Source organism: Flavobacterium sp. HJSW_4, assembly GCF_042436695.1.
GTDB lineage: Bacteria > Bacteroidota > Bacteroidia > Flavobacteriales > Flavobacteriaceae > Flavobacterium.
Map to the genome: position 1 here is coordinate 1 of NZ_JBHNPP010000023.1, position 57,671 is coordinate 57,671.

At 33.3% G+C, this 57,671-nt stretch carries 55 protein-coding genes and 1 pseudogene (1 of these 56 running past the window's edge); 15 read left to right on the top strand and 41 right to left on the bottom strand.

The genetic code is table 11. The annotated features are described in order from the left end of the window. The 9 genes and pseudogenes from ACE01P_RS18460 to ACE01P_RS18500 all read left to right on the top strand — a co-directional run. Positions 1 to 383: pseudogene (locus ACE01P_RS18460) on the top strand (F0F1 ATP synthase subunit alpha); the annotation flags it as partial. A 90-nt stretch (positions 384 to 473) separates the two neighbouring features. After that, positions 474 to 1,334 (top strand): ATP synthase F1 subunit gamma, encoded by an 861-nt coding sequence (gene atpG / locus ACE01P_RS18465; RefSeq protein ID WP_379700427.1) that lies wholly within the window; start codon positions 474 to 476, stop codon positions 1,332 to 1,334. Between the two features lie 667 nt (positions 1,335 to 2,001). Continuing rightward, a complete protein-coding gene (locus tag ACE01P_RS18470) occupies positions 2,002 to 2,448 on the top strand; it encodes a GNAT family N-acetyltransferase (protein WP_379700428.1) in 447 nt (148 codons plus the stop codon). 95 nt (positions 2,449 to 2,543) lie between these two features. Beyond that, positions 2,544 to 4,004, top strand: coding sequence for a lipopolysaccharide biosynthesis protein (locus ACE01P_RS18475; protein WP_379700429.1), 1,461 nt, complete (start codon positions 2,544 to 2,546; stop codon positions 4,002 to 4,004). Positions 4,005 to 4,031: 27 nt separating this feature from the next. Next, positions 4,032 to 4,466 carry a dUTP diphosphatase gene (dut, locus tag ACE01P_RS18480; protein WP_274254888.1) on the top strand — a complete coding sequence of 145 codons (435 nt, stop codon included), beginning with the start codon at positions 4,032 to 4,034 and terminating at the stop codon, positions 4,464 to 4,466. A 62-nt stretch (positions 4,467 to 4,528) separates the two neighbouring features. Beyond that, the gene (locus ACE01P_RS18485) at positions 4,529 to 5,545 is read left to right on the top strand and encodes a sugar phosphate nucleotidyltransferase (protein WP_379700430.1); all 1,017 of its coding nucleotides are present in this window, start codon (positions 4,529 to 4,531) and stop codon (positions 5,543 to 5,545) included. 51 nt (positions 5,546 to 5,596) lie between these two features. Beyond that, a complete protein-coding gene (locus ACE01P_RS18490; protein ID WP_379700534.1) occupies positions 5,597 to 6,946 on the top strand; it encodes a tetratricopeptide repeat protein in 1,350 nt (449 codons plus the stop codon). A gap of 12 nt (positions 6,947 to 6,958) precedes the next feature. After that, positions 6,959 to 7,738, top strand: a complete 780-nt coding sequence (locus tag ACE01P_RS18495) for a DUF4292 domain-containing protein (RefSeq protein WP_379700432.1) — start codon at positions 6,959 to 6,961, stop codon at positions 7,736 to 7,738. Between the two features lie 23 nt (positions 7,739 to 7,761). Next, on the top strand, positions 7,762 to 9,018 hold the full coding sequence (locus tag ACE01P_RS18500; RefSeq protein ID WP_379700433.1) for a murein hydrolase activator EnvC family protein: 1,257 nt from the start codon (positions 7,762 to 7,764) through the stop codon (positions 9,016 to 9,018). Between the two features lie 35 nt (positions 9,019 to 9,053). On the opposite strand, the gene ACE01P_RS18505 is transcribed toward ACE01P_RS18500, so the two are convergent. Next, positions 9,054 to 9,473 (bottom strand): CBS domain-containing protein, encoded by a 420-nt coding sequence (locus ACE01P_RS18505; protein WP_379700435.1) that lies wholly within the window; start codon positions 9,471 to 9,473, stop codon positions 9,054 to 9,056. A 123-nt stretch (positions 9,474 to 9,596) separates the two neighbouring features. Here ACE01P_RS18505 and rbfA point away from each other — a divergent pair, with 123 nt between their 5' ends. From rbfA to ACE01P_RS18525, 4 genes are all read left to right on the top strand, one after another. Then, entirely contained in the window at positions 9,597 to 9,989 is a 393-nt protein-coding gene (gene rbfA, locus ACE01P_RS18510) for a 30S ribosome-binding factor RbfA (protein WP_144216310.1), read from the top strand. A gap of 1 nt (position 9,990) precedes the next feature. Next, complete coding sequence (locus ACE01P_RS18515) at positions 9,991 to 11,190, top strand: ABC transporter permease (RefSeq protein WP_379700438.1); 1,200 nt, start codon at positions 9,991 to 9,993, stop codon at positions 11,188 to 11,190. Between the two features lie 172 nt (positions 11,191 to 11,362). Next, positions 11,363 to 12,790 carry an MATE family efflux transporter gene (locus ACE01P_RS18520; RefSeq protein WP_379700440.1) on the top strand — a complete coding sequence of 476 codons (1,428 nt, stop codon included), beginning with the start codon at positions 11,363 to 11,365 and terminating at the stop codon, positions 12,788 to 12,790. 97 nt (positions 12,791 to 12,887) lie between these two features. Beyond that, positions 12,888 to 13,430, top strand: coding sequence for a DUF6934 family protein (locus tag ACE01P_RS18525; RefSeq protein ID WP_379700441.1), 543 nt, complete (start codon positions 12,888 to 12,890; stop codon positions 13,428 to 13,430). 302 nt (positions 13,431 to 13,732) lie between these two features. On the opposite strand, the gene dusB is transcribed toward ACE01P_RS18525, so the two are convergent. The 32 genes from dusB to hutH all read right to left on the bottom strand — a co-directional run bounded on the left by dusB (position 13,733) and on the right by hutH (position 46,027). Further along, on the bottom strand, positions 13,733 to 14,725 hold the full coding sequence (gene dusB / locus ACE01P_RS18530; protein ID WP_379700443.1) for a tRNA dihydrouridine synthase DusB: 993 nt from the start codon (positions 14,723 to 14,725) through the stop codon (positions 13,733 to 13,735). 148 nt (positions 14,726 to 14,873) lie between these two features. Beyond that, positions 14,874 to 16,160, bottom strand: coding sequence for a phenylacetate--CoA ligase family protein (locus ACE01P_RS18535; RefSeq protein WP_379700444.1), 1,287 nt, complete (start codon positions 16,158 to 16,160; stop codon positions 14,874 to 14,876). Further along, on the bottom strand, positions 16,157 to 17,821 hold the full coding sequence (locus ACE01P_RS18540) for a C45 family autoproteolytic acyltransferase/hydolase (RefSeq protein WP_379700445.1): 1,665 nt from the start codon (positions 17,819 to 17,821) through the stop codon (positions 16,157 to 16,159). The genes ACE01P_RS18535 and ACE01P_RS18540 overlap by 4 nt, the downstream gene beginning before the upstream one ends. 6 nt (positions 17,822 to 17,827) lie before the next feature. After that, on the bottom strand, positions 17,828 to 19,345 hold the full coding sequence (locus ACE01P_RS18545) for a phytoene desaturase family protein (protein ID WP_379700446.1): 1,518 nt from the start codon (positions 19,343 to 19,345) through the stop codon (positions 17,828 to 17,830). Beyond that, positions 19,346 to 23,020: a 1-acyl-sn-glycerol-3-phosphate acyltransferase gene (locus ACE01P_RS18550; protein ID WP_379700448.1), complete on the bottom strand. Its 3,675-nt coding sequence runs from the start codon at positions 23,018 to 23,020 to the stop codon at positions 19,346 to 19,348. 88 nt (positions 23,021 to 23,108) lie between these two features. Then, entirely contained in the window at positions 23,109 to 24,284 is a 1,176-nt protein-coding gene (locus tag ACE01P_RS18555) for a DUF2062 domain-containing protein (protein WP_379700449.1), read from the bottom strand. 16 nt (positions 24,285 to 24,300) lie between these two features. Continuing rightward, on the bottom strand, positions 24,301 to 24,786 hold the full coding sequence (locus tag ACE01P_RS18560; RefSeq protein WP_379700451.1) for a hypothetical protein: 486 nt from the start codon (positions 24,784 to 24,786) through the stop codon (positions 24,301 to 24,303). 2 nt (positions 24,787 to 24,788) lie between these two features. After that, positions 24,789 to 25,160, bottom strand: coding sequence for a 3-hydroxyacyl-ACP dehydratase (locus ACE01P_RS18565; protein ID WP_379700452.1), 372 nt, complete (start codon positions 25,158 to 25,160; stop codon positions 24,789 to 24,791). Positions 25,161 to 25,165: 5 nt separating this feature from the next. Continuing rightward, positions 25,166 to 25,759, bottom strand: coding sequence for a porin family protein (locus ACE01P_RS18570; protein ID WP_379700454.1), 594 nt, complete (start codon positions 25,757 to 25,759; stop codon positions 25,166 to 25,168). A 37-nt stretch (positions 25,760 to 25,796) separates the two neighbouring features. After that, positions 25,797 to 26,432 (bottom strand): hypothetical protein, encoded by a 636-nt coding sequence (locus ACE01P_RS18575; protein ID WP_379700456.1) that lies wholly within the window; start codon positions 26,430 to 26,432, stop codon positions 25,797 to 25,799. Next, positions 26,398 to 27,033: an outer membrane lipoprotein carrier protein LolA gene (locus ACE01P_RS18580; protein ID WP_379700458.1), complete on the bottom strand. Its 636-nt coding sequence runs from the start codon at positions 27,031 to 27,033 to the stop codon at positions 26,398 to 26,400. Before ACE01P_RS18580 ends, ACE01P_RS18575 begins: the two co-directional genes overlap by 35 nt. Further along, a complete protein-coding gene (locus ACE01P_RS18585; RefSeq protein WP_379700460.1) occupies positions 27,023 to 27,799 on the bottom strand; it encodes a polysaccharide deacetylase family protein in 777 nt (258 codons plus the stop codon). Before ACE01P_RS18585 ends, ACE01P_RS18580 begins: the two co-directional genes overlap by 11 nt. After that, positions 27,796 to 28,857, bottom strand: coding sequence for a beta-ketoacyl synthase N-terminal-like domain-containing protein (locus ACE01P_RS18590; RefSeq protein ID WP_379700461.1), 1,062 nt, complete (start codon positions 28,855 to 28,857; stop codon positions 27,796 to 27,798). The genes ACE01P_RS18585 and ACE01P_RS18590 overlap by 4 nt, the downstream gene beginning before the upstream one ends. Further along, positions 28,857 to 30,053 carry a beta-ketoacyl-[acyl-carrier-protein] synthase family protein gene (locus ACE01P_RS18595; protein WP_379700463.1) on the bottom strand — a complete coding sequence of 399 codons (1,197 nt, stop codon included), beginning with the start codon at positions 30,051 to 30,053 and terminating at the stop codon, positions 28,857 to 28,859. Before ACE01P_RS18595 ends, ACE01P_RS18590 begins: the two co-directional genes overlap by 1 nt. 172 nt (positions 30,054 to 30,225) lie before the next feature. Continuing rightward, entirely contained in the window at positions 30,226 to 30,483 is a 258-nt protein-coding gene (locus ACE01P_RS18600) for a phosphopantetheine-binding protein (protein ID WP_068841663.1), read from the bottom strand. A 2-nt stretch (positions 30,484 to 30,485) separates the two neighbouring features. Continuing rightward, complete coding sequence (locus tag ACE01P_RS18605) at positions 30,486 to 31,103, bottom strand: 3-oxoacyl-ACP synthase (protein WP_379700536.1); 618 nt, start codon at positions 31,101 to 31,103, stop codon at positions 30,486 to 30,488. 483 nt (positions 31,104 to 31,586) lie between these two features. Beyond that, positions 31,587 to 32,729: a beta-ketoacyl-[acyl-carrier-protein] synthase family protein gene (locus tag ACE01P_RS18610; protein WP_379700465.1), complete on the bottom strand. Its 1,143-nt coding sequence runs from the start codon at positions 32,727 to 32,729 to the stop codon at positions 31,587 to 31,589. 115 nt (positions 32,730 to 32,844) lie between these two features. Beyond that, positions 32,845 to 33,294, bottom strand: a complete 450-nt coding sequence (locus ACE01P_RS18615; protein ID WP_379700467.1) for an acyl-CoA thioesterase — start codon at positions 33,292 to 33,294, stop codon at positions 32,845 to 32,847. Then, positions 33,269 to 34,552, bottom strand: coding sequence for an ABC transporter permease (locus ACE01P_RS18620; RefSeq protein WP_379700469.1), 1,284 nt, complete (start codon positions 34,550 to 34,552; stop codon positions 33,269 to 33,271). The genes ACE01P_RS18615 and ACE01P_RS18620 overlap by 26 nt, the downstream gene beginning before the upstream one ends. Further along, positions 34,542 to 35,240, bottom strand: a complete 699-nt coding sequence (locus ACE01P_RS18625) for an ABC transporter ATP-binding protein (protein WP_379700471.1) — start codon at positions 35,238 to 35,240, stop codon at positions 34,542 to 34,544. The genes ACE01P_RS18620 and ACE01P_RS18625 overlap by 11 nt, the downstream gene beginning before the upstream one ends. A 63-nt stretch (positions 35,241 to 35,303) precedes the next feature. After that, complete coding sequence (locus tag ACE01P_RS18630; protein ID WP_379700472.1) at positions 35,304 to 36,302, bottom strand: BtrH N-terminal domain-containing protein; 999 nt, start codon at positions 36,300 to 36,302, stop codon at positions 35,304 to 35,306. Further along, positions 36,303 to 36,707 carry a hypothetical protein gene (locus ACE01P_RS18635; RefSeq protein ID WP_379700473.1) on the bottom strand — a complete coding sequence of 135 codons (405 nt, stop codon included), beginning with the start codon at positions 36,705 to 36,707 and terminating at the stop codon, positions 36,303 to 36,305. It abuts the gene before it with no gap. 29 nt (positions 36,708 to 36,736) lie between these two features. Beyond that, the gene (locus ACE01P_RS18640; RefSeq protein ID WP_379700474.1) at positions 36,737 to 37,204 is read right to left on the bottom strand and encodes an ABC transporter permease; all 468 of its coding nucleotides are present in this window, start codon (positions 37,202 to 37,204) and stop codon (positions 36,737 to 36,739) included. A gap of 8 nt (positions 37,205 to 37,212) precedes the next feature. Further along, positions 37,213 to 37,644 carry a hypothetical protein gene (locus ACE01P_RS18645; RefSeq protein ID WP_379700476.1) on the bottom strand — a complete coding sequence of 144 codons (432 nt, stop codon included), beginning with the start codon at positions 37,642 to 37,644 and terminating at the stop codon, positions 37,213 to 37,215. Then, on the bottom strand, positions 37,644 to 38,777 hold the full coding sequence (locus ACE01P_RS18650; protein WP_379700478.1) for a beta-ketoacyl-ACP synthase III: 1,134 nt from the start codon (positions 38,775 to 38,777) through the stop codon (positions 37,644 to 37,646). The genes ACE01P_RS18645 and ACE01P_RS18650 overlap by 1 nt, the downstream gene beginning before the upstream one ends. A 17-nt stretch (positions 38,778 to 38,794) precedes the next feature. Next, a complete protein-coding gene (locus ACE01P_RS18655) occupies positions 38,795 to 39,697 on the bottom strand; it encodes a dialkylrecorsinol condensing enzyme DarA (RefSeq protein WP_379700480.1) in 903 nt (300 codons plus the stop codon). A 134-nt stretch (positions 39,698 to 39,831) separates the two neighbouring features. After that, a complete protein-coding gene (locus ACE01P_RS18660) occupies positions 39,832 to 40,731 on the bottom strand; it encodes a lipid A biosynthesis acyltransferase (protein WP_379700482.1) in 900 nt (299 codons plus the stop codon). Beyond that, positions 40,731 to 40,985 (bottom strand): acyl carrier protein, encoded by a 255-nt coding sequence (locus ACE01P_RS18665; RefSeq protein ID WP_379700484.1) that lies wholly within the window; start codon positions 40,983 to 40,985, stop codon positions 40,731 to 40,733. The genes ACE01P_RS18660 and ACE01P_RS18665 overlap by 1 nt, the downstream gene beginning before the upstream one ends. Beyond that, positions 40,978 to 42,213, bottom strand: a complete 1,236-nt coding sequence (locus ACE01P_RS18670; protein WP_379700485.1) for a beta-ketoacyl-[acyl-carrier-protein] synthase family protein — start codon at positions 42,211 to 42,213, stop codon at positions 40,978 to 40,980. Before ACE01P_RS18670 ends, ACE01P_RS18665 begins: the two co-directional genes overlap by 8 nt. Positions 42,214 to 42,415: 202 nt before the next feature. Further along, positions 42,416 to 43,147, bottom strand: a complete 732-nt coding sequence (gene fabG, locus ACE01P_RS18675; protein WP_379700486.1) for a 3-oxoacyl-ACP reductase FabG — start codon at positions 43,145 to 43,147, stop codon at positions 42,416 to 42,418. A gap of 94 nt (positions 43,148 to 43,241) precedes the next feature. After that, entirely contained in the window at positions 43,242 to 44,465 is a 1,224-nt protein-coding gene (locus ACE01P_RS18680) for a WG repeat-containing protein (protein ID WP_379700488.1), read from the bottom strand. A 41-nt stretch (positions 44,466 to 44,506) separates the two neighbouring features. After that, positions 44,507 to 46,027 (bottom strand): histidine ammonia-lyase, encoded by a 1,521-nt coding sequence (hutH, locus tag ACE01P_RS18685; protein WP_379700489.1) that lies wholly within the window; start codon positions 46,025 to 46,027, stop codon positions 44,507 to 44,509. Between the two features lie 102 nt (positions 46,028 to 46,129). Between hutH and ACE01P_RS18690 the strand changes: the two genes are divergently transcribed. Next, a complete protein-coding gene (locus tag ACE01P_RS18690) occupies positions 46,130 to 47,380 on the top strand; it encodes an NAD(P)/FAD-dependent oxidoreductase (protein ID WP_379700490.1) in 1,251 nt (416 codons plus the stop codon). Here ACE01P_RS18690 and ACE01P_RS18695 read toward each other — a convergent pair whose 3' ends face one another. From ACE01P_RS18695 to ACE01P_RS18715, 5 genes are all read right to left on the bottom strand, one after another. Further along, positions 47,381 to 48,574: a hypothetical protein gene (locus ACE01P_RS18695; RefSeq protein WP_379700492.1), complete on the bottom strand. Its 1,194-nt coding sequence runs from the start codon at positions 48,572 to 48,574 to the stop codon at positions 47,381 to 47,383. Between the two features lie 330 nt (positions 48,575 to 48,904). Further along, positions 48,905 to 49,240, bottom strand: coding sequence for an L-rhamnose mutarotase (locus ACE01P_RS18700; RefSeq protein WP_379700494.1), 336 nt, complete (start codon positions 49,238 to 49,240; stop codon positions 48,905 to 48,907). A 10-nt stretch (positions 49,241 to 49,250) separates the two neighbouring features. Further along, entirely contained in the window at positions 49,251 to 50,105 is an 855-nt protein-coding gene (locus ACE01P_RS18705; protein WP_379700496.1) for a fumarylacetoacetate hydrolase family protein, read from the bottom strand. A 98-nt stretch (positions 50,106 to 50,203) separates the two neighbouring features. After that, positions 50,204 to 50,968 carry an SDR family NAD(P)-dependent oxidoreductase gene (locus ACE01P_RS18710; RefSeq protein ID WP_379700498.1) on the bottom strand — a complete coding sequence of 255 codons (765 nt, stop codon included), beginning with the start codon at positions 50,966 to 50,968 and terminating at the stop codon, positions 50,204 to 50,206. Between the two features lie 39 nt (positions 50,969 to 51,007). Next, a complete protein-coding gene (locus tag ACE01P_RS18715; RefSeq protein ID WP_379700500.1) occupies positions 51,008 to 52,663 on the bottom strand; it encodes a UxaA family hydrolase in 1,656 nt (551 codons plus the stop codon). A 149-nt stretch (positions 52,664 to 52,812) separates the two neighbouring features. Between ACE01P_RS18715 and ACE01P_RS18720 the strand changes: the two genes are divergently transcribed. After that, positions 52,813 to 53,676, top strand: a complete 864-nt coding sequence (locus ACE01P_RS18720; protein WP_379700502.1) for an AraC family transcriptional regulator — start codon at positions 52,813 to 52,815, stop codon at positions 53,674 to 53,676. Positions 53,677 to 53,814: 138 nt separating this feature from the next. On the opposite strand, the gene ACE01P_RS18725 is transcribed toward ACE01P_RS18720, so the two are convergent. The 3 genes from ACE01P_RS18725 to ACE01P_RS18735 form a co-directional block, all read right to left on the bottom strand. Further along, positions 53,815 to 54,594 carry an SDR family oxidoreductase gene (locus tag ACE01P_RS18725; RefSeq protein ID WP_057115557.1) on the bottom strand — a complete coding sequence of 260 codons (780 nt, stop codon included), beginning with the start codon at positions 54,592 to 54,594 and terminating at the stop codon, positions 53,815 to 53,817. Between the two features lie 258 nt (positions 54,595 to 54,852). Further along, complete coding sequence (locus ACE01P_RS18730; protein WP_379700504.1) at positions 54,853 to 56,541, bottom strand: sodium/sugar symporter; 1,689 nt, start codon at positions 56,539 to 56,541, stop codon at positions 54,853 to 54,855. Between the two features lie 251 nt (positions 56,542 to 56,792). After that, a protein-coding gene (locus tag ACE01P_RS18735; RefSeq protein ID WP_379700505.1) for a UDP-glucose--hexose-1-phosphate uridylyltransferase crosses the window boundary here: on the bottom strand, positions 56,793 to 57,671 show its 3' portion. 180 nt of this gene lie beyond the right edge of the window; only the last 879 of its 1,059 coding nucleotides appear in the window; its start codon lies beyond the right edge, outside the window — the gene reads right to left on this strand; the stop codon is at positions 56,793 to 56,795.

A 57,671-nucleotide genomic window follows, 5' to 3' on the forward strand; every position in this document is an offset into this window, starting at 1 on the left:
CAATGAAAAAAGTTTCTGGAACTTTAAAATTAGACCAAGCTCAATTCCGTGAATTAGAAGCTTTCGCTAAATTTGGTTCTGACTTAGATTCTGTTACTTTAAACGTAATTGAAAAAGGTAAAAGAAACGTTGAGATCTTGAAACAAGGTTTAAATGATCCTTATACAGTTGAAAACCAAGTAGCTATTATCTACGCTGGTTCTAAAAACTTATTAAGAAATGTTCCTGTAAATAAAGTAAAAGAATTCGAAGCAGATTTCTTAGCTTACTTAAACAGCAAACATAAAGATACACTTAACGCTTTGAAAGCTGGAAAATTAGATGACGCTATTACAGATGTTATCGAGAAAGCAGCAAAAGAAGTTTCAGCAAAATATAACTAATAAGATAATTGGTAAATTAGATAATTAGAAAATGTTCAACCATTATTCTAATTATCTAATTTTAAAATTGTCACATTTTCTAATTAATAGATGGCAAATTTAAAGGAAATCCGTAATAGAATTACTTCCGTTTCATCGACGATGCAGATTACATCGGCTATGAAAATGGTTTCTGCTGCAAAGCTGAAGAAAGCACAAGATGCAATCACTGCAATGCGTCCTTATGCCGAGAAATTAACGGAGTTATTGCAAGATCTTTCTGCTACACTAGAAGGTGAAATAGGAGGAGATTACACTACACAACGTGAAGTAAAAAAAGTATTGTTAGTTGCTGTAACTTCAAACAGAGGTTTATGTGGTGCTTTCAATTCGAATATTATTAAAGAGATTAAAAACCGTACTGAGTTTTATGCTGGAAAGCAAGTTGACGTTTTTGCTATTGGTAAAAAAGGTGGAGATGCTTTAGTTAAAACGCATAAAATCTACGGTCATCATAATGCAATTTTTGATCATTTGACATTTGAAAATGTTGCTGGAATTGCAGATAATTTAACTCAAAAGTTTTTAACTGGAGAATACGACAGAATTGAGTTAGTATACAATCAGTTTAAAAATGCTGCGACTCAGATTGTTCAAGTAGAACAGTTTTTACCGTTAGCACCTATTAATACTGATGCTGCTGCTGTTTCTGGAGATTATATTTTTGAACCAGGAAAAGAAGAAATTGTGTTGGCTTTAATTCCTAAGTCTTTAAAAACACAATTGTACAAAGGTATCCGTGATTCATTTGCTTCTGAGCATGGAGCACGTATGACTGCAATGCACAAAGCAACAGATAATGCTACAGAATTAAGAAACCAATTGAAATTAACTTACAACAAAGCTCGTCAGGCTGCGATTACAAGTGAGATTTTGGAAATTGTTGGTGGAGCAGAAGCCTTAAATGGATAATCTATTCCATAATATATAAAAAGAAAGCCAGCGTTAGCTGGCTTTTCTTTTTTATTGGAAGTTTTATTCTTTTTTAAAAATAGTTTTATAAAATGGTGATTCTCAAATTACAATTAAGTTGAGAATCACTACCATTTTATAAAAATAGACAGATAGACTCTGTGTGCTTTGTCTTTTGTGGGAACAAACTAGCTTTATTAATCCCAATGCTCTGTTTTTTTAAGGGTTACATTTCAGCAGAATCAATCCCTGTGCTTTGTCTTTTGTGGGAACAAACAAGCTTTATTAGTCCCAGTGCTCTGTTTTTAAAGGGTTACTGCAGCTGAATCAATCCCTTATGCTTTGTCTTTTATGGGAACAAACAAGCTTTATTAGTCCCAGTGCTTTCTTTTTTTAAAGGGTTGTATTTAGCTTTCCCATTCCCTTTGAAACAAATTTAACTAAAGACTGTAAAAAAAATGTTACATAATTTTTAATTAAATTTTATATATTTCACATGTTTTGCTTCAAAACATTCTATAATAATCTAAATATAAGTATTTTAGAAATATTTTTTTATGCGTTTTTCTTTTTTTGTTAAGTTTAATTTATTTTTTTTAAAATATTAAACACTTGTTTTCTTAGTTTATATTTTAAGTATTTTTGAAATCTATTTCCTTTAAAAACAATGGCCTTACTAATACGAGAGCTTACTACCATTGAAGATATGGAGGCTCAGATAAATACGATTCGATTTTTATATCCAAATATATCTCTTGAAAAATATAGATTATTTCTTTCTGAAATGCTTCCGCATAATTATATTCAAATCGCAGTATTTGAAGATGAGATTTGTCTTGGTCTAACAGGCTGTTGGTCAGCAACAAAACTCTGGACAGGAAAATATCTTGAAATTGACAATTTTGTTGTTAATCCTGAATATAGATCTAAAGGAATTGGAAAAATGCTCACCGATTATGTAGAGAAAAAAGCAATTGAGCTAAATTGTAGCAGTATCGTTTTGGATGCTTTTACAGGAAATTTTGGAGCTCATCGATTTTATTACAATCAAGGCTATGCTCCAAAAGGATTTCATTTTGTAAAAATCTTGGACGAAAACAAAATGACTGTTTAAAAACAAACATAAGTTTTCTTTATTGCACCAACAAAAGCACCATTAAACAAAAGAAATGGTTATTTTTGTCTTACAAACATTATTAGAATTATATTTTGGGATTATATAAAAATCTATTCAAGCAAACGGCAATTTATGGACTGGCTACAGTTTTACCAAGAATGCTGAGTTTTTTATTAGTGAGATTATATACAGGAATTTTACCTACAGCAGAGTATGGTGAAGTTTCGATTGTATTGTCTTGGATGGTTTTCTTTAATGTAGTTCTTTCTTACGGAATGGAAACTGCTTTTTTCAGATTTTACAGTGCTGAAGATGATAAGAAAAATGTAATTGCAACTTCTACAATTTCAATATTTTGGACTTCCATTTTATTTCTTTTTGCCGGTTTAATTTTTAGAAATACATTGGCAAACTTAGCAGAAGTAGATGTTCAGTATATTACCTACACGGTGTGGATTTTAGTATTAGATGCATTGGTTTTAATTCCGTTTTCTAAACTTAGAGCGAATCAAAGACCAATGGTTTATGCGGCAATTAAAATTGGAAATGTTGTAATTAACTTATTACTGAATATATTTTTCTTGATTTATCTTCCAAAATTAGCAGAATCAAATCCGAATTCTGTTTGGGATAATTTATATGTGCAAAATTTCCAGATAGCATATATTTTCATTGCAAATCTTTTGGCAAGTTTGGCAACATTTATTGTGCTTTCTCCAAATTATCTTTCGCTTGGACGAAAATTCGATCCGGTGCTTTGGAAAAAAATGATGAAATATGGGCTTCCAATTTTAGTGGCTGGGTTGGCTTTTGCCGTAAATGAGCATTTTGATAAAATCTTATTGGGTTATCTTCTTCCAGAAAATTTAGCAAAATCTGAAGTGGGAGCTTATTCTGCTTGTTACAAATTAGGATTATTTATGGTTCTTTTTGCAACCGCTTTCAGATTAGGAATTGAGCCTTTCTTTTTTAGTCATGCAAAAAATGAAAATGCGCCACAGACATATGCTGTGATTACCAAATATTTCGTGATTTTAGGATCATTGATTTTATTAGGCGTAATTGTTTTTGCAGACGTTTTAAAATATCTGTTGTTAGAAAACAAATCATATTGGGAAGCAATGAAAGTTGTGCCATTAATTATTTTGGCAAATTTCTTTTTAGGCATTTACAACAATTTATCAGTTTGGTATAAATTGACAGATAAAACAAAAATTGGTGCTTACATTTCTATCGTTGGAGCAATTGTTACCTTGATTTTAAATTATTTATTAATTCCAAAATACAGCTATTATGGTTCTGCAATCGCAACCATTTCGGCTTACGGAAGTATGATGCTTATTTCTTATGTTTTAGGAAATAAATATTATCCGATTCCTTATGATATGAACAAGATAGGTGCTTATTTAGGCGTTTCAATAGTATTTTCAATAATCTCATTTTACGGATTTAGAGAAAAATATTATGTTGGAATTCCGCTTCTTTTAATCTTTATGTACATGGTTTACCATTTTGAAAAAGATACTATTAAAGGAATAATGAAAAGAAAATAAGACGTTTTAAGAAAATTATATTCAAAAATGAAAATTCAAATTATCAATAAATCACAGCACGATTTACCAAATTACGAAACGATTGCATCTGCAGGAATGGATTTGCGTGCCAATATTATAGAACCAATTACGTTAAAACCTTTAGAAAGAACTATTGTTAAAACAGGACTTTTTATTGAATTACCAATTGGTTACGAAGCGCAAGTAAGACCAAGAAGTGGTCTGGCAGCAAAAAAAGGCGTAACTGTTTTAAATTCGCCAGGAACTGTCGATGCAGATTATAGAGGAGAAATAGGAGTAATTTTAGTAAATTTATCTAATGACGATTTTGTAATCGAAAATGGAGAACGAATTGCGCAGTTGATTATTGCTAAACATGAAAGAGCAGAATGGATTGAAGTTGAAACACTTACTGAGACATCAAGAGGTGAAGGAGGCTTTGGAAGCACTGGAGTGAAATAATAAAAAGGAAAGACCAAACCCAATGAAGATTTTTTAATCTTCCCATAAAAATCAAATAAAGAATGAAAATAATTGTGCCAATGGCGGGCCGCGGATCAAGATTGAGGCCTCATACTTTAACAGTTCCAAAACCATTAATTCCAGTTGCTGGGAAATCTATCGTACACCGTTTAGTTGAAGATATTGCTAAAATATTAAAAGAACCAATTGAAGAAGTTGCGTTTATTTTAGGGGACGAAGCTTTTTTTGGAGATGATGTTGTGGCAAGTTTAGAAGACTTAGCAAAAGGATTAGGAGCAAAAGCATCTATTTACCGTCAGGATCAGCCTCTAGGAACTGGACACGCTATTATGTGTGCAAAAGATTCTTTGTCTGGGCCAGCTGTAATTGCTTACGCTGATACTTTAATTAGAGCAGATTTCGAATTAGATCCAGAAGCAGATGCTGTAATTTGGGTAAAGCAAGTAGATCAGCCAGAAGCTTTTGGTGTTGTAAAACTTAATCAGAATAATGAAATTATAGAATTGGTTGAAAAACCAAAAGAGTTTGTTAGCGATTTAGCCGTTATCGGAATTTATTATTTTAAAGAAGTTGGAATTTTAAGAAACGAGCTTCAAAATGTTTTAGATAATAATATTCAGAATGGTGGAGAATATCAGATTAATGACGGTATCAAAGCGATGATGGCAAACGGTAAAGTTTTTAAAACTGGAAGCGTTGACGAATGGATGGACTGTGGTAACAAAGATGTTACGGTTGAAACCAATACAAGAATGTTAGGTTTTCTTCACAACGATGGTGAGCATTTAGTTGATTATGGTGTTACTTTAGAAAATTCAACAATTATTCCTCCTTGTTATATCGGGGAAAATGTTGTTTTGAAAAACACTACAATTGGTCCAAATGTTTCTCTTGGAAAAGGATGCCATGTAACAGACAGTACGATCAAAAACAGTTTAGTTCAAACGTATTCTAAAATTAAAAATGCTAGTCTTGATAATGCAATGATCGGAAATCATGTAAGTTACGATGGTAAATTTACAAGTATTAGTATTGGAGATTACGCTGTTTTAGAATAAAATAAAAATTAGCAAAGTTTCGTTTTCTTTAAAATGTAGTTTTTACAAATGATGAAAAAAAGAGTTTTTACGGTTTTGTTTTTTGCTTTATTCAGCACATCATTTTCGGTTTTTGCACAGACAGAACCCGAAGATATTGCTATGGCAACAGATGAATATCAAGACTCATTTTATGAATCATTAAAACAAAAAGGAATTGAAAATTATGATAAAGCTATTGTATCATTGGAGAAGTGTATCAAACTTAAACCCAATGATGCAGTTGCTTATTTTGAATTAGGAAAAAACTATTTTTCGCTTAAACAATATCAAAATGCGCAAGATGCTTTTGAAAAAGCAACACAGATTGATCCTAAAAATAAATGGTTTTGGCTTGGAATTTATGATGTAAGTTACGAGACTAAAAACTATCCTTTGGCAATTGAAATTATTCAAAAAATAATTGTTTTTGACGAAGAATATAAAGACGATTTGATTTCGTTGTACATGATTACCAATCAGTTCGATAAGGCATTGACTGCAATAAACGAAATGAATGATAAATTCGGAAAATCTTCTGATAGAGAAATTTATAAAGCGCAGATTTTATCGCAAGGAAAATATCAGAATGCTGAAATTGATAATCTTTTAGATCAGATTAAAAAAAATCCGAAAGAAGAATCAAATTACGTAAATCTGATTTTTTTATATTCTAAGAATAACGAAAATGAGAAATCGCTGGAAGTAGCAAAACAATTGGCAAAAGAAATTCCAAATTCTGAATGGGCACAGGTGAGTTTGTTTAAAGGATATTTGGATGCTAATCAAGCAGATAAAGCTATCAAGTCGATGAATGTGATTTTAGCAAGTTCAAAAATCGATTCAAAAATCAAACACAGAACTTTGAATGAATTTTTGATTTATGTAAATAAAAACCCACAGTATTCTGCCGATTTAGAAAAAGCCATTTCTTATTTTGATAACGATAAGGATGTAGATGTTGCCAAAGAAATTGGAAAATTTTATCATAGCAAAGGACAGTTTGAAAATGCGATTAAATATTATGAAAAAGATTTAAGCGTCAATTCGGATACCGCGCTTGAGACCAATATACTGTTATTAGATGCATATTCTCAAGCAAAAAAATATGAGCCAATGACAAAAAGAGCCATGATGCTGATCGAAGTTTATCCGAGTCAGGCTCAGTTTTATTACTATGCTGGTTTAGGAAGCAATCAGCTGAAACAATTTAAAAATGCAAAAACCGTCTTAGAAATGGGTCTTGATTATGTGGTGGATGACGTAAAATTAGAATCAAATTTTAATATTCAGTTAGGAGAGGCATACAATGGATTGGGAGATGCGAAGAAAAAAGAGGAATACTTTTTGAAGGCAAATGAATTATTAAAGAAGAAAAAATAAAAGAGAATTCAGATGAAAAAATATATATCAATACTAGTATTGTCAATTGCTGTAATTTCATGTAAATCAAAAGCAGTGGCAGTGCAAGGAAATACAAGCCAGACAATTGCACCAAAAGAAGACAAAAAAGTAATCGAAAAACATTACGATAATAAGTTAGATTTTTCGACTTTATACATCAAAGCAAGTGCAAGATATGCTGATGAAAAACAAACCCAAAATGTTACAGCTGAGATTAGAATTGAAAAAGACAAACAGATTTTAATTAGTGTACGTTTCTTAGGAATAACGATGGCAAAAGCCTTAATCACACCAGATGCAGTAAGTTATTATGAGAAAATAAACAGTACTTTTTATGAAGGTGATTTCAGTAGTTTAAGCAAATGGTTAGGAACAGATTTAGATTATTCTAAAGTTCAGAATCTGTTAGTTGGAGAAGCTTTTGACGATTTAAGAAAAGGAAAATATACGCAAACTATTGTAGAAAATTTATTCAGATTAGACGAAGAAAAAGATGCTAATTTGAAGAAAACCTTTTTCTTAGATGGAGAAAAATATTTAATTCAAAAGGAAGAGATTTCGCAACCGTCAGAAAACAGAACATTACAAATTGCCTATTCAGATGCTAAAACTTTCAATCAAGGAGTGTTGCCAACAAGTATCGAAATCAATGCAGTTCAGCCAAAAGGCAAAACAAGTATTAACTTGAATTATAACAATATTTCATTTAATGAAGAACTTTCTTTTCCGTATAGTGTTCCAAGCGGTTATAAAAAAGTTACAATTAAGTAAATTTGCAAAATAAAAACATAAACATGCCAAAATTTCTCCTAAGCCTAGTTTTAGTTTGTGCCACTACATTTGTATGGGCGCAAGATTCTCAGCAAGAAAAACTGGAGCAGCGTAAAGCTCAAATTCAGCAGGAAATCAGAGATAACGAAAAGATGTTGCAATCTGTTCGAAAAAAAGAGAAATCTGCTGTGAATGAATATTTAATTCAGGCAAACAAAATCAAGCTAAAAGAGAAATTAATTAATACGACGGCAAAACAAGAAAGACTGCTTAGTAATGACATGTATATTAATCAGGTTCAGGTTAATAAACTTAAAAAAGAATTAAAAGTTCTAAAAGAAGATTATGCTGAAATGATTTTAAAATCATACAAAAGCCGTTCTGAGCAAAGCCGTGCGATGTTCATTTTATCTTCTGAAAGTTTCTTGCAAGCTTACAAAAGAGCACAATACTTAAAGCAATACACTACTTTTAGAAAAAATCAAGGTCTTGAAATTCAATCTAAAACGGCTCAATTAGTTGATTTTAATGCAAAATTGGATGGACAAAGACAGGTAAAAAAGAAGATTATTGCAGAGAATCAAAAAGAAAAAGTAACTCTTGAAGTTGAGAAAAAAGAACAGCAAAAATTAGTTAATTCACTTAAAAAGGATAAAAATAAAATTGCTGCCGATATTCGATCAAAACAAAATGAATCTAAACGAATTGACAAACAAATTGATCGTTTAATTCGTGAAGCCATTGCTGAAGCAAACAGAAAAGCAGCTGCAGAAAGAGCAAAAGCGAATCCAGGTTCAAGTGAAACAAAAGCGGCACCAGTTTCTTCTTCAAAAATCGCATTAACACCAGAAGATAAAATCTTAGCTGCTGACTTTAAAGCAAACAGAGGAAGATTGCCTTGGCCAGTAGAAAAAGGATTTATTTCTCTAGGATATGGAGATCAGCCGCACCCGCTGCACCCTTCAATTACAGTTCATAATTCTGGAGTAGAGATTACAACCGAAGACGGTGCAAGTGCAAGAGCAGTATTTGCTGGAGAAGTTTCTAAAGTAATCGTTTTATCACCAGTGAATAAAGCAGTTGTGATTCAGCATGGAGATTTTTTCACAGTATATCAAAATTTAAGTTCTGTTTCGGTTAGTCAAGGAGACAAAGTGACTATCAAGCAAAATATCGGAAAAGTGAGAACAAGTGGAGACACAGGAAAAACAATCATCAAATTCTTGATTCTGCAAAACACTTCAAATAATAATCCGGAAGGATGGCTGCAAAGCAGATAAAAATTTAAAGGGAGCAATTAAGCTCCCTTTTTTATTTAATCATATTGTTCTAAAAAGTATTTAATAACATCTGTAGTAGTTACAATTCCTTTCAACTCTCCATTATCTACAACCGGCAATGCATGAAATTCTTCTTTAGCAAAAGTCGCTGCAAGGTCTTTAATGGTGGTATCAGAAGGAAGAGTTCTAGGTTTTGAAGTCATAATTTGCGGAATAGTCAGCATATCTAAAATAGCTTCATCGACACCTTCTTGTCCGTCAAATAAAGCGCCAAAAGTTAAACGGTTAATATCTGTACGACTAATTATACCAACAACTTCTTTACCATTTACAACGGGTATATGGCGAATAGAGTGTGTTTTTAGTTTAGAAATTACATTTCTTAAATCATCATTCTGATTTACTGTTACAACAGTTTTAGTCATGATATGACTAATTGATTCTCTTTTTTTCATGATAATTAGTTTTATATTTACATCAAATATGTAAAATAATTCTTTCAAAAAATATGATTATTATCAGTTTTTAAACAATTTAAAAGAACTGAAAATGCCACTAAAATTTAGTATTTTTGCAGTATGGAAACAAATAGACAGAAAAAAATAGGCGGTGTTCTTCAGAAAGATCTGGTTGACATTTTGCAAGGTGAAGTGAGAAAAAACGGAATTACAAATTTGGTAATTTCTGTATCCAAAGTGAGTGTTACTACAGATTTGTCTGTAGCGACAGTATATTTAAGTATTTTTCCACAAGAAAAAGCCAAAGAAACTTTAGAGGCAATAAAAACAAATACAACTTTGATCAAACATGATTTGTCGCAGCGTGTACGTTTGCAATTACGTCGCGTTCCGAATTTAGTGTTTTTTATAGACGACTCTTTGGATTACATTGAGAAAATCGACAATGCGCTTGCAGGAAAAGAAAACCCAATAGAAAATCGTGATCTTTTAGAAAAAAGAAGAAAATCGTAATTTGAATTTTCCGTTATACATAGCCAAGCGTTATATTTTTAGCAGCAGTAAAAACAATGCTATAAATATCATTAACCGTATTGCCAGCATGGGAATCATTGTTGGTACGATGGCTTTGTTTGTGGTTTTATCGGTCTTCAGCGGACTTAAAGTTTTTAGTCTTTCGTTTACCAACGAAATAGATCCCGATTTAAAGTTGGTGAGCACTTACGGAAAGTCTTTTTTACTGACGCCCGATCAGGAAAATCAGGTGAAAAAAATAAATGGTGTTGCTTCTTACACCAAAATAATAGAAGAACGTGTTTTGTTTTTATTTAAAGACAAACAGCAAGTTACTTACCTAAAAGGAGTTGATAGTATTTACCCAGTTGTAAACGATATCAAGAAGAAACTCTTTAATGGTCAATGGCTTAAGCCGGATAGTTTTCAAGTTGTAATTGGATACGGATTATCCCAAAATTTCTCAATGGGAATTCTTGATTTCGAAAATCCGCTACAGATTTTTGCTCCTAAACCTGGAAAAGGGGCAATTGAAAATCCGGAAGAAGCTTTTACGAAAACCGATGTTTTGCCTGTTGGTATTTATTCGATTAGCGAAGATTTAGATTCAAGATATGTATTTGCAGATTTAGGATTGGTGCAGGAGTTGCTAATGTACAAACCCAATCAAATCTCTGGAATTGAATTTAAATTAAAAGAAAACGCAGATGAAGCAGCGGTAAAGACACAGCTCAATTCTATTTTTAAGAATAAAATCACTTTAAAAAATAGAGCACAACTGAATGAGTCTTTGTATAGAATGCTGAATACCGAAAACATTGCAGTTTATCTGATTTTTACATTAGTAATTATTGTGGCACTTTTTAATTTGATCGGTGCCTTGATTATGATGATTTTAGAAAAGAAAGGGAATTTAAAAACTCTTTTCAACTTAGGAACAGATATCACTGGTCTTCGAAAAATATTTTTGCTTCAAGGAACTTTATTAAGTGTTTTTGGTGGTTTAATCGGATTGGCTTTAGGGATAATTTTAGTGATATTACAACAGAAGTTTGAACTTATCATGATTACGCCAACTTTGGCTTACCCAGTTGTTTTTACGCTAGAGAATGTTGTTATTGTAATGACCACAATTATTTCATTAGGTTTTGTAGCTTCATTAATTGCAAGCAGCCGAGTAAGTAAAAAACTACTTGATTAATAACTTCTTAAGAAATATTAATTATATTTACCGCCTTAAAAAACTACAGCATATGATTGTTTCTGCTTAATCCTATTTTATTTTTTAAGAATAATTAGGATACTTACGTTTACTTTTTTAGTTCAGATTGCAACTACATCTGGACCAATTTTATTATTTATCCTAAAATATCATGACAGAAACAACTATAAAGAAAAGCTTCTTTTCTAAAATTTTTACCACTTTAAAACAAGCCTTAAAAGGCGACGAATCTTTTGACTATACTTCTGGAAGTATAAAAAAAGCTGTAATTCTACTAGCTATTCCGATGGTTTTGGAAATGATGATGGAATCGGTTTTTGCATTAGTCGATTTGTATTTCGTTGGACATTTAGAACATAGCAGTTTTGCCATTCAGACCGTTGGTTTAACTGAATCGGTATTGACTGTAATTTATTCTCTTGCGATCGGAATGAGTATGGCTGCAACAGCAGTTGTAGCAAGACGTATCGGAGAAAAAGATCCTGTCGCTGCAGCGAAAGCAGGAATGCAGGCCATCATTATTGCTTTTGCAGTTAATAGTTTATTGAGCATTTTCGGAATTATTTACGCCAAAGATATTTTGATTCTAATGGGTTCTTCAATAGAATCAGCAGAACATGGTTTCCGATTTACACAAATTATGATTGGTTCAAGCTTGTGTATTATGCTTTTGTTCTTGATAAACGGAATTTTCCGAGGAGCTGGAAATGCAGCAATTGCAATGAAAAGCCTTTGGATTGCTAATATTTGCAACATCATTTTATGTCCGATTTTAATTAATGGTTTCGGACCAGTTCCTGCTTTCGGATTAATCGGTGCAGCTTTCGCGACTACTATCGGAAGAAGTATTGGAGTTATTTATCAAGTGTATCATTTGTTCTTTGGAAATGGAGTTTTAAAAATTAAAATCTCCTATTTCGCTCCAGATTTTAAACAGATAAAAGCTTTAGTAAAAATTGCAGCTCCAGGAATTTTACAATTTGTAATTGCATCTTGCAGTTGGATTTTCTTGGCGCAATTAGTCGCAACAACAGGAGGCGATCACGGTTCAGCAGGATATCAGACCGCATTACGAATTATGATGTTTTTCATTCTTCCAGCTTGGGGATTGAGTAATGCCGCTGCGACTTTGGTTGGACAAAACTTAGGAGCCAAACAAATCGAACGTGCCGAAAAATCGGTTTATACGACAGCAAGATACAATGTGATTTTCATGGCTACGATTATGATTATTACTTTAGGTTTCGGGCAATATATTATTTCGTTTTTCACGAATGATGAACAAGTAAAAACCGTTGCAATCGAAGCATTGCAAATTATGAGCATCGGATTTATTTTCTACGGAATTGGAATGGTTCTCATCAATACTTTCAACGGAGCAGGAGATACTTGGACACCAACAGGAATTAATTTCTTTGGTTTTTGGTTGTTCCAAATTCCGTTAGCTTTTGTGCTTGCTAAACATTTTAATATGGGACCAACGGGAGTTTTTATTGCCATTCCGGTTGCTGAAACCGCAATTACTTTGGCAGGAATCTTTTTCTATAAAAGAGGAAAGTGGAAACGAGTTCAAGTATAATAAAATTTAAAAAAGGCCTTCAATATTGAAGGTCTTTTTTATTTGTAAGAAATTTACATTAATTTTGTTTTATATTTTTGATGGAATATAATTTCTTATGATTAAAATTAATTTAGAAAACACTTTTGAAGCAACATATGTAGGTGCCAGTTTTGATCAATATATTTTTGAATCTGTTCTAAAAGATGATACAATAATTCAACTTAAAGTTAAGTTTACAAATATCGCTGAATCCTTATTGCCAAATGTTTACAATTTAGCTTTTGGACCATTTGATACAAGTGGAAAAATTAATGATTCAATAAATCTTAAACATAAAGATAGTAATAAGGTTTTTTCGACAATTATTTTGTTTTCCATAACTTTTTTAAAAAATAATCCTCGTATGACAATTGGGATTGACGGTTCAGATGATTTACGAGCTAACCTCTATCATAGGATGTTTAGATTTAATTACAAAGATTTACAAGATTTTCTAGTGATCATTGGAGTAGATTGGTATGTGAGATTGTTGAGAAATGGAACGATTGAATTAGATGATAATGGATTGGCATTTTTTAAACCCAAACCAGAACCTTTTGATTTTCAGAGAAGAACTGACGACCTTTATAGATACTATATGTTTAATTTAAATCAATAATGTTTAAATTTGCTTTATGAAAGATTCTATTCAAAACAAGATTAATAAAATTCAAGAGATTGCTCTTGCCTCTGCCTCAAAGAAAATATAATAGGTATTGGAGATGCTATTGAAACTAATAACGATGACAACTTGACTAAATCAATTCGAAATGAAAAAGAAGCTGAATTATTTTTTTCGGAATTAAAATCAGCAATTGATCTAGCTAAAAGAAATTCTGCAAAAAACATTTTAGAATAATCTTTGATCAAAAAGATATCATAAAAAAAGACCTTCAATATTGAAGGTCTTTTTTTATGATATTAAGCAAATTCGTATCCTGCGTAAACCTGCTCGATTTCTTTCATGATAGCGAATAAATCTTCGGGTGCATCAGTTGTAACTAATTTTTGTTTGAATTCTTTAAACGAATGAATTCCTTTGAAATAATTGGTATAATGGCGACGCATTTCTACAATTCCTAAACGTTCGCCTTTCCAATCCATTGACCATTGCAAATGATTTCTAGCCGCTTCAACACGATCAATAACCGTTGGAGCAGGTAAATGTTCACCCGTTTTGAAATAGTGTTTTATTTCGTTAAAAATCCACGGATAACCAATCGCAGCGCGACCAATCATGATACCGTCAATTCCGTATTCGTTTTTATATTTTAATGCTTTTTCTGGACTGTCGATATCGCCATTTCCGAAAATTGGCATTGTAATTCTTGGATTGTTTTTTACACGCGCAATGTGCGACCAGTCAGAATGACCCTTGTACATTTGAGCACGAGTTCTTGCATGAATTGTCAAAGCTTGAACTCCAATATCCTGAAGTCTTTCAGCAACTTCGTCAATATTAATTGAGTTTTCGTCCCAACCTAAACGCGTTTTTACTGTAACAGGTAAATCAGTTCCTTTAATAACGGCTTGAGTCAAACGAACCATTAAATCAACATCTTTTAAAACTCCTGCACCAGCACCTCTGCAAACTACTTTTTTTACTGGACAACCAAAATTGATATCCACCAAATCAGGTTTTACTGTAGAAACAATTTTAGACGACATCTCCATTGCTTCTTCATCACCACCAAAAATCTGGATTCCAACAGGACGCTCGTAATCAAAAATATCCAACTTCATTCGACTTTTTATAGCATCACGAATCAATCCTTCCGACGAAATAAATTCAGAGTACATCATGTCAGCTCCGTGCGTTTTGCATAATCTGCGAAAAGGCGGATCACTAACATCTTCCATCGGTGCTAATAATAAAGGAAATTCGGGTAATTCTATGTTGCCAATCTTGACCATCTTCAATATTTTTTGCAAAATTACAACTTTTAGTTCAATTTGTGCCAAATTGAGGTTAAAGGTTCAAAGTGACAAAGTTGCAAAGGTTTTATATTCAGAATCTAAACCTTTGTCTCTGTGAATCTTTGCAACTTTGTACCTTTAAAATTTATCTATAATCAAAAAATCGAATTGGTTTTCGGCTCATTGGATTAAAAACAATTGGACTTAGAATTTCTTTTGGAACAAATTCTATTTTTGGCGTTACTCTCAATTTTGCTCTAAAGTGATCTTTAATTTCTTGAAGAAATTCTGGAGACTGATTTTTCACAGCAATTTTAATCAAGATTTCATCAGTACCTAAATCGTTAGTTGAAATTTCAATTAAATGATTTTCGATATTATCAAAACTGCTCAAAACATCATTCATCGCTGGCGGATACAATGTTGTTCCTTTATATTTAATCATTTGTTTTTTACGTCCAACAACTGGTCCAACGCGCAACGTATTTCTTCCGCATTCACAAGGATCGTCATGAAACTGAACAATATCTCCAGTTTTAAAACGAAGCAAAGGCATTGCTTCAATACCTAAAGTAGTAAAAGTCAGTTCGCCAGTTTCGCCATTTTTTACGGGAATATTATTTTCGTCTAGAACTTCTACAATGATTAATTCTGGATGATGATGCCCGCCTTTTCCATGTTCACATTCTGTAAAAGCAGTGCTCATTTCAGTAGAAGCGTAAGTCGAAAACAACTTAATATTCCATTTATCTGTGATTTTTTTCGATAGAATATTCATGGAGAAATCTTGTTCTCTCAAAGATTCTCCAATGCAAATTGCACCTTTTATGCTCGAATTATTATAATCAATTCCGTGAATTTCAGCGTATTCAATTAATTTCAAAAGGAAAGAAGGAACCGTAATTAAATAACTCGGATTGTATTTTAAAATCGAATCCCATTGCATTTCTGGAATTCCTGCACCAACTCTGATTACGCCCACTTTCAATTTTCGAAGACCAAGAAAATAAGCCAAACCAGCCATAAATTTTCGGTCAATTGTCGTCATTAATTGTACAACATCACCTTCTGCAATTCCGGCACAAGCAAACGAAATTGCTTCATTATAAGCCAATCGATCCAAATCAGAATCGGTTAAACCAAAAGTTACAGGATCTCCTAAAGTTCCCGAAGTTGTAGCGTAATCGATAATTTTATGTTGCGGAACGCATAAGAAATCATCGTTATATTGTTGTAAATCTTCTTTGGTAGTAACAGGTAAAAACTGTAAATCTTCCAGCGTTTTAACTTTCGAAATATCAATGTTTTGTCCAGCAAAAAGTCTTTTGTAAAACGGAGAATTCTCGCTGATATATTCTAGAAGTTCAACTAATTTTTGTTCTTGAAAAATTTTAATTTCTTCTAAAGAATTTTTTTCTATTGCTGGAATCATTTTAATTTTCTTTTGACTTTTTTTAAATATTTTTCAATTTCTTCTTTTTGAGGAACTGTAGTGACTTCATGACTCAAAGCCTTTTCAAAATTCAGCTTTGCCTGAAGAAATTCCTTTTTTTGGTAAAAGTACAATCCTGTCTTATAATATACAACCCAATAATTAGGGTTTAACGCTTGATAATTCTGGAGAAATTCTAGAGAAACGGTTTCTTTCTTTTCTAAAATAGAATCTAATTTATGATCTTCAATTTTGAACTTTTTAAAATTCTGAAAAGCAACTGTTTCCACAAAAGGATCTTTCGCAATATTCAAATTTTCTTTCTGAAACGATTTTGCTGAATTTTGGCTTTCGCCGAAAATCGAATTCAAATCATAACAAACAAATTCGCCCAATTGAAAAGGATTTGCCGAAACCCAAACCAATTTTTCTTTTGGTTTAAAGATAATTCCGTGATGCGCTAAAAGCTGATTTAATGCTTTTTCATTTCCAAAACCTAGAATTTCATTTTTTAAACCGTCTTTATTTCGAAGAATTTCCGAAGCAATTTCAGGATTTACTTTTGGATTTTCAGACAGCAATTCCTGCATTCTTTCATATCGATATTCAGAATGGCTATTGGCAATTTGCTCCAGATTTCTTTTATCATCTTTGAAAGCTTCGCCTTGAAAATGATTCGAACAAATTAATTGATCACTATTTGGAACATCGTAAACGTCCATTTTATTGGGAGAAACTTCAATTAAAATCGCTTTGTTATCATTCGCACTTCCAACCATAATCGATTCAGAAACAAATACTTTTCTTTTTTTTGCGATAGCAATTGCTTCGTCTAGATTTTTGGCGTGCTGTAAAATTTCACGAGTTAAAATCGAAATCGGAGTTTTCGCGCTAAGCGGAATTTTAGATTTCGAAGCATTTATCGTAACGGTCAAACCTTCGAGATTCATTCCAGAAACGGCACCAATCATTCCAGGCCAAGTGACCATCATAAACGGAAATCCTTCTTTTGGTTTTATGAAGGCGGCTATTTTATTTTCCGCGAAAGCGTCATTCACATAAAAATCAAAATTTCGCGCCAAGATTAAATTTCCATCTTCCGATTTTTCATTCCAAGCCGCAAAAGAAGAACAGCCAACCAAAGCCAAATCTTGCAATGCGTGACCGATATCGTGTGCCGCATGCAAATACAAACCGCGCTGATATTTCGGTGCAATATTGTCAAATTCGGTTGAAGTATATTGAGAAACGCCATAAATCTCCGTTTGATATTCGTCGGGAACATTTAAATACAGTTTGCGATTGTACCATTTTAGAAAATGGCGAAGCAGTTTCTGCTGAAATTTGGACGGAATTAAATCGGTTATTTTAGAGAAAAAAATACGTTGCTGTTTATGCAAAAGTGAATCAGTCAAAGCGCCAGTTGAAAGTCCGATTTCTAGCGGATCGCCTTCAACATACAATTCCCAAAGACCTTGTTTATTTTTTAAAAGCGAATTTTTTCCAGAAAGGAAAACGCTGTCTGATAATTTCTCAACGACAGGTTTTGTATTGTTGAAAGCCGTAATATCTGGCGTATGTTTTTTTGATTTTGAAGTACCGCAGGAAGTCAGCAAGCTTAAAAAACCGATAAAGAAGAGGTAAAATATTCGGTTTTTCATAATGACTTATTCAGATGCTTTTTTAATTTTTTCCAGCAGATATTCTTTTCCTACAATTTCAGAGCAAGTTATGACCGCTCCAACCGTAACTCCCAAGACACCGTGCATGTTAATACTTTGGCCTGTAAGATAAAGATTTTCTACCTTAGTTTTAGTCGGAATCATAGTTTTCATCGGATTATTTGAATCTTTAACATATCCGTACATATTTCCGCCGTCTCCGCCAATGTAATCTCGGTACGAAAGTGGAGTAGAAGTATGTACCGATTTAATGCAATCTTTTATTCCTGGAAATTTTTTCTCGATTTCTTCTAAAAACTTTGCCGCTTTTTTAGCTTTGAATTCGTCATAACTTTCACCTCTTTCATTTTCTTCAAAAGTGGTATTAAATGTACTTTCCCAAGCTTTAACATCATCATATTTCATATACGTTAAAAACGTCATTCCGTCTGCCCATTCTTCGTCTTTTTTCGACGGATTCATAGACGCCATAAAAGTCTTTGGCCAAGAATTTTCGTCGTACTCATACGAAGTCCAAACATCATTCGCACTTTTAAAATGGTAATAATTATGATTGATGTATTTGAAAGTTTTCGGCTTAAAAACAATATATAAACTGAAGGCAGAAAGAACACTTTCTAAGTTCTGAATTCTATTGAAAAAGGGTTTTCTGAAGTTTCCCTGACCCGCCATTTTCAAAGTTGTTTTCGGTTCAATGTTCGAAATAAAATACGTTCCAGAAACTTCTGTTCCGTCTTTCATTTTTACCGAATTTACCTTTTGATTTTCAACTTCAATCTGAGTTACTTCTTTATGTTTAAAGAATTCACCTCCGAAATTTTTCAACTGTTTCAGAAGTTGTTTCGTAATCTGACTTCCGCCATTTATGCAACGCCACGAACTTTCGATGTACGAATTGATAACAAGCGCGTGTACATAAAAAGGTGATTTTTCAGCTATGCCAGCATAAAGAAAATTAGATCCTGCCAAGACCGCTTTTAGTTTCTCATTTTGAGTAAAAGAATCGATTGTTTCTTTCGCGTTAAGCGTTAGAATTTCATCATCATATTTTCCTTCAGATTCTAGATTGTAAAGCGGAAATGTTTTGCAAACCGCTTTTATTTTTTGGCAATATCTTTCTAAATTTTCTTTTTCTTCTGGAAAAAATTGAGTTAGTTTTTCAATGAAATTCTCGAAACCTTGCGCATGCGGATATTCGGTTTCATCATTATCAAAAGAAATAATATCAAAACCATTTTCGTCTAATTTTTTCAGATTCAAATGATCCATTATTCCAATGTATTTGAAATATTGGTTAAGATTTTGGCCTTCACCTAAACCTCCGATGTAATGAATTCCAGTATCAAAAATGGTTTTATCTCTTACGAAAGTCTGCAGATTTCCGCCATATTGATTGTTCTTTTCGAGTACACAAACGCTGTAGCCTTCTTTTGCCAGAATAACAGCAGAAACCAATCCGCCTAAACCGCTGCCAATTATGACTACATCGTACTGTTTTTTCATTTATTTTTTCTTTAAAACGATTAAAGTATTTTCTTCAGAAACAATTTCAAAATCCTTCAACTGATTTTTTAAACGAGAACAATTCACTAAAATTATAGAAGAAGTGGTTGAAATTACTTTTTCGATTTCCGCTTCATAACTTTCATCAGAAATTAAAAGTATATCGTAATGATTTTCAATTGCTGATTCTAATTTTTCGAGATAGGTTATTTTTCTCTTTTTGACTAAATAATTCGTTTTGGCAACCAGCAATTTTTCTTCGTCATTTATAAAAGAAACTATTTTTCGTTGCGGTTCCTGCAGCGTCAACAAAACATCCAATTGCCCGTAATCATTTCCTAAATGAAGCAGTTTTGCTTTTGGCGCAATGTGTTTGTTTAGGCTGTAATACGTTTCGAGATTCTGTTTTAAATCCTTTTTGACGCTATTTCCAATTTCGATTTCTTTATAATCGTAACTGTTAATGAGCATGGTTTTGAAATAATCTGGGCCTTCAAGTTGTTCGCGAATTTTGCGATATTCTCCTTTAAAGAAAGCACTTATTTGTTTCGTTCTTTCAGTATAATTAGTTCCAAATGAAAGATTTTCTGGTGTAATTCTTTCTAAAATTGTAACCGTCAATTTTCCGTGATGAATGACAAAATCACCTTTCGGAATTAACTCTGAAGCACCATGAATAACTACAGGAAGAATATCTATTTTAAATTCTTCAGCAAGAAAGAATGCACCTTTATGAAATCTCTTTATAACATTGTTTTCTGATCGCGTTCCTTCTGGGAAAACCATTAACGAATAACCTTCGTTTACTTTTTTACGCAAATGTTCAACTCCGCCTTCAAGACCTTCAGAAACAGGATAAAAACCTGCTTTTCTCACAACGCCACCAAAAATAGGAGAGTTGTAAACCCAGTCGCTTACCAAGAAAATGATTTTTGGACTCAGCATTCCGATCGATAAAATGTCTAGAAATGAAGAATGATTGGCAATAATTACCGCTGGTTTTTCAAAAGTTTCATGGAAATTATTTACGACTTTTTTGCGAATAAAAGGATTCGAATACAATACCGATTTCATGAATTTTGAAACCACATATCGGAAAGCTTTCATTTTTGACTTTTTACTAAAAGGCAAAATCGGCATTAGCGTAAAGCTGAAAATCGACATTACAATTCCACCCAAACCATAATAGGCAAACGAAATTACGCCATGAGTAAAAGTTCGCAATTGAAAAGGTGGATTTCCTTTTTTGGGACGATTTGATAAAAACAGTTTGAATAAAATCGGATAAAAAATGAATGTGATAATCAAGGCAGCAAAAACCCCAATTAATGAAACCAATGAAATGGAAGTAAGAGCTGGATGTTTAGCAAAAATCATCGCGCCGATTCCTAAGATTGTCGTGATTACCGCCAGAATGATTGACGTTCTATAAATCGCAATTTCGTTAACTCCGTTTGTGTATTCTTTTTGCAATGCACTCGTCATGAAAATACTGAAATCGACTCCGTGACCAAAAATCAAAGTGCAGACAATCATACTGAAAATATTCATTTGAATGCCAAAAATGCCCATAATTCCTGCCGTTACAATTCCTGTTAAAGCAATTGGAATACAGCTGATAATGACCAATTCGATTCTTCGGAAAAAGAAAAATAGAATTAAAATTACGGCAACGAAAGAGTAATTTACAAGCGAATTAAAATCGGTTTTTAGAGTGCTAAAAAACGTTTCGTTCATCTGCTGACGATCGATTGCAATTACGTTTTCTGTTTTTGAAGTAGCTTTTACAAAAGCGTCGCGCTGTTCTGGAGCGACTTTTACTAAAGTTGAAACGGTATAAAAACCATTTTTCTCTGTAATGAATTCTTGTAATTGAAGTGCTTTTATTTGAAGATAATCATTGGAAGAAATTGGCTTGAAATCTAAATCTAATTGGTCAAAAAATAAACTGTAAGTTGAAGGTTTAAAACCAAGTTTAGCGCCTTCAGCAATTAATTCTGATTTTACGAATTGTTTTTTCTGCGAATTCCAAAATGAATTCCATTTCTCGATTTTTTGTAATTGTTCCTTTTGCGAAAGCACAATTCCGCCAACCGAGCTGAAATTTAAAATTTTATGCTGTAGTTTTTCTGTATTTAAATTTTCGAAAAGAAGACTATTATGCTGCAAAGCTTCTTCCATCGTTTTTCCGTAAGAAGCGACATAAATAGTTTTGGAAGTTAAACTTGTACTTTCTTCCAATTGTTTTTCAGCAGCTTTAATGTCTTTTGGAATAAAATTCAGCTGCGATAAATCGTTATTAAAACCAACATCATTATAAGTAAAACAGCAAATTATGGTAATGATAACGCAAAGTCCGATTAAGATTTTATTATTGTGAAAAGAAAAATGAGCCATTTTATCGATTACATTTTTCTTGTGTTCTGCCGGATTTTCTTTTGGTTTATATAAGTGAGGAATAATCAAAAGCGAGAAAATTGCCGAAGCCATAACGATAACAGCAGCAAAAATTCCAAGATCATTTAGCGCATCCGATTTTACAAAAAGCAGACATAAAAACGCAACGGCAGTTGTAGAACTGCTCATAATTACGGGCATTGTAATGTCTTTGTACAACGTTTTTACATCGCTGTTGTGCTTGTAATGCGTGAGAATATGAATGGAATAATCGATTGTGATTCCTAATAAAATAGAACCAATTCCTAATGAAATTGCTGAAATCTGCTCTCTAACGAAATACAAAAAGGCAACCGCAAACAAACCTCCAAAAACCGTCGGAAGAAAAATAATCAGCGGAATTAAAATTTTTCGATAAAATAAAATCAAGATCAGCATTAAGGTAAACATCGCGATTGATGTCGTCAAAATAATATCTCCTTTAATCTGATTTGCATTTGCAACAGCAATTAAAGCAGAACCAAAATAACTGATAGAAGTTTTTCCTTTAAACTGCTGATTTAAATTTTCTTGAATCGATTTAAGCTTTTCAGCAAAAATGGTGTTCTTTTCTGTTTCACTCGAAGGAATATTTGAAGTGATAAAAAGCAGTAATTTCTTTTTATCCTTCGTCATTACAAAACCATTTTCTAGTGTAAAATCGTCACCAATATTTAATTGCTGTAATTTTTTTAAAGCGATAAACGAAATCCCAAACGGATCTTGCAGAATAAAATCTTTGGTAATAAATCCAGAAGGAGAAATAATCGATTTGTAATTTCCTTGTACAGTTGCCGCAATACTATCTTTTTGAAGTTTCTTTTCGATAGCAGCATAATCTTTATCATCTAAAAAAAGAGGAAGATTATTGTAAACAAAATCAATAGTTTCTTGAATGTTTTCTTCGTCAATTTTTCCTTGAATTCCTGTTATGTAAGGTTTGCAAGATTTAGAAACGCTGTCTGAAAATACAGTTGCCATTTCTTTTAAATCTTCGGCAGAACCGTTTTTATCCAAACTGAAAATTACGGTAGTTTTATCGGCAAAGTTTAATTGTTTTAAAACTTTGGCAGTAACATCGGTTTTGTCGTTGGTCGGAATAAGTTTGGTAATGTCTTCTTCAAACTTTAATCTTGAAGCGAAGAATCCAAAAACAACAAGCATCAAAATAGCCAAAAGAACCGATAGAGATTTTCTTCGGGTTACAAATAAATGAATGGCGTAGAAATATTGATGCATGATTGTTGGTTAAGTTTTTCAGCCACGAATTTCACGAATTTTCACGAATTATTTTGTGCTAATTTGTGAAATTACTGGAAAACATAACTTAAATATTTGTTTCGTTTTTAGAACTAAAAGCCGTTAAAAGCAAATAACTTATCAAGCCAACTGTTAGTGCAGAAACGGATGCTAAAATAAGACTTCCTACGATATATTGTGTAGCATTTTTTTGAATATCGTCGAGCGTAATGGAACTGTCTAAAACTAATGGTGCATTGCTGGAAACAAAAACACTTCCAACTTGAAGCGAAGCATAAATAATAAACGGAATAAAAGGCGGGAAACTTACGTTTGAAGTAAGATAGGCAATGACTTTGTTAAGTCTGAACAGAGCGGCAAAAGTAAAAAGGAGCACAGTTTGAAATCCCCAAAAAGGAGAAAGTCCGATAAAAATACCTAAAGCAATTGCCGCAGATTTTTTAAAATTAGAATCTTTGCTTTCTAAAATATCTTCTAGAAAGAATCTTTTAAAACCTTTTTTTTTTGCTCTTCTAAAAAAATCTCTCGGTTTTATGTACAGCAAAGCATTGGTTACCAAAACGGTATTCAAAATACTGATTCGAGTAAAATCTTGAAACGGACGAAAATGCGAAACTCTTTCTGCAGGATCATACAAAACTTGAATAGGAATATTTTTAACTACAATTCCTTTCCACGCAGCGCGCACAATAACCTCGATTTCAAATTCAAATTTATTGGTATAAAAACGTTTTGGCAATAAACGAAGCGGATATAATCTAAATCCAGATTGCGTGTCGTCTAGTTTAATTCCAGTTTCAAACTTGAACCAAAAGTTCGAAAACTTATTTCCAAAACTGCTTTTCTTCGGAACATTTTCCTGAGTCATATTTCGGCTTCCAATCAAAAGCGTGTTTGGTTCCTCTTGAATGGCTTCTAAGAAAACAGGAATATCAGTTGCAAAATGCTGTCCGTCCGAATCGATTGTAATGGCGTATTCAAAATTCAATTCAAGCGCTTTTCTAAATCCGTTTCTCAACGCTCTTCCTTTTCCTAAATTTTTAGGATGATGAATTTGAGTTAGTTGTGAATACGATTTTAAAATTTCGCTTGTAGAATCAGTAGCACCGTCATTGACAATAATGACATTTGTGGTGAAATCTAAAATAGAATCCAGTACTTTTTTCAGTGTTTTTTGATTATTGTACGTAGGCACAATAACGCAAAAGTTAGTCGAACTAAGCAATTCCTGTTGTGATTTCATGTGGTATTTTTTGAGCTTATTTTACAAATTGCTTCTCTTTTTCAGAGAAACTTTTAGATTGCAAAACAAAATCTTTAAGATAGTCTTTCAAAGCCGCACCTTGCGATGCATAATATGTTGTAATGAATTTTTTATCTTCTTTAATATTTTTCTTGTAGCCCGTAATTGCAGGAACATCTTCTTGAACGCTTAGTCTGATCATTCGCATTTCAATATTGCTCGGATCACTTTTTATTGTTGCTTCCAATAATTTTGCACCTTCTTTAAAACGCTCCATTTTCTGGCCTAATTTCTTTTCAAATTTAGAATCTACTAAAATAGAAGCCGCTTTGTAAGCCACTAAAATTTTATCGTCATTATTAGAAACGCCAGCAAGTTTTTCTACAAAATCTTTGGCATTTGTTTCTGATTTTGCCACATCAGAATACATTTTGCGGATCGAAGCCAAATCTGGCGTCCCAGCAAAACTAACCCATAAAAATAATGTCAGTAAGAGTTTCATAATTATATTTTTTTGTACACCGTGCTCAGTTTAAGGGCAGTCGTGTCGTTAAAGTAAGTCGTGTTTTTCACTTTTACCAAACCGTCTTCTGTTGTTGTAACATCAAGTTCCAATCTTAATTCTGGTGTAACTTCTGGATTAATTAGAGCCATGAATTTTACATTTGCTAAAGACTGAATCATCAGTGAACTTTTTGAAATAGATTCTGTTAATTCTTTAATTATCTGAATCATACAAACACCAGGCATAATAGGATTTCCAGGAAAATGCCCTTTAAAAACCTCATGTTTTGCATTGACTAAAATTGTAATTGTATATTTTGAATCAGATGTTTTTTCTTCTGATAGTATTTTATAAAAATCTTGTAAAATCATATTTTTTATTTTGTCTTGAATGTATAGCTAATACCGATCTGAAAAACTTGATTCAAAATCACATCATCGTAATAATAATCATTATCATTATGATATCCATTATAGCCATAAATATCAATTAATCCCTGCTTAATTCTCGCTTCAAAAGTCAGTCCGTTTGGTAATGAGTAACCAATACCGCCAACCAATGCCAAGTCAAAGTCTTCTGGATCAGAATTGATGTAGTTATCACTAACTTTTAAATCTAATGACGGTCCTGCCAATAGATGAAAACCACCACCTCCAAAGTTAAATTTAGCAACGGCTCCAAGCGTTATATAATTCAGTTCGTATTTTTCAGAATAATAACGGCCGTTTTCAAAGTATCTTCCTTCATCACCTTGTCTTGAATAGGTTATCTCAGGTTGTACAGAGAAAAATTTATTGAATTTAATATTTACTAATCCACCAACATAAAAATCTGTTTTCGAACTGTTGTCGTCAACATTTGATAATGTTGATATATTCAAACCTCCTCTAAGTCCAGGGCTAGCTTTTACCTGAGCATTTGCTTGGATTCCGATAAATAAAACAAATGCAAGTACAGCAAATTTTCTCATTTCTAATTGATTTAAAGTTTATGGTTAGTTTAATTTTCTATTCTGATTTCAGCTGTTGCAAATCGATTTTCAGCTTAATATTTTGATGAATTATTTGAATCTTCTCAGCAAAAATATTGTTTTCTGAATTGAAAAGCAGTGTAAATTTTTCTTTTGTTTTTGATGAATGAACGATCTTTTCTAATTTCTGATCTTTTTTGGAGATAAAAATATAATTGTCTCGTTTGCCGCCTGCCGATTTATAAATGTCAGCAGATTCATTTTCAAATTGTTTCTGAATCTGATATTCTTTCTTTAAAAGCAATCTGAAATCTTCTTTTAAAGTATTAATCAATATTTTTCGATCTAATTCTGAAACAATAGAATTGACTTTAAAATCGGTTTCTGAGATTTCAAAATCCATTAATTTATTTCCAAATTCGGTTGTAAAAACCACTCGATGCGTGGTATCGTTTATTTTCTTGGCAATGAAAATTCCAGACAATTCGTTTCCGTAAACGCTAATATTGGTTTTATAAACATAATCAGCTTTTGAATCTGTGAAATACGGAACCGTGTAAGACGTTTTGTCTAATTTTTTAGGCGTATAATTTTTTGTGACCGAGCCGCAAGAAATTAAAACAATTGCCAAAAAGCAATTAATTAGTAAAAACTGAATCGTCGATTTTTGCATTGATCACTTTATTTTTAAGTACAATTCGGGTATAATCTTCAGATGATTCTAACAATTTTACCTGAACAACTGTTGCTTCTTCTTTGTCAAAAGTCAGTTCGATTTGTTTGATATATTTTTTCAGCGTCGCATCTTTCGGAATAAATTTCGCCAAATTCTGACCTTTCAATTTAAAGTATGAAATCGTAAATTCTTTATCATCAAACATATTTCCGCTTACACTTCCAATAATTAATTTATTGATTCGGGCGAATATTTTACTGTTTCCAATATCAACAGCGCTTTTCTTTCCCTCGTCATTAATCAGGATTTTTCCATTTTTGAAAGTAATGCTGTAATTATATGGTTTCTTATATTGCCATTGAAGCAAAGCAGGTTCTTTAAAAACCATTTTCCCAGAAGTCTCAATGTCTTTCGATAAAAAATCTAAATGTTTGTACTGGACAAAATCAGTAGTCAAGGTTTTGATTTTTTTGGCCACTACATTTACATCTTCCTTAAATTGAGTGATTTCTGCAGCAGTCATTTTTTGCTCTTGTGCAGACAAACTCAAATTAAAAATGGTGAATGTAAATAAGAATAGAAATATTTTAGTTCGCATAAGCTTTAAGATTCAAAAGTTCTTCAATCGAAACGACTTGATAATTATTTTGCTGTAAAAATTGCAAAAACTGTTCCAGTACCAAAACCGAATGTGTTCCAGTGTCATGCAAAAGTACGATTCCGCCGGGAGAAATGTGCTTAATCATTCGGTTTAAAATCAATTCCTGATTTTTTGTTCCTCCGTCAAGCGAACGAATATTCCATCCGATAACTTGATGTCCCGTTACTTTCAAAGCTCTTCGAATGGAAGGCGTCGTAACTCCATAAGGCGGACGAAAAAAGTTGATTTTTTTGGAAGTGAACTTTTCCAAAAGTTCATCTGTTTTACGAAGTTCTTCGGTTATTTTATCTTCATTATAAAAATCAAAAAACTTAGAATGAGAATAAGAATGATTTCCAACTAAATGACCTTCGGAAATAACCTTTTGAAGAATTTCAGGATGCGTTTCGATATTTTTTCCAATGCAGAAAAAAGAGGCTTTGGCATTATATTTCTTTAGAAGTTCTAAAACTTCCAAAGTATAAATGCTTGGACCGTCATCAAAAGTAAGCGCGATTTTTTTTTCTGTTTCTAACGGGTTATTGCAGAAAGCTTTTACATGATAATTGGATGAAATTCTGGCAGAACCAAAAGCATTTATCCCAATCCAGATAAAAATTATAGCAAAAAAGAACCACAAATTTATTGCAGTATAAAGATTCAGAAGAAATATTAAAAGCAATAAAAAGATAAAAAACAGCGATATGTTTTTATGCGTTATCATTTTGACAGCAGCGTAAAACTATGGTTTTTTCCGTTTAATTGATTGTATAATAAAATCGTTTTATAGCTTGGTTTTTCAACCGCATTCACTTTTACGATTTCTGGAATTTCCTGTGTTTTTAAAATTTTAGAAGCCATCCAAAAAGCAAAAGCCGAAGCCGTATCATATTCACCGCTCAAATGTTTGTAATACAAAACAGGAGTTTGAGCAAAAGTATTTTCAGCAAGATTTCTATAATAATTTTCGAAATCAACATTTCCGTCAAAACCTAAAACTAAGGCATCAATATCTGAAATTTCTAAATTATTTGCTTTTAGAAAAGATTTAGCTGCAGCTTCAATTTCATTTTCTTCCAATGTATTAATGATCGAAACATCTAAAATTTCAGCATACGTATTTTCTTTTCTTTCGTTTTCTAAAACAAAAAAACTCGCGCCTTCTCCGTAAACTGCTCCGCTTGTATCAGAAGTCAGAACATCGTACGGACCAGAATTGTCTTTTTTAATACGGCCGTTTAATTTGAAAAGGGCAGTAGTATAATCGCCATTTTCATCAACGCCACCAACTAAAATTGAATTAGCTTCGTCTTCTTCAATTTGCATTTTAGCATCAATAAGAGCTGATTCAAAAGAAACTGCACCATTCACGTAGGTGAAATTGTAACCTTTACATTGCTGTAAAAGTGCAATTTGCGCACCAACCGTATTGTGAGTCGATTGGATAAAAGAAGTTGGAGTTAAAAATTCTTCGTTATTATCTAAAATGCTTTTCAGGAATTTTTCAGAATCTTCGATACAGCCTAAACCAGTTCCGGTAATAATCGCATCGACGTTTTCTAAATTAGCATCTTTCATGGCCAAAGCCGAAGCAACGATTCCGTTTTTTACACCTTTTGCCATGCGTCGGCTGGCAGCTGGCGAAATATATTCTTTGTATACTGGCGGAACAATTGCCAGTACATTTTCATCATGATTTACAACAGCTTCTTCCAAAAAAACAGTATCAAATGTTTTTTGAGTCGAAATACAGCCTACTCCATTTATATATGTTTTTTTCATTAGCTTTTTGAAAATATAAGGGTTGAACAATTACCTCCAAAACCAAAAGAGTTGGATAAAACATGTTCAATATTTTTGTTTTTTAAAGAAGTCTGTGGTTTCAAATCAAATTCTTCCATCGGAATGTCAAAATTCAAGTTCGGATAAACCACATTATTTTGAATTGCTAAGACACTGTAAACAGCTTCAATCGCAGCCGCAGCCGCTAATGTATGTCCTGTAAAAGGTTTTGTAGAACTGAAATCTGGAACTTTTTCATCTTCATAAATTCGAAGCAAAGCCCTTCCTTCAGATAAATCATTATTTGGAGTTGCCGTTCCGTGTACGTTGATGTAGTCAATTTCAGAAGGTTTTAAACCCGAAACTTCAAACGCTTTTTTCATTGCCAAAAATGCTCCGTCTCCATTTTCTGAAGAGGCAGTTTGGTGAAAAGCATCATTTGCATTTCCGTAACCAGAAACTCTAGCCAAAACTTTTTTGTTTTGTTTCGCAACAATTTCATCCGATTCTAAAACTAAAAAAGCAGCTGCTTCTCCAAGATTTAGTCCTTTTCTAGTATTGTCAAAAGGTTTGTTATAATCGTCTGATAAAATCATCAAAGTCTTAAATCCGTTGATGGTGAATTTAGCCAAAGCATCGGCACCGCCCACAATTACGCGATCTAATTTTCCCGTTTTGATTAATCTCGCGCCCAACATAATCGAATTCGCGGCAGAAGAACAAGCCGTACTAATCGTCGTCACCATTCCTTTTAAACCTAATTCTTCAGCAATTTTTTCAGCAACATCGCCGCCGTCGTGGCAAGTGATGTATTTAACCAATTCTGGTTTTTCGAAATAATCGTAATAATGTCTTTCCGTCATATCCATTCCGCCCACGCTTGTAGCAGAGATAAGTCCGGTTCTAAATTCATTTATATCGGTAATGCCGGCATTTTCAACAGCTTGTTTTGCTGCCAAAGTGCCAATCATAGCGGTTCTTGAGAAATTATTATCATCGTTCAGCTGCAATTCGTTGATGAGCTCTTCGTTGGTTTTATTGATTTCGCCAACTTTGATTACATCTGCGTGAACAGTAGATATATTTTGAATACGAGAAATACCGATTTTGTTTTCGATCAACGAAATATAATTTTCCTCAACCGAATTACCAATCGCAGAGATAATTCCCATTCCCGTTATAGCAACACCTTTCATCTAATTTTAGATTTATGATTTTAGATTAAACTTTGCGTCTTCGCGTCTTTGCGAGCAGATTTCTCGCAACTTAATAGAAAGAAGCATGTAATTTAATCTCGCAAAGTCGCAGAGTCGCAAAGTTTTTTAAGCTTTTTAAATAGCAACTCTTGCTTTACAAAGTTTATGCAAATTACTTCGTTCTGTTAGCGCTGATATACGCCGCCATAGTTTCGATTGACTGGAAAATAGTTTTTCCTTCTTTCGGATCAACCAATTTAATTCCGTAATCTTTATCTAAAATCACGATCAATTCAAGTGCATCAATCGAGTCTAAACCTAAACCGTCTCCAAACAAAGGATCATTATCAGCAATATCTTCAACTGCAATATCTTCAAGGTTTAAAGTCGTTATGATTTTATTTTTTAATTCTTCTTTTAATGCTTCCATGATTATTTATTGTATAATGTATTGATTGTTTCGTTTTTATATATTTCGTTTTCTTCTGCGCTTATGGTGCAAAGAAACGCTTTATAATTGTCATTGTAAAATTCTACCCAACCGCACAAAACCGTATCTGCTTTATTCGTATTCAGAAGAATATTAGAATAATTCGACATAAATTCGGCGTTAAAGGTTTCAAATATAAAGAAAGAATTCTCACTTTTCAGCTGATGGCGAATACTTATTTCGCCCAAACAAATATTTGGCAGCGTATAAACAAAGACCGCCGGACTCGGAAAATAGTTTTCTTTGTCTGAAATTGATTCCTGATATTTCACATCGGTATCTAAACTCGAAGACTTATTAGCCAAAACCAAAGCGATATTATTTTCCTTTTCGTCTGAAGTTATCGGACTCAAAAGTAGTTCTGATCCTAAAAAAGCAAGTTTGCTTAAAGCATCCATTTTGAAAAACTTTGGATATTGCATTTCAAAATTTCGATACGCTTGTTTAGCAAAATCTGCAAAATCTGTAGGTTCAATTTTGAATACAGAAGTTCCGTTCAAAACAATTTCGTTGTTTTCGATTTTGATGTAGGATTGTATGTTGGTTTTGTTTTGAGTCATTTTTTTATTTATAATATCGTTCAATGGTCTTATGAAATGACTAACGTTTTCTTTTCCATTTTTTATAGTATAAAAACCCTCTACTTTTTCTTTAAGTTGTATGAAGAAATCTAAAGGTATTTTTTCAAAATTCAAACTAATGTAGCAATCATATAAATATTGTGATAAGAAATCTAAATTTTCCTTATGATGAATTCTTAAAAATATAGAACAATAAAGGTAATCTTTGTCTAAGTATTCATTATTGCTAAAAAGAATTTCGTCCGCTAAGTGATAAAGGATATCTTCATTCCAATTTAATATTTCTGCTGAAAATTTCTCACTATCTGTTTGGTTTAAGTTACTAACAATATCTCTGATATTAGGTTGGATCACAAATTCGAAAGCACCACTACTTCGCTCAAGATTGCTTTCAATATATTTTTTTAAATGTTCAATTTTATCATCCATAAACTATATTTCTAATTTGTGAAAACTCTATAATTAGTTTTTCACTTTCTCAAAAACCACAGCCGTATTACAACCTCCAAAACCAGAAGCTGTTTTCAGGAAATATTCAATATTCTTTTCTTGATTTTTTTCAATCACATTAATAGTTTCGCTTACACCAATTTCATCAAAACCTTTTGATTCAAAAAGCTTATTTTGATTGGCAGATTCTATTGCAATAACCGTTTCTAATAATCCCGAAGCGCCTAATGTATGACCGTAAAATCCTTTTAAACTATTAATGGGAGCGTTTTGTAAATCTAAACGATTTAAGGCAATCGCTTCCATTTCGTCATTATAAGGAGTTGCCGTTCCGTGCGCTGAAATATAATCTAATTTGTTCGCTTCAATTTGAGCTTCTTTCAAAGCATTCTGAATACTTCTAAACAAGCCTTCGCCTGTTCTTGAAGGTCCAGAAATATGATTGGCATCGTTTATCGAACTGTCGCCAATCACTTTTATTTTGGCATTTTTGGCTTCCGCCGAAACCAAAACGGCTGCAGTTGCTTCGCCTAAACTTACGCCAGTTCTGTTTTTAGAATATGGTTTGCATGGCAGTTCGCTCATCGCTTGAAAAGCATTAAAACCAGACAAAACAAATTCTGAAACTTCGTCTCCAGCAACAACAAAAATATTATCGTAAAGTTCAGATTGAATCATTCTTTTAGCAATAGAAACGGCTAAAATTCCAGAAACGCAAGCATTTGAAACTACAATTGGTTGTGTTTGAAATCCGAAGAAATTCGCAACGTTTTTCGCCAAAACATCTAAATGTGCATTGTTAAAACTTTCTTCAGAATTATTCTGTAAAGCCGTTACATTTCCTTTTGTGGTAGAAAGTACAAAAGCAGTTTTCGAATTTAATTCGACTTTAGAATTTTTGATAATCGGCTCTAAAGCCAAAATCATTATTTTTTCTAAACGGGAATATTTGGGTTCAGTGCTAATTTTTGCAAAAGCACTATTTATTTTTTCATTGTTGATAATCGAAGCATAAAACGGATTTGGCATCAAAGAAACATCACTATGAAGCTGAATTCCAGAATCACCATTAAGTATGGCTTCGACATTCGATTGAACATCAAAACCTAAAGGCGTGATACAATTCGTTTCGGTGATGTATATTTCTCTTATCATTTTATTTCTCTCAATTTTTTAAATTTTCACGCAGATTTATAAAGATGTCAGCAGATTTAAAAAAGATTTTTGATTTTAAATTTGTGCTAATTCGTGAAATTTGTGGCTAAAACTTTTATTTCAACAACCCAACTTTTCGTTTCCATTCCTTATAAAAAGGAGGATTCGTCAGCATTAAATTTCCATCTTTATCTAAAAAAACCTGAGTCGTTTCTCCCGTACAGGCCACTTCTCCTTTATCGTCAATAATTTTAAAACGATAAATCATTTTTGCTGCGGGCGTGTCAACAACCGTTGTTTCAATTGTTACAACGTCTCCGTAACGCAAAGACAATTTATGTTCGCAAGTCGATTTTACAATTGGAGTGGTGTAACCCGTTTTGGCAATATCCAAATAGGTAAGTCCGTGTTCACGTCCAAATGCTTCTCGTCCATCTTCGAAATAGGTTATGTAGTTTCCGTGCCAAACAATTCCAAGCGGATCTGTTTCGTTAAAACGAATCCTGATTTCATGTGTAACGGTTAGATCTGTAGCTTCTTTAAACTGCTCTTTTCTTTTTATCATAAAATAATGCGATGGAAGTTGTAATAATGAAAAACAAAAATAACAAAGTTATTCTTGGAATGATTTCGACGAAAGAAACGTTTCGAAGCAATACATCGTAAAAAGCTTCTAATCCCCAGTTCATTGGAGAAGATTTTGCAATATACTGCATGATTGTTGGCATAGCAAAAACAGGAACCCAAACGCCTCCAATTGCAGCCAAAATAATCACACTTGTTGCGCCAAAAGGAGCAGATTGTTCTTGCGTGCTTGCGACAGTTCCCAATAAAATTCCGAAGCCGATTGCTGCAAAACCCGAAAATAAAGCCACAACACTGGTCAAAAAGAAATGCCCTTCAATGTTTAAAGAAGGCAATCCGATGGATGGAAATAAGAAAACGGCAACGGCAACCATCATATAAAACTGAATCATACAAATGATCGAGTAGGTGATGGTTTTTCCAATAATCACAATCAAATTAGAAACCGGATTGGTTCTTAATCGAACAAAAGTTCCTTGTGATTTTTCTTTTACAATATTGATCGATAACGGAATAACAATAAAAAAGATTGCAAAAAGCGTCCAAGCTGGAACGTTATGCTGCACCGAATTCGGACGAACTTCTTTGTTGTTGATTCTCGGAATTATTTCTTTGAAAGTAATAAAGTTTTTCTGTTCAAAATCGATTGTTTCTTCGCCTAATTGTTTTTGAAAAGTCGAATAAATCGATTTGGTTTCAATCTGCGAAATCATTTTGTCAATCGAACTCATCACCGCATTTTTAAAACTCATCTGAACCGCTGGATCAAAATACAGTTTTACTTCTTTTTCTTTAATAACACGTTGAGGTTCTGAAGTTGTAGTGCTATCTGTCAAACCTAAATTGCTGACAATTTTCTCTACATTTTGATCGACTTTGGCTTGTAAATCAGAACTTAGATTTTCTGGAATTACAATTGCGAGTTGAAATTTTCCTTTGTAGACATTTTCTTTGGCAATTTCTTCTGTTATTGGTTTATTGTCAATTTGTGTTACAACGGTGAAATATTTGCTTTTTTCTAAATTTTCAAAAACAGTTTTAGAAACAGCTCCTTTGTCTTTATCGACCAAAAGAATCTGAATTTTTGAATCGGTTACGGCTTTAAAAGTGCTGTCTTGAATTAAAGTTACGGCAATGACCAAAACCAAAGGCATGACAAATAAAATAATCAGTCCGCCTAAATCTCTTCTTAGCAAAAGGAATTCTTTTACTATCGACATCCAAATTTTATATACCATCTCTCAGTGCTTTACCAGTTAATGAAATAAAAACATCTTCGAGATTTCGAGCATCTTTTGTAGTTTCAATTAATGCCGACGGAGTGTCTTGTGCGTAAATTTGCCCTTGATCTAAAATCGCGATTTGCGTACAGAAATCTTCGGCTTCAGCCAAATGATGGGACGTATAAATAATTGTCGTTCCGTTTTGATTTAGAACTTTCAAATAATCGATAATTGCCGTTTTAGAATGTACATCGACACCAACAGTTGGTTCATCCAGAAACAAAACTTTCGGTTTGTGAAGAATTCCTGCAATCAGGTTTACACGGCGTTTCATTCCGCCTGAGAAAGTCTGAACTTGTTTATCGGCAAATTTCAATAAACCTAAAAGATCCAAAGCTTCGATAACTTTGTCTTTTAAATCAGAACCTTTTAAACCATACATGCTTCCAAAATAAAGCAGATTTTCTCTAGCTGTCAAAGTCGGATACAAAGCATATTCCTGAGGAACAACACCAATAATTTTTTTAATTTTTGAAGAATGATGCTGATAGTCTAAACCATCAATTGTAAAATGTCCTGAAGTTGGTTTTACCAATCCGCAGAGCATGGAAATCAAAGTGGTTTTTCCAGCACCGTTTGGTCCAAGCAAACCAAAAATCTGACCTTCATTTATATTTAGCGAAACATTGTTCAAAGAATACATTTCTGCATTTTTGTACTTTTTCGAAAGGGATTCTATTTGAATGATAGACTGCAAAATATGATTTTAGCTGATCGCTTTTTTTAATTTTTTGAAAAAGATTTCTTCTCTATTGGCAATGTCCAAAAGTTCATCGGCAATAGTGTTGTAAGCATCTTCTTTGGCACTTCTGTTTTTATAAATTCTTGAAGCTTCAACAGCAAAATCACGCCATGAATCTCCAATTTTTGTCATCTCTTTAGAAAGTTCTTTCAATTCTTCGTTACCTAAAATAACAGAAGCTTCCTGTAAAAATGCCGCATAAATAAAACGGAAACCACCGCCTCCAGTTCCAATTTCTTCTTGCATACGAACCATTTGCGCCAAGTAATGATTGGCTTTTTTAGTCCCGTGTTTTATTGGCCATTTTCTAATTTGCTTTGAAACAAATTTGATTCCGCGAACACCAACAATTGGCATTGGCGCCAACATATCTCTGCAAGTATTTTTGATTCCTTTAATGATGGCGCTTTTTAAATCAACATCTTTTGGAATCTGAATTGGATAATACATTTGACCGCGAGGCGCAAAAGCTCCTTTAGCAAAACGTACTTTATTCATGTCTTCATAAGTTAAAGTCGTAACGGTTTCCATTACAGGATCGCTCACTAAATATTCGGTTTCGGTTTTTCCGTAAACGACCAAATTGTGTGCGTTGAAATGAAAACGATATTCGTCTGGAAAATAACTTAAATTGTAAACTCCAACTTGTAATCCTGTTGGAATATTATTTTTTAAATTTTCGTCTAAAGCTTTATTCGCATTTGCTACAGAAGAAAATTTTTGTCTTTTTATTTTTAAATGTAAACGATTGGCAACTTTATTGAAAATTTGTCCAGGTAAAGTTCTATAACTAATTGCTGGCGCATAATTCACTTTTATGAAAGGCAGATATACAAAAAATAAACCTGAGCCAATACCAAAAACCATCGGTTCGCTAATGTTTAGTCCGCTATTTTTTAGCAGATTTGACGCTACTCCATTCTCGCAATGAGCAGACTGATGATGTGTGAAAGTTAATTCCATTTATTTGGCAATGCTGTTTTTTAATTCTTCGATTGATACTCCAAAAGTATCAGCATATTTTTTCAGGATTTTATCGTTTAGTTTAGCAAAAACACTTGGTTTAAAATGTCTTTTTACGCGCCATTTCCAAAACCCAACATAACTGGATAAAATCGTAAGATCCATTTTATTGACTTCCATAAAATACACAATCGGACTTGCTTCGCCATCTAAAACTTGTTGTTTTGCATCGGCAATTCTTTCGTTTATTTCGTCAATAGAATTTGAAAGTGCAATTGTTTTTGGTTCCCAGCCTGTACTTAATGTTGTGGTGTAATTGCCATTTTCATCAGTTGCATACAAAAGCTCTTTTACGTTGTTTTTCGTTAAGTTGCTTTGATCCTGAGGTACTTTATCTTTTTCCATTACCTAGTTGTTATTTTCAAGTGGAATTGTTACGAAACCGAAACTGTTTTCTGAATGAACAAGTTAATTTCGCATTCTAAGAGTATCTGTTCTCCAAGTAAGCTTTTGCAGCTCATCGTGCATAAAGTGTAATCGTCTCCGGTGAATTTAGAAACCAAATCGGCTTTGGTTATAATAGAATCACCAACTTTTGGAAGCGCATGAATTTTTACATTTTTCAAAGCGCTGATGAATCCAATTACATTTATGTTTTCATTTTCAATGCCGTTGTCGTCAAAAAAGTATTTTTTTCCAACAATTGCAGAACACGTCTGTGCGGTATTTTCGATTAAACCTGCTTCATTAAAAACACTATTCTGAACAAAAATATTGTCTTCTTTGATCAAGAATATAGTTTCTACAAAGTTGGCATCAATATCCAAAATCAAATCCACCATAAGCATTGGCGCTCGGTGTGGTAAATAATTTTGTATGTCAACAGCAGAAGTAGTTTTCATTATTGTTTTTATTTTGCCAAAACGGTTTTCATTTGTCCTCTGGCAATTTCTTCATTATTTAAAGTCGTCACAATATCAACCAAAGTGATTCCTGCAAATTCCTGCAGAATTGTTACTTCAGATTGAATGTTGTCGTTTACGTTCGGAAGTTTTCTAATTTCAATTTCTTTAATAGAACCAATGTATCCTGTTGGAGCAATTTCGTTTTTCAAAAAATATTGATATCCCGTATGCAATGCCACAGATTGTGCCATGTGTTCGATTAAACCTGCTTCTAGAAATGTATTTTCAACAGCAAAAATATTATCACTCTGAATTTTTAAACCAGAAACCAAAGAAGTTTCAGAATAAGAATGCATAGCGTCCACCATCACAAAAGGAAACTTTTGCGGTAATAAATTTTCTACCATTTCTTTTTCTAGAGAAGCCATTGTTTCCATTAGCAAACAGTTAAATACGCATACGCGAAAGAAAATCTTCCGCTTTCTGGAACAGATAATAAAATTTTATCTCCTTTTTTCAAATTCCCTGAATTCATTAATTCTTCAAGAGCCAAGTAAATAGAAGCAGAGCCTACATTTCCAACTCTAGAAAGATTCATGAACCATTTGTCATCGCTCATTCCGATACCTTTTTCAGTTAATCCTTTTTTCAATCCTTCCACAAAAAAGTTAGAAGAAACGTGAGGAATAAAGAAATTGATATCTTCCGATTTTATATTGTTTTTATCCATGGCATCTTTCATGCTTTCCGCACCTTTTGTCAAGATAAATTCGTCTAATAATTTAACGTCTTGTTTAATTGAAAAAACAGACTCGTTTAGCCATTGTTCTGGCGAATAATCGCTCCAACCTTTAATTTCACCATTTTCCAATTTATCACCTCCAGCATACATGCAGGTTTCTAATTCGTAAGCATACGAAAAAGCTTCCATCCATTCTATTTTTAGCGAAATTGGTCCTCTTGGTTTATTTTCTAATAAGAAAGCTCCGGCACCGTCAGATAACATCCAACGTAGGAAATCTTTTTTGAAAGCAATAATAGGTTGTTCTTCAAGGCTTTTTAAATTATCAGCCTCGTGATTGTATTTTTGAGCATTCAGCCAAGTCGAAACTTTTTCAGATCCTGTGCAGATTGCATTGTTTGAATTTCCAGATCTAACAGAAAGAAAACCAAATTTTAAAGAGTTCATTCCGGCGCAGCAAACTCCAGTTGAAGAGTTTAATTCTACCGATTTATTTTTTAGCAGACCGTGAACCATCGCAGCGTGCGAAGGCAGAAAAATGTCTGGCGTTGAGGTTCCGCATGAAAGTACTTCTACATCTTGAGGCGTAAAATTTTCGTCGAATAACGGTAAAATGGCATTTTTTGTTAATTCGGCATTACTGTGTGTGCTTTTTCCTTCTTTATCAACAGCGTAATATCGGCTTGTAATTTTATTGTTGCGCAAAATAATGCGTCTTGCTTTAGAAGCAGTATCATTGATAAGGCCTAAATAGGCTTCCATTTCTTCATTTGAAACGGCTTCGTTTGGCAAATATTTTGCAGCTTTTGTAATATATACTTCAAACATAATCTAAATTTGGTCTTCTAAACTCCCTGATAATATTGAGTTTCCTTTTTTATAGTTTTTAACTTAAGCGGATAGGTAATAAGGTGCAATATATACACTATTGGTGAAATTAACCATATCGCAAGGAATAAATAAACATTAAATACTTTAAGCAGCTGTTTTCGGTTTTTTTGATTTTTATAAATGATGTTTGACCACTTATTGAAAATTTTATTGGCAGTTTTGTCAACAGTCACTAAATACGAACTTATTTTTACAGCACCAGCATTGACTAATTTCGGCTGTATTTGCGCTAAATTATTTTGCTGTAAAGAATCGAGCATGATTTCTCCAAACTGTGTTGATTCTTCTATATCTTTATCTGAAACTCCTGGAAGCGGAAAAATACCTAGATATTTCTTCTTCACTCCAGAAAACATCCATTCTACAATAGTTATAACGCTGATTAGATTTCCAACGCGATCTACCAAAGCTACGTTTCCAACCAAATTAGCATTTGCTTTTCGCAATAAAACTTTGATTTTTTCCTGTGCCATGATCCACATGTTTCTAGATCCGCTGATGGTAATGACAGGCGTATTATTCAAAATTTTCTTTGCATCGTCGCTTTTCAAAAATGAATTAATTGGGATTGAAGGCGATAAATACCAAACCTGATAATGAAATAATACCAAGTCAAATTTTGTATTTAGAATTTCTTCTGGAACAGGTTTTAATGCAGTCGGAATCTGTAAAAATGATTCTGGAAATGCATCAAAAAAAGAGTCTTTATTCCACGGAAAAGGAAATGGTTTTTCTAATTGTATTTCGTGAAAAGTGATATTTATTTCCTCCGAATTTAGAAATGGTTTTGCAATATTTCGTGCAATAGATTCTAGCTGTCCAGACTGAGAATAATAAATTACGAGAACATTTTTCATTAGGATTTGGCTTTGGTGGTCAGCAAAAGTAAGTAAATTTATTTAAACGAATTTTCTTATTTCGACCAACGACATAGAATTCCTAATTTTTTGATTTATTGAAAAAAAACAAACCGAAAAGTAACTGTTTGGTGTTATTTTGATAATGAATCCTTATTTCCGAACTGGTTCCAAAAATCAAAATAATTAAACCATTGCAAAGGATATCGGTGCAGAATGCTTTCGACGCTTTTTACATATTCTTTCAAAAGTGCTTTTTCGTCGCGGTGTTTTACTTCGGCTTCTCTTGCGTATAAATGATAATGCAAGTTTGGTTCTTTCATTACATAAACAAAAACTACAGGGACTTTCAATCTTGAAGCAATTAAAAATGGACCCGCAGGGAAATTGGCTTCTTTGCCCAAAAGGGTTTCAGAAAGTGATTTGGTTCCTTCAAAATAACGATCGCCAGTAAAGCAGATTAATTCGTTATTAGCCAAAGCGGCGTTGATCTCAAAAATATGAGAGAGATCTTCCTTTATAATAATAAATTTTACGGTAGGTTTTTGAGAAACGCTTTCTAGATAATTCTTAATGGCAGAATGTTCCAAATCTGTCGTAACAAGATTGATTTGGAAATTAAGATCGATATCTCCTAAAAAATGTTCTGCAATTTCAAAATTACCAACGTGCGCACTAATAAGAACACCGCCTTTTTTTTCGGCCAGTAATTTTTTTAGCGTTTCGATTCCGTCAAATTCGTAAGTGAATCTATTTCGCATTCCGGCAGAAATAGAAACTTTATCAATAATAGTTTGTCCAAAAGTGTAGTAACTTTTGAAAACCATTTTTTTGGATTTGAAATAGGAGTATTGAAGCCTCTCTTTGAAATAGTAGAAAATGGCTTTGTTGCTTTTTCTTAGAAATAAAAAATAATAAGAAGCAACAAAATAAAGTAGGACATAAGCAGACTTTATACCCGCTTTTTGAATTAAAAAAACGAATATTCTATAACCTAAAACAGTTCCTTTGGATTTACCATCCCATTGACTCATTAAGCTGACTTGGCTTTGATTTTGTTTTCGATAAGGTCATAGAAACTTTGAAAGTCAGAAATTCCAACAAAATCTGCTTCAACTAGTTTTACACCAAAGTTTGCTTCAATTGAAACCACCAAATCAACATAATCCAAACTGTCTAACCCAAGTGTATCTTTTAAATTAGCATTAGGTTCAATGTCGTCATTATCAACTTCAAATTCATCAACTAAAAAACCATTTATTTTTGCTATAATCTCTTCTTTATTCATTGTTCAATTTAAACTTTTTAACCACCAACGCAGAGTTGGTTCCTCCGAACCCGAAAGAATTGGACAAAAATATGTCAAATTTTTTGTTTAACGTAGTTTTAACTAAATTTAATTTTGACGCATCTTCATCTGGGTTTTCCAAATTGATGTTTGGCGCGATAAAATCGTGCTGCATCATTAGGATAGAATAAATGATTTCACTAGCTCCCGCCATCCAGCATTCGTGGCCTGTCATGGATTTTGTAGAACTTACAGGAGGATTTTTTTCTCCAAAAACTTCAAAAATAGCCTTTGCTTCATTGGCATCTCCAACAGGAGTCGAAGTTGCATGAGCATTAATATAGTCGATATCTGAAGCTTCTAATTTGGCATCATCTAAGGCGCGTTTCATTGCTGTTGCAGGCCCCTCAACATTTGGAGTTGAGATGTGTCCTCCGTTTGAAGAAAACCCGTAACCGCCAATTTCGGCAATAATATTGGCACCACGTGCAATAGCAGATTCATAACTTTCAAGGATTAAAGTTGCCCCGCCGCCACTCGGAATTAATCCGTCACGATCAGAATCGAAAGGTCTTGAAGCTTTTGTCGGATCACCTTCTCTGTTAGAAAAAACGCCTAATCCGTCGAAACTGCTCATGGCATATTTATTAATTTCTTGTGCTCCGCCAGTAATTACAATATCTTGGAAGCCACTTTTAATTAAAAAATAAGCCAAACCAATAGAGTGAGAACCGCTGGCACAAGCTGCACTAACAGTAAGATTGATTCCGCGAAGTTTAAAAATAGTCGAAAGATTCATGGTTACAGTAGAATTCATCGATTTAAAAATCGCACCAGAACCAATAAGCGCAGTGTCTTTTTTCTCGCGTACAATATCTGTTGCGTCAATGATTGCTTTAGAAACAGAGTCGTTTCCGTACATAATACCTACTTCGTGATCATCAAAAAATGCATCATCGATGTTCGCATTTTTCAACGCTTCTATAGTGGCCATATAAGCATATTCGGTTTCTTCACCGATGCTCATACGTTGTCTTCTAGTCAATAAATTTTTAAGATCGGCTTTCGGAACCATTCCTGTTAAGGCCGATTGAAAACCAAATTCTTTTCGTTCAGAATCAAACTGAATACCAGATTTTCCTTCGTACAACGAATCTTTTACTTCGTCTAAAGAAGTTCCGATACAAGAATAAATTCCCATTCCAGTAATTACAACTCTTCTATTCATCGTCTTTCAAAAGTAATTTTTTAATCCTTAAAGTGTAATTTTTTGAACAAAGGCACAAAGTTTTTTTCTTGCTACAAAGGTTCAAAGTTTTTTAAAGTCTTTTTTAAATAAAACTTTGCGACTCTGCTCCCGATAGCTATCGTGATTGCGAGCAATTTTAAATTTTCACAAAAACTTAAAATAATATGCAAACATAGTATTCTTAAGAATATATTCCGCCGTTAATATTAATAATTTCTCCTGTAATATAGCTTGCTTTTTTAGAAATCAAAAAGCTTACTAAATCTGCCACTTCTTCGGCTTCGCCAAAACGATTTACTGGAATTAGTTTTAATAATTCTTTTTCGTCCAGCTGACTTGTCATATCGGTTCTAATAAAACCTGGAGCGACAGCATTAACAGTAATATTTCTTTTCGCAACTTCTTGAGCCAAAGCTTTTGTCGCTGCTACGATTGCGCCTTTTGCAGCCGAATAATTGGCTTGTCCTGCAGTTCCTTTTACTCCAGAAACTGAAACCATATTTACGATTCGGCCATATTTGTTGCGTAACATTTTTTGAATGAAAAACTGAGTTACATTAAAAAATCCGTTTACACTAGTATTCATAACGCCGTTCCAGTCATCTTTAGTCATCCACATAAAAAGACCATCTTTTGTGATTCCGGCGTTGTTTACAATTGCTTCAACCAATTTTTCAGGATTTGCTTCCTGCCAAGCAGTTAAAACATTTTGTACTTCTTCAAAATTAGAAACATCAAAACCTAAGATTTCTCCGGTTGCGCCTAGTTTTTGTACTTCTTGCAATGTTTCTTCGGCAGCCGTTTTATTCGAATGATAATTAATCAGAATATGATAATCAGATTCTACGGCTAGTTTTTTACAAATCGCACTTCCAATTCCTCTCGAACCGCCTGTTACTAAAACACATTTCATATATGTAGGTTTTATTTTTATTCGTCATAAATGAAACCGCTTTATATAATGCGGTTTCATTTATGCAAATTTCTAATTTATTTGGAGATAAATATTATTTCTTTTTTTTCGGTGCTGGTTTTGCAGCAGGTTTTTTTGCAGTAGGTTTAGTTTCCTCTTTTGGTTTTTCAGCAGGAGCTGCGGCTGGTTGCGGTTTTTCTGTACTTTTAGAAAATAGTTCAGCGTTTTCAAACCACTGGTTGGCTAAAACGGTTCCGTCTGGTTTAAGAAATCCCCATTTTCCTTCGTTTTTTACTCTCGCAACACCGCCAATAAATCCTTTATCTTGTTGCGTAAACATCGCGATGATAGCATTTGTTGTGATTCCGTATTGCGTCGGAATTACCAATTTTCCAGATTCGTTAATGAATCCCCAGTTGCTTTCTTTTACTGGAGCCAAACCGTTTGTGCTGAAAACTTCTGCATCATTGTAAGTTGGTTCAATAACAAATTTTCCTTCTGGATTAATGAATCCCCATTTTTTTCCAACTAGAACTGGAGCTAAATTTTTAGAGAATGCTTTTCCTTTATCATAAATAGGAAGAATTGCCCAATTTCCTTTTAAATCGATGTATCCGATTTTTCCATTCTTTTTAGCGAAAGTCAAATCTTGAGTTTCAAAATCCCAGATTTTTTCTGCTCCGTCAACAGGAATAAATTTTCCACCGCTTACAAGTCCGAAAGTTTTATCTTTTCTAGCCCAAGTTGTTCCTTTAAAATAATTTCCGATTTCGTTATAAACAGGTTCTACTAATTCTTTTCCATTAGTATCAATAATTCCCCAGTTTTTGTTTAGCTCAACTCTTGCGTAACCATTTTCAAAAGATTTGATTTGATCGTATTTTGGTTCTAAAACAACCGCCATTTTGTTATCGATCAATCCTACTTTATTGTTTTGTCTGATAAAAGCAACGCCATCATTAAATTCGAATAATTTTTCAGATGCAGGTGCTTTCTGGATTTCTCCTTTCGTATTAATGTAAACCCAATCTTTATCTTTTTGTACAATTGCGATGCCGCTGTTAAAATCTTTAGCATCTTTAAAATCGGCTGGAATTACCCAAGTTCCTTTTGCATCGATAAATCCCCATTTTCCGCCGTTTTCTACAGCAGCCAAGCCTTCAGAAAAACTTCTGGCAGATTTGAATTGAGGTTCGATTTTAAAAGATCCATCTTTAGTAAGATATCCAATTTTGGAGTTTTTTTTAACTAATGCTAATTCTTGACTATTAACAAATTGAATGCAGCTTAGCAATAAAAATACAAGTGACTTTTTCATGGTTTATAAGATTCAATATTAATACTGTAAAATAAAGATTTTTAACTGTTGATCAAATAATCTTTTACTTTTTGTACAAAAGGATACATTACTTGATCCTCTTTAAATTCTGGAATTATGTTGCGAACATCATCGTACCATTTTCTAGTAACAGATGAAATTTGATCTTTTTGTCCTAAATAATCAATTGCCTGAACAATTGTAATTAATTCGATAGCCAAAACTTCAAATGAGTTTTCGATTACTTTTGATGTAATTACGGCAGCGTTTGTTCCCATACTTACAATGTCTTGATTGTCATTGTTGTTCGGAATACTGTGCACATACATTGGGTTTGATAACATTTGGCTTTCTGCAGTTGTTGAAGTCGCAACGAATTGAACTCCCTGCATTCCGAAATTAAATCCTAATGTTCCTAAGTTTACGAATGGAGGCAAAATTTCGTTGATTTTTGAATTCAATAAATAATTCAATTGACGTTCTGCCAACATCGTTAATTTCGTAATAACGATTTTCAATTTATCCATTTCTAACGAAATATAATCTCCGTGAAAATTTCCTCCGTGATAAACGTGTTTGTTCTTAACGTCGATAATTGGATTATCGTTTGCCGAGTTGAATTCGTCTTCTAAAATAGAAGCTACATTATTAATAGTTTCTAAAACTGGCCCCAAAATTTGAGGAACACATCTTAATGAATAATATTCCTGAACTTTTTCTTTGAAGATTTCTTCTGTGTTTTCGCCAGAATATAAGTGGTCTTCTCTTTTACGGATTAAAGTACTGTCAGAAAGATTTGTTCTCATTCTTTCTGCAACTTCCTGTTGTCCTTTATGACGTTTCGTTTGATTTAATTCTTCTGAAAAATGATCGTCGTAAGCTTGAACTAATTCGTTAATAGCACAAGAAGCTTTTAATGACCAATCTAATAATTTTGAAGCATAATGAACATTTACAACTCCAATTCCTGTCATTACAGAAGTTCCGTTGATTAATGCCAAACCTTCTCTAATTTCTACTTGAATTGGTTTTAAACCTTCAATTTCGAAAACTTCTGCCGTTGGGCGTCTGTCTCCTTTATAAAAAACTTCACCTTCACCAATTAAAACCAATGCTAAATGTGATAGCTGTACCAAGTCTCCGCTGGCACCCACACCGCCGTGTTCAAAAATTAAAGGTGTAATATCTCTATTGATTAATTCTGCCATTAAATGAATAACAGAAGGATGAACTCCTGAATTTCCTAAAGAAAGTGTATTTAATCGAGCCAAAATTGCTGCTTTTGCACACTCAGCATTTAAAGGTTTTCCTGTTCCAGAAGAGTGGCTTCTAATTAAATTATATTGCAACTGAATTTGATCAGACTCTTTAATTCTGTATTGAGCCATAGGACCAAATCCTGTATTTACGCCGTAGATTACTTTATTTCCAGAGAATTCTTTTAAGAAATTAAAACTTTCGTTTACTCGATTTAAGACCACATCGCTTATTGCAACTTTACTTTTTCCAAAGATTATGGCTTCAAATTCTGCTAAACTTAAATATTCATTTATTGTATTCATCAAATCGTTTTTGGTTGTGCTAATTTAATTTTATTTATCAAAATAAATGTAGTTATTTTGATGATGGCAAATGTAGGTTAATTAAATGATAATAATTCTAATATGACAAAGGAGTTTGTTGATGTTTTAGTGATTGGTGCAGGACCGTCTGGATGTGTTTCGGCATCGTATCTTTTTAAAAACAACGTAAAAGTAAAAGTTGTAGAAAAAACGAAGTTTCCGAGACTTGTAGTAGGCGAAAGCCTTATTCCGCGTGTGATGGACCATTTTGCAGAGGCAGAATTGTTTGAAGCGCTTGATGCAATGAACTTCGAAAAAAAATTAGGAGCTCGTTTTATTAGAGGCGCAGAAATTTGCAATTTTGATTTCAGTAAAAAATTTGGAGAAGGCTGGGATTGGACTTGGCAAGTTCCAAGGGCTGATTTTGACAACACAATGGCGCAAGAAGTGGTGCGAAAAGGAATTGATTTAGAATTTGAAACAGAAGTTCTAGAGGTTTCTTTTGAAGGAAAAAAATCAAAAACTATTGTAAAAGATAAAGACGGGAATTTAAAAGAAATTCACGCCAACTTTATTATCGACTCAAGCGGATACGGACGTGTTTTGCCAAGACTTTTAGATTTGGACACGCCATCTAAATTAGATCCGCATTCTTCTATTTTTACTCATGTTAAAGATATAAATAGAGAAGAAGGAGAAGAAGGAACTCAAATTTCTTTTGATATTTTGGAAACCGAAGTTTGGCTTTGGGTAATTCCTTTCTCAAACGGAAATACAAGTTTAGGAGTTGTTGGTCCGACAGATTTTATCAATTCTCTTTCTGAAAATAAAGATAATGCTGAGGCTTTAAGAAATGCCATTCAGAAATCAGATTATTATATCAAAAGATTCAAAGGAACAGAATTTTTGTTTGAGCCGGTTAAATTAGAAAACTATTCAAGAGCTGTGAAAAGAATGTACGGCGATGGTTTTGCTTTGACAGGAAATAGTTCAGAATTCTTAGATCCAGTTTTCTCTTCAGGTGTAGCTTTTGCAACTGAATCTGGAATGTTGGCAGCAAAATTATATTTGAAAGAATCACAAGGAATTCCTGTTGATTGGGAAGTAGAATTTACACAATACATGAAACGCGGAATTGCAGTTTTCACAACTTATGTACAAGAATGGTACACAGGAAATCTTCAAACTTTATTCTTCCATCAGCCTGAAAATCCAGATGTGAAAGAAAAAATATGTTCTGTTTTAGCAGGATATGTTTGGAATGAAGAAAATTCATTCGTCAAGAAACACGATCACGTAATAGCAAATATGGCGTATTTATTAAATATGCAAAAAGAACAAAGCCCTGAATAATCAGGGCTTTTTTTTGCTTAAAATGTATAAACTAGAAAGTTGATCTTTGTCATTAAAATAAAGTCCAATATCTAGAAGATCATTCTTAATCTTGATGTTATTTGAGTATGTATAATCGTTATAATTTTCAATTTCATCCTTATTAAATTTTTGCAGTACTTGAGCTCGAGAGCAAAGAGGCAGTAATCCATTTTCAAATGAGATTTCAACCCGTTCAATATCGCTTATAGAATATGCGTTTAAAATATTAAATTTTGGATTGTCACTATTTTTTTTGGTAATATTAAAAAAGAAATAGCAATTATTATATTCATTATTATAGGTAAGTTCTTTAATGTCTCCAGTACTTCCTTCAATAACAGTTTCTCTTTCAAAATTTTTATTAATTGCCGATTTTTTGAAATCATTTTCATTTGATTGACCAATTGTTAGACCATTAATATTCCAATTTTTGTCAATTTTAATTTTTGGTTTGTTTTTAATGTCTTCTGGTTTTGTAGTATTTACAAGTAAATCTTTAAAATAGTTTTCCTTGTCACAACCTCCAAAATCTATTAAACCATTAACAACGTCCCAATAACATGTTTTTGATAAATTAGTATTATTCAGAATTATTAATCTATTATAGTCTGGCGCATAGAAAATATATTTGTTTTGCTTTTTTAGATTCCAATATAATCCGTTATCGGTATTAGGGTTTTTTGTGCCTTTTCCGTATTTAAGTTCAATCTTTTTTAGAATCTCTTTTTTCTGTTCTGTTGTATCCATTTCTATTCGGATACCGTAGATGAAATCTTCAGCTTTAAATTTTTTCAATGTCTTTTTTAGATCAGTTCCATTTCTTAAAGGCTTTAAATCAATGTGACCTCCCCCAGATCTGGTAATACTATCCGTTTTTAACAATTCAGAGTTGATCTGAAAAACGATGTTTTGATTTTTTAATTCAATGCCATCAAAATTATATTTTACAGAATTATCTACTTCTATTAGCAAACAAAATGGATATTCAACAGTTTCAACTCCAATAGATAATGAGTCATTATAAGAGATTACCTTTTCTATTTTTTCATTCAGTTGAAGTTTAGATAAATCAACTTTAACGACTTTAACTTCTTTTTTGCATGAAACGAAAAAAGCTAATGAACAAATGGATATAAATTTTATGAGGTGAGATGTTATGTGTTTTTGGTTCATTTATTGCTTTTATGTTTAGGGTGATTTTTATGTTGTTATTTTGGTTATTATATTTCTACGTAGGTTCTCAAAAATAGAGTATTAGTGTAGTAAAATAGTCGAATTCAAATATATGTTTTTTCCTTCAAATGCATATATTAATAAGTAAAAGTTGGATAATTTACAACATATTGATATAGAGTATTATATAAGAAAAAACCGATTTATATTTGAATCAACAAATATTTTGAAAACAAAAAAGAGGTAAGAATAGTCTTTTAAATATCAATTTTAGACAAAAAAAAGACTGCCAAAATTGACAGTCTTTTCTAATTCTATTGAATTTATGAATTACAATTCAAATATCTTATCCATTAAAATCCATTTTTGTCCTGGTTTTGCCCAAGGAAGGGCTTGCTGGAATTTCCACATTAAAGTTTCCCATTCCTGAACTTTTTCGTTTGCAGCGTCGGCTTTGTCTTTTTTCTCGAAAGAGAAATTTTCATCACCTTCGATGATCATGAAAAGTCTGTTTCCTGTGCAATAAATATCCAGAACTAAAATTCCAGCATCTTGAATGCTTTTTTTAATTTCAGGCCAAACATTTTCATGCAGTTTTTTGTATTCTGCAATTAAGTTTGCATCGTCTTTTAAGTCTAAAGCCAGACAGAATTTTTGTGTTGCCATAATCTAAAATTTATCCTTGGTAAGCTACAGCAGTTTGTTTGCTAGTACCTAAACCTTCAATTCCTAATTCGATTACGTCACCTGCTTTAATGTAAATTGGATCTGGTTTGATTCCAAGACCAACTCCCGGAGGCGTTCCTGTGCTAATTACGTCGCCAGGAAGTAATGTCATAAACTGGCTTAAGTAATGTACTAAAAATGGAATTTTGAAAATCAAGTTTGAAGTATTACTGTTTTGGAATGTTTTTCCGTTTACAGTTAACCACATTTTTAAATTGTTTACGTCTCCAACTTCGTCTGGAGTTGCCATAATTGGTCCAAGAGGAGCGAAGGTATCAGAACCTTTTCCTTTTGCCCATTGTCCGCCGCGCTCGATTTGGAAAGCTCTTTCACTATAATCATTCAAAAGGCAATATCCAGCGATATAGTTTGGTGCATCTTCTTCAGAAACATAGCTTGCTTTTTTACCAACAACAAATGCCAATTCTACTTCCCAGTCTGTTTTTTCACTGTTTTTTGGAATGATCAAATTATCGTTTGGTCCACATAAAGAAGTTGTAGATTTAAAGAAAATAATTGGTTCTTCTGGAATCGCAGCGCCAGTTTCTTCACAGTGATCAACATAATTTAATCCGATGCAGATAATTTTTGAAGGACGTGTAACTGGCGAACCTAAACGAACTGAATCGCTCACTTCTGGAAGTGCAGGGTTGTTTTTTAAAGCTTCTTCTAATTTTTTTAATCCGTCATTTTCAAAAAAAGCTTCGTTGTAATCTGTTACGATAGACGAAACATCATATCTTTTATCATTTAGTAAAACCCCTGGTTTTTCTTTTCCCTCTTCTCCAAATCTAATAAGTTTCATAATCTTTTTATTTTTTTAGTAATATTTTTTGCCACGAATTGCACCAATTTTCTCGAATTATAATTTGTGTGAATTCGTGAAATTCGTGGCTATTTTTTTTAGTTATTCAATTTAATAAAACCTCCATCAATTGGGTAATCAGAACCTGTGATGAATGAAGACTCGTCGCTGCATAAGAATAAAGCTAAAGTTGCGATTTCATCCGGTTTTCCCATACGGCCGATTGGCTGTGATTGAGATAATTTTTCGAAGATTTCTTCTTCTTTCCCTGGATAATTTTTAGAAATAAATCCGTCTACGAAAGGCGTGTGAACTCGCGCAGGAGAAATAGAATTACATCTGATTTTATCATTTAAATAATCTTTCGCAACCGATAAAGTCATTGCCATAACTGCACCTTTTGCAGTAGAATAAGCAAAACGATCAGGAATTCCAACCCAGCAAGCAATAGAAGCTAAGTTCAAGATTACACCTCCGCCAGAACCTCTTAAAGCAGGAATCGAAGCATGCAGACAGTTGTAAACTCCTTTTACGTTTACATTCATAATTCTGTCAAAATCAGACTCAGAAGTCGTGTCTACTTTCCCAACGTGAGCAATTCCAGCATTGTTTACCAAAATATTGATATTTCCGATTTTCTGGAAAGTTGAATTTACTTGTTCGTGGTTTGAAACGTCGCAAGCGTGAGCAAAAACACTTCCTCCAGCCGATTTGATTTCTTCAACCGTTTCTTTTGCACTTTCTTCAGTCAATTCTAAAATATGAACTTCAGCTCCTTGTTTAGCAAATAAAACAGAAATCGCTCTTCCGATTCCGCTTCCGCCGCCTGTGATAATTGCTTTTTTATTTTGTAATGAAAACATTTGATATAATTTTTATGTGTTATTTTTTAATTGAGTCTTTTACAAAGATACGCCACGTTTCCACGGAATAAAATCATCTTGGTTTAATTGAACCGCTTTCGGAATAATTTCGCCGCTTGCCGCTTTGATGCAATATTCTAAAATTTCCTCACCCATTTCTTCAATAGATTTTTCACCGCTAATAATTGGTCCGCAGTCAATATCGATGATATCTTTCATTCTTGTTGCCAAAACAGAATTCGTAGCTACTTTAATTACTGGACAAACCGGATTTCCAGTTGGAGTTCCTAAACCTGTTGTAAACAAAATCAAAGTTGCTCCAGAAGCCGCTTTTCCAGTTGTAGCTTCCACGTCATTTCCTGGCGTGCAAACCAAACTTAAACCTGGTTTTGTAACCAATTCGGTATAATCTAAAACATCAACTACAGGAGAAGTTCCGCCTTTTTTGGCAGCTCCAGCACTTTTGATGGCATCGGTAATTAAACCGTCTTTGATATTTCCAGGAGAAGGATTCATATGGAAACCTGAACCTACTTTATGAGCCAGTTCATCGTAAGATTCCATTAAATCTATGAATTTTTTAGCATTATCTTCCGTAATACATCTGTCGATTAAGTTTTGCTCAGCTCCACATAATTCTGGAAATTCAGCCAAAAGAATTTTTCCGCCTAAAGCGACAACCAAATCTGAAGTATAACCAACAGCAGGATTTGCAGAAACACCGCTGAAACCGTCACTTCCGCCACATTTTACTCCAATGCATAAATCGCTTAATGGAGCATCAGTTCTTTCGTATTTGTTGATTTCAATTAAACCTTCAAAAGTTTTTTTGATGGCATTTGTAATCAGAACTTCTTCGCTTTCTGTTTGTTGCTGTTCAAAAATAAATAATGGTTTATCGAATTCTGGATTTTGTCTTTTTACATCATTTACAAAATCTTGAACTTGTAAATGCTGACATCCTAAACTCAAAAGTGTTATTCCACCAACGTTTGGATGATTGGCATAAGAAGCCAATAAAGCGCTTAAAGTAGAAGCATCTTGGCGCGTTCCGCCGCAACCGCCTTGGTGATTTAAGAATTTAATTCCGTCCACATTTTCAAAAACACGTTTGTTTTTTGGTGTAGGATTCAATTCAATATTAATATCATTAATGTCATTTCCGTTCAAATAACCTTCCAGTAATTCGTGCGTAAATTGATTGTATTTGTCTGTAACAGCATAACCCAATTGCTTGTGTAATGCTTCTTTGATTACGTCAAGATTTCTGTTTTCACAAAAAACAGTCGGTACAAAAAGCCAGTAATTTGCTGTTCCAACGCGTCCGTCTTTTCTTTTGTAACCTTTAAAAGTTCGGTTTTCGAATTTAGAAACATCAGGCGCATTCCATTCGTACGAAGCATTTCTGTAAGCGTAAGGATCTGCGGCGTGTTTTAAGTTTTCGGTCGTCATTAAACTTCCTTTGACAATATCATTTTGCACTTTTCCAACCAAAACACCATACATATTCACTTCTTCTCCCTGCTTCATGTCTTGCATGTAGAATTTGTGTTTGGCTTTGATGAGGTCTTGCAAAACGTAAGTTTCGTTTTCAAAAAGAATGGTTTCTCCTTTTGGTAAGTCGGTTAAAGCTACAAGAACATTATCGTCCGGATGTAGTTTTACCACTAGTTTTTTAGTCGTATTCTCCAGCATTGTTTTTTGTTTTTTTCTTTTTTGTGTTGTCGTTAAGCGCTTTATTTTCAATAAAATTTGGGCAGTAAACGAAAAATAAAATTAGTTTTTTTAGTCTTTTGTTAGTAGTCTAATATTATCCGTGTATAATCTTTAATTATCTTTGCAGTATGAAATTGGAGCAAACTAAAATAACGTCTTATCTCAACTCGAGAGTTTCGGTACTGAATCGTATTGAACCGTTTTTTCAGGCGCCTTTTCATTCGCATCCAGAATTGGAATTGGTTTATGTGAAAGAGAGTTTTGGCAAACGAATTATAGGAAATTCGGTAATGCCTTTTGAACCTGGAGATATGGTTTTTTTGGGTTCTGATATTCCGCACGTTTGGTTGAATGACGAAAAATATTATCAGGGAATTGAAGATTTAAAAGCCAATTCGATAGTCGTATATTTTCATAAAGATATTTTCGGACCGACTTTTTATGAGTTAAAAGAAACTCAGAAAATCAACGAACTCTTTTTTCAGGCTGGAAAAGGAATTTCGATTATTGGAAAAACAAATAAACAGATTGCTAAGAAACTAGAGAAATTAGTTTCTAAAAAAGACTTCGAAGTAATTGTCGGACTTTTTGAAATCTTATCTATTCTTTCCGACAGTCAGGATAAGATTTATATAAATGACGAAATTTATTCTCTAATGCAGAAAGATTCGAAAGTGGATCGACTTTCGGAGGTTTTTCAATACGTCAATAAAAATTTCAAAAAGAATATTTCCTTAGAAGAAATTGCCGCCGTCGCGAATATGACGCGGACTTCTTTCTGTAGAATGTTTAGAGTAAAAACTAAAAAGAATTTTGTGGATTATCTGCACGAAATCAGGATTTCAAATGCTTGTAAATTGTTGTTAGAAACCGACAAAAGCATGTCTGAAATCGCGTATGATTGTGGGTATAAAACGGCTTCTAATTTTAATAAACTCTTCAAGAAATTTAAAGGAATTACACCTTCGGAGTTTAAGAATAGTGCTATATGATTTGAAAAAAATAGCCACGAATTCACGAATTAAAATGATTAAAAATCTGTGAAATTTGCTTCAAAAAGTACTGTAAATTTCACAAATTACGATTTGTAAAAATTCGTGAATTCGTGGCGAAAAAATTTGCAAAAAAAATTAAATAGATCGATCTAAATGTGTGTAACCACCATCGACATAAATGATCTGTCCAGTTGTATGGCTTGATTTTTCAGACAACAAGAAAACCACCATATTAGCGATTTCTTCTGCTGTTGTCATTCTGTTTTCTAATGGAATATTTTTAGTAATCGCAGCTAATTTTTCTTCTTTATTTTCAAAAGTATTAATCCACGTTTCGTAAAGAGGAGTGTAACATTCAGCCACAATAACTGCGTTTACACGAATGCTGTATTTTAGTAATTCAACCGCCCATTCTCTGGTTAAGGCATTTCTACCTCCGTTTGAAGCAGCGTAAGCTGAGGTTCCTCCTTGTCCAGTTTCGGCAGTTTTAGAACCAATGTTTACGATTGCTCCTTTCGATTCTTTCAAATAGGGAAGAGCGTGTTGCGCCATTAAATAATAATGCACTAAATTTTTGTGAAGTGAAGCGGCGAAATCTTCATAATTTCCATTTTCTAATCCAACGCCGTCATTAACTCCGGCATTGTTTACAAGACCGTCAATTCTACCAAATTTGGCGATTACGGCTTCAACAGCTTTTTTGCAGTCTTCAGGTTTTGTTAGATCGGCAGCAACTTGATGTGCTTCTTTTCCAATGGCTTTTAATTCTTCTACGGCTTTGATGTTATCATTTTCGTTACGTCCAACGATAAACGGAATTGCATTTTCTTCGGCTAGGACTTTTACAATTCCTAAACCAATTCCTTTTGCACCTCCCGTAACGATAATGATTTTTTGGGTTAATGATAACTGCATGGTATTTATGTATTATAATTTAAAAATTCTTGTTTTATTAGTTTGTCACCCTGAGCGATCCCGAGGCTTCGGGAGAAGGGCGTTCCAATTGGACGTGGGCTTCGACTCCGCTCAGCCTGACAAAAAGCAGATTATGAAAATCATTTAAATTTTTTAATCTGTGGCTATATTTTTTATTCAACGAATATACTTTAAAAAATTACAGCTGTTGTTATTAACAACAGCTGTAAAGATAGAGAGAATTGAACTGATAATTTATTACCAGAACTTAACATAAAGCGCAGCAATAATCAATAACGTAATTACGATTAAGACTGTTGTTTGCGGTTTAACTTTGAACATTTCAGAATCAATTTCAAATGCTTTAGGATTTACTTTTGGTCCTGCAAAACTGATTCCGATCATTGCTAACATTGTAAATAAGAATGACAATCCCATACAGATGTGGAAAGGAATTTCAAATCCACCTTTTCCGTTAGGGTAAGCTGTATATAAAAATGTGTCGTTTCCAAATAAAGCCGGAGCGTATTCGTTGAATAAAACAGATAATAAGAATCCTAAAATTACCCCAACGATTGCCGCTGTTCCTGTAGTTCTTTTCCAGAACATACCTAAGAAGAACATAGCAAAAACTCCAGGACTGATGAATCCAGTATATTTTTGGATGTATGTAAATCCTCCAACACCACCAATTCCTAAAACGTCATTCCATGTGAATAAAACAGCTAAAAGCATGGCAACAAAAACGGCAAGACGCCCGATGTTTACCTGTTGTTTTTCGCCAGCATCTTTTTGGATGTATTTTTTGTGAACGTCTAATGTATAGATTGTAGAGATACTGTTTACTTTACCAGCCAAAGAAGCTACAATTGCAGCGGTCAAAGCCGCAACAGAAAGACCTTTTAATCCAGTTGGAAGGAATGTTAATATAGCAGAATATGCCTCATCTTTTACTCCGCCCTCCAATTGAGGCAAGTGTCCGTTTGTATATAAAACGTAGGCTGCAATACCAGGAAGCATTACGATAAGCGGCATTAATAATTTTAACATACCAGCAAATAAGATACCTGTACGAGCTGTTTGTAAATCTGCTCCAAGTGCTCTTTGCGTAATGTATTGGTTACATCCCCAGTAGTTTAAGTTGATGATCCAGATACCAGCAGCGTAAGATAACAATCCTGGGAAAGTTAAATATTTATCGATTTCTAACTGAGAAGAAGTTGCAGTTGGTTTTGGAATAATCATTTTGAAATGCTCTGGAGCCTGTTGCATCAGAACTTTGAAACCAGCAATAGCGTTTTGTCCAACACCAAAAGCTTCTGCAACTGTTGTTAGCGCTATATAAGAAGTTACCAAACCTCCAATGATTAATACAGCAACCTGAATAACGTCAGTATAAGCTACAACCTTCATTCCTCCTAGGGAAATAAATAAAGCAAAAATAGCCAATCCAAGCATAATTACGTGAAGATATTCTCCACCAGCAAGCTTGTTAATAGCTACTGCTCCTAAGTATAAAATAGAAGTTAAGTTTACAAAAACATATAAAAACAGCCAGAAAACTGCCATAATCAAAGCAGTAGATTCGTTGTAACGTGTTTTTAAGAATTGCGGCATGGTGTAAATCTTGTTTTTAAGATATACAGGAATAAACCATACAGCAACAATAATAAGAGCAACGGCAGCAAGCCATTCGTAAGCAGCAACAGCGATTCCTAAGAAGAAACCTTCACCGCTCATTCCGATGAATTGTTCTGCAGAGATATTAGAAGCAATAAGAGAAGCTCCAATTGCCCACCAAGTTAAATTTCCTTCAGCCAAAAAGTAAGCTTTAGCATCCTGTTCGTCTTGTTTACGTTTGCGGTAAACCGTGTAACCGTAGACCGAGACTACGATGAAATAAATAATAAAAACCGCATAGTCTGCGAAAGCGAGGTTTTGGTTCATTGTTAGTAGTATTTTAAATAATTATTATAGGGTTGTTTGTTTATGTGGTTTTAAATCAGTTTTTATGTTGTCAAATCTTGTTAAAAATGCAAGATGTGTTTTATTTCTGTTATTTTTTTGCGAAAATAAAAGCAGAAGCCAAATGTAAAATAAAAATTTAGAAATCAACTATTAGTAAATGTGTTTTTTACATTTATTCACCAAGAATTGTGTTAAATTTTTAGTTTTAGCTTCAGTACAACATTAAACCATTAAGCTTTTACTAGACTTTTGTAATGTACGTCTGAAAGCTGTCTTAAAATTTCAGCACTTTTTTCAGGTGTAATATCACGTTGCGATTCGCCTAGCATTTCGTATCCTACCATGAATTTTTTTACCGTTGCCGATCTCAACAAAGGTGGATAAAAATGCATGTGGAAATGCCATTCTGGGTGAATTAAACCATCTGTTGGCGATTGGTGAATTCCTGAAGAATATGGAAATGAAGTATTAAATAAATTGTCATACTTCGTTGTAAGCTGCTTTAAGATTTTCGCGAAAGCGGTACTTTCATCGGCAGTAAAATTGGTGATTTTGCTCACTGCTCTTTTGCTCACAATCATAGTTTCATAAGGCCAAATTGCCCAAAACGGAACTAATGCGACAAAATGATCATTCTCGATTACGATACGATCTCCAGCTTTCAATTCAGCTCTAACATAATCTTCCAATAAAGTTCTGTCATTTTTATCGAAATATGATTTTAAGCTGTTTTGCGTTTTTTCAACCTGAGTCGGCAATGAAGATTGTGCCCAGATTTGGCCATGCGGGTGCGGGTTGCTGCATCCCATTACACTTCCTTTATTTTCAAAAATCTGAACGTGGTTGATGAATTTAATATTTCCTAAATCGGTATATTCTTTCTGCCAAGTTCTAATGATATTTTCAATATCAGCAATTTCCATTTCTGGTAAAGTCAGGTCGTGTCTTGGCGAAAAGCAAACGACTCTCGAAATTCCCTGTTCTGGTTTTGCCTTAAAAAAGGTATGTTTAATATCGTCTTCAAAAATAATTTCGTCCTGTTTCATGGCCGCAAAATCATTTTCAAAAACAAAACTGCTTTCATATTGCGGATTATTCATTCCGTTGGC

What these genes read in the sequence shown, in the direction of transcription:
- atpG (WP_379700427.1), top strand. Translation starts at nt 474, where the DNA reads ATGGCAAATTTAAAGGAAATCCGTAATAGAATTACTTCCGTTTCATCG.
- ACE01P_RS18470 (WP_379700428.1), top strand. Translation starts at nt 2,002, where the DNA reads ATGGCCTTACTAATACGAGAGCTTACTACCATTGAAGATATGGAGGCT.
- dut (WP_274254888.1), top strand. Translation starts at nt 4,032, where the DNA reads ATGAAAATTCAAATTATCAATAAATCACAGCACGATTTACCAAATTAC.
- ACE01P_RS18485 (WP_379700430.1), top strand. Translation starts at nt 4,529, where the DNA reads ATGAAAATAATTGTGCCAATGGCGGGCCGCGGATCAAGATTGAGGCCT.
- ACE01P_RS18490 (WP_379700534.1), top strand. Translation starts at nt 5,597, where the DNA reads ATGAAAAAAAGAGTTTTTACGGTTTTGTTTTTTGCTTTATTCAGCACA.
- ACE01P_RS18495 (WP_379700432.1), top strand. Translation starts at nt 6,959, where the DNA reads ATGAAAAAATATATATCAATACTAGTATTGTCAATTGCTGTAATTTCA.
- ACE01P_RS18500 (WP_379700433.1), top strand. Translation starts at nt 7,762, where the DNA reads ATGCCAAAATTTCTCCTAAGCCTAGTTTTAGTTTGTGCCACTACATTT.
- ACE01P_RS18505 (WP_379700435.1), bottom strand. Translation starts at nt 9,473, where the DNA reads ATGAAAAAAAGAGAATCAATTAGTCATATCATGACTAAAACTGTTGTA.
- rbfA (WP_144216310.1), top strand. Translation starts at nt 9,597, where the DNA reads ATGGAAACAAATAGACAGAAAAAAATAGGCGGTGTTCTTCAGAAAGAT.
- ACE01P_RS18520 (WP_379700440.1), top strand. Translation starts at nt 11,363, where the DNA reads ATGACAGAAACAACTATAAAGAAAAGCTTCTTTTCTAAAATTTTTACC.
- ACE01P_RS18525 (WP_379700441.1), top strand. Translation starts at nt 12,888, where the DNA reads ATGATTAAAATTAATTTAGAAAACACTTTTGAAGCAACATATGTAGGT.
- dusB (WP_379700443.1), bottom strand. Translation starts at nt 14,725, where the DNA reads ATGGTCAAGATTGGCAACATAGAATTACCCGAATTTCCTTTATTATTA.
- ACE01P_RS18535 (WP_379700444.1), bottom strand. Translation starts at nt 16,160, where the DNA reads ATGATTCCAGCAATAGAAAAAAATTCTTTAGAAGAAATTAAAATTTTT.
- ACE01P_RS18540 (WP_379700445.1), bottom strand. Translation starts at nt 17,821, where the DNA reads ATGAAAAACCGAATATTTTACCTCTTCTTTATCGGTTTTTTAAGCTTG.
- ACE01P_RS18545 (WP_379700446.1), bottom strand. Translation starts at nt 19,345, where the DNA reads ATGAAAAAACAGTACGATGTAGTCATAATTGGCAGCGGTTTAGGCGGA.
- ACE01P_RS18550 (WP_379700448.1), bottom strand. Translation starts at nt 23,020, where the DNA reads ATGCATCAATATTTCTACGCCATTCATTTATTTGTAACCCGAAGAAAA.
- ACE01P_RS18555 (WP_379700449.1), bottom strand. Translation starts at nt 24,284, where the DNA reads ATGAAATCACAACAGGAATTGCTTAGTTCGACTAACTTTTGCGTTATT.
- ACE01P_RS18560 (WP_379700451.1), bottom strand. Translation starts at nt 24,786, where the DNA reads ATGAAACTCTTACTGACATTATTTTTATGGGTTAGTTTTGCTGGGACG.
- ACE01P_RS18565 (WP_379700452.1), bottom strand. Translation starts at nt 25,160, where the DNA reads ATGATTTTACAAGATTTTTATAAAATACTATCAGAAGAAAAAACATCT.
- ACE01P_RS18570 (WP_379700454.1), bottom strand. Translation starts at nt 25,759, where the DNA reads ATGAGAAAATTTGCTGTACTTGCATTTGTTTTATTTATCGGAATCCAA.
- ACE01P_RS18575 (WP_379700456.1), bottom strand. Translation starts at nt 26,432, where the DNA reads ATGCAAAAATCGACGATTCAGTTTTTACTAATTAATTGCTTTTTGGCA.
- ACE01P_RS18580 (WP_379700458.1), bottom strand. Translation starts at nt 27,033, where the DNA reads ATGCGAACTAAAATATTTCTATTCTTATTTACATTCACCATTTTTAAT.
- ACE01P_RS18585 (WP_379700460.1), bottom strand. Translation starts at nt 27,799, where the DNA reads ATGATAACGCATAAAAACATATCGCTGTTTTTTATCTTTTTATTGCTT.
- ACE01P_RS18590 (WP_379700461.1), bottom strand. Translation starts at nt 28,857, where the DNA reads ATGAAAAAAACATATATAAATGGAGTAGGCTGTATTTCGACTCAAAAA.
- ACE01P_RS18595 (WP_379700463.1), bottom strand. Translation starts at nt 30,053, where the DNA reads ATGAAAGGTGTTGCTATAACGGGAATGGGAATTATCTCTGCGATTGGT.
- ACE01P_RS18600 (WP_068841663.1), bottom strand. Translation starts at nt 30,483, where the DNA reads ATGGAAGCATTAAAAGAAGAATTAAAAAATAAAATCATAACGACTTTA.
- ACE01P_RS18605 (WP_379700536.1), bottom strand. Translation starts at nt 31,103, where the DNA reads ATGACTCAAAACAAAACCAACATACAATCCTACATCAAAATCGAAAAC.
- ACE01P_RS18610 (WP_379700465.1), bottom strand. Translation starts at nt 32,729, where the DNA reads ATGATAAGAGAAATATACATCACCGAAACGAATTGTATCACGCCTTTA.
- ACE01P_RS18615 (WP_379700467.1), bottom strand. Translation starts at nt 33,294, where the DNA reads ATGATAAAAAGAAAAGAGCAGTTTAAAGAAGCTACAGATCTAACCGTT.
- ACE01P_RS18620 (WP_379700469.1), bottom strand. Translation starts at nt 34,552, where the DNA reads ATGGTATATAAAATTTGGATGTCGATAGTAAAAGAATTCCTTTTGCTA.
- ACE01P_RS18625 (WP_379700471.1), bottom strand. Translation starts at nt 35,240, where the DNA reads ATGTATTCTTTGAACAATGTTTCGCTAAATATAAATGAAGGTCAGATT.
- ACE01P_RS18630 (WP_379700472.1), bottom strand. Translation starts at nt 36,302, where the DNA reads ATGGAATTAACTTTCACACATCATCAGTCTGCTCATTGCGAGAATGGA.
- ACE01P_RS18635 (WP_379700473.1), bottom strand. Translation starts at nt 36,707, where the DNA reads ATGGAAAAAGATAAAGTACCTCAGGATCAAAGCAACTTAACGAAAAAC.
- ACE01P_RS18640 (WP_379700474.1), bottom strand. Translation starts at nt 37,204, where the DNA reads ATGAAAACTACTTCTGCTGTTGACATACAAAATTATTTACCACACCGA.
- ACE01P_RS18645 (WP_379700476.1), bottom strand. Translation starts at nt 37,644, where the DNA reads ATGGAAACAATGGCTTCTCTAGAAAAAGAAATGGTAGAAAATTTATTA.
- ACE01P_RS18650 (WP_379700478.1), bottom strand. Translation starts at nt 38,777, where the DNA reads ATGTTTGAAGTATATATTACAAAAGCTGCAAAATATTTGCCAAACGAA.
- ACE01P_RS18655 (WP_379700480.1), bottom strand. Translation starts at nt 39,697, where the DNA reads ATGAAAAATGTTCTCGTAATTTATTATTCTCAGTCTGGACAGCTAGAA.
- ACE01P_RS18660 (WP_379700482.1), bottom strand. Translation starts at nt 40,731, where the DNA reads ATGAGTCAATGGGATGGTAAATCCAAAGGAACTGTTTTAGGTTATAGA.
- ACE01P_RS18665 (WP_379700484.1), bottom strand. Translation starts at nt 40,985, where the DNA reads ATGAATAAAGAAGAGATTATAGCAAAAATAAATGGTTTTTTAGTTGAT.
- ACE01P_RS18670 (WP_379700485.1), bottom strand. Translation starts at nt 42,213, where the DNA reads ATGAATAGAAGAGTTGTAATTACTGGAATGGGAATTTATTCTTGTATC.
- fabG (WP_379700486.1), bottom strand. Translation starts at nt 43,147, where the DNA reads ATGAAATGTGTTTTAGTAACAGGCGGTTCGAGAGGAATTGGAAGTGCG.
- ACE01P_RS18680 (WP_379700488.1), bottom strand. Translation starts at nt 44,465, where the DNA reads ATGAAAAAGTCACTTGTATTTTTATTGCTAAGCTGCATTCAATTTGTT.
- hutH (WP_379700489.1), bottom strand. Translation starts at nt 46,027, where the DNA reads ATGAATACAATAAATGAATATTTAAGTTTAGCAGAATTTGAAGCCATA.
- ACE01P_RS18690 (WP_379700490.1), top strand. Translation starts at nt 46,130, where the DNA reads ATGACAAAGGAGTTTGTTGATGTTTTAGTGATTGGTGCAGGACCGTCT.
- ACE01P_RS18695 (WP_379700492.1), bottom strand. Translation starts at nt 48,574, where the DNA reads ATGAACCAAAAACACATAACATCTCACCTCATAAAATTTATATCCATT.
- ACE01P_RS18700 (WP_379700494.1), bottom strand. Translation starts at nt 49,240, where the DNA reads ATGGCAACACAAAAATTCTGTCTGGCTTTAGACTTAAAAGACGATGCA.
- ACE01P_RS18705 (WP_379700496.1), bottom strand. Translation starts at nt 50,105, where the DNA reads ATGAAACTTATTAGATTTGGAGAAGAGGGAAAAGAAAAACCAGGGGTT.
- ACE01P_RS18710 (WP_379700498.1), bottom strand. Translation starts at nt 50,968, where the DNA reads ATGTTTTCATTACAAAATAAAAAAGCAATTATCACAGGCGGCGGAAGC.
- ACE01P_RS18715 (WP_379700500.1), bottom strand. Translation starts at nt 52,663, where the DNA reads ATGCTGGAGAATACGACTAAAAAACTAGTGGTAAAACTACATCCGGAC.
- ACE01P_RS18720 (WP_379700502.1), top strand. Translation starts at nt 52,813, where the DNA reads ATGAAATTGGAGCAAACTAAAATAACGTCTTATCTCAACTCGAGAGTT.
- ACE01P_RS18725 (WP_057115557.1), bottom strand. Translation starts at nt 54,594, where the DNA reads ATGCAGTTATCATTAACCCAAAAAATCATTATCGTTACGGGAGGTGCA.
- ACE01P_RS18730 (WP_379700504.1), bottom strand. Translation starts at nt 56,541, where the DNA reads ATGAACCAAAACCTCGCTTTCGCAGACTATGCGGTTTTTATTATTTAT.